This is a genomic window from Pedobacter aquatilis, assembly GCF_030409415.1.
GTDB lineage: Bacteria > Bacteroidota > Bacteroidia > Sphingobacteriales > Sphingobacteriaceae > Pedobacter > Pedobacter aquatilis.
The window spans coordinates 57,672-115,342 of sequence record NZ_JAUFPW010000033.1 but is presented as its reverse complement, the minus strand read 5'-3'; the positions used below and the strand labels follow the sequence as shown (position 1 = coordinate 115,342).

The 57,671-nt window shown below is 39.5% G+C and carries 54 protein-coding genes and 1 pseudogene (2 of these 55 cut by a window edge); 18 read left to right on the top strand and 37 right to left on the bottom strand.

Translation table 11 applies throughout. The features are described 5' to 3' along the window. From QWY86_RS15480 to QWY86_RS15420, 13 genes are all read right to left on the bottom strand, one after another. Positions 1–754: the 5' portion of a type II secretion system F family protein gene (locus tag QWY86_RS15480; RefSeq protein ID WP_290243302.1), read on the bottom strand. Its footprint begins 386 nt before the window's first position; 754 of the gene's 1,140 nt are visible here — the first part of the coding sequence; it begins with the start codon at positions 752–754; its stop codon lies off the left edge, out of view. Position 755: 1 nt separating this feature from the next. Beyond that, the gene (locus QWY86_RS15475) at positions 756–1,226 is read right to left on the bottom strand and encodes a PulJ/GspJ family protein (protein WP_290243300.1); all 471 of its coding nucleotides are present in this window, start codon (positions 1,224–1,226) and stop codon (positions 756–758) included. Further along, complete coding sequence (locus QWY86_RS15470; RefSeq protein ID WP_290243299.1) at positions 1,223–1,579, bottom strand: type II secretion system protein; 357 nt, start codon at positions 1,577–1,579, stop codon at positions 1,223–1,225. Before QWY86_RS15470 ends, QWY86_RS15475 begins: the two co-directional genes overlap by 4 nt. After that, the gene (locus QWY86_RS15465) at positions 1,567–2,799 is read right to left on the bottom strand and encodes a hypothetical protein (RefSeq protein ID WP_290243297.1); all 1,233 of its coding nucleotides are present in this window, start codon (positions 2,797–2,799) and stop codon (positions 1,567–1,569) included. Before QWY86_RS15465 ends, QWY86_RS15470 begins: the two co-directional genes overlap by 13 nt. Before the next feature lie 6 nt (positions 2,800–2,805). Beyond that, positions 2,806–3,798 (bottom strand): hypothetical protein, encoded by a 993-nt coding sequence (locus QWY86_RS15460; protein ID WP_290243295.1) that lies wholly within the window; start codon positions 3,796–3,798, stop codon positions 2,806–2,808. Positions 3,799–4,069: 271 nt separating this feature from the next. Further along, positions 4,070–4,723, bottom strand: a complete 654-nt coding sequence (locus tag QWY86_RS15455; RefSeq protein ID WP_290243293.1) for a hypothetical protein — start codon at positions 4,721–4,723, stop codon at positions 4,070–4,072. Between the two features lie 11 nt (positions 4,724–4,734). After that, a complete protein-coding gene (locus tag QWY86_RS15450; RefSeq protein WP_290243291.1) occupies positions 4,735–5,589 on the bottom strand; it encodes a hypothetical protein in 855 nt (284 codons plus the stop codon). Between the two features lie 9 nt (positions 5,590–5,598). Continuing rightward, positions 5,599–6,309 carry a hypothetical protein gene (locus QWY86_RS15445; protein WP_290243289.1) on the bottom strand — a complete coding sequence of 237 codons (711 nt, stop codon included), beginning with the start codon at positions 6,307–6,309 and terminating at the stop codon, positions 5,599–5,601. Between the two features lies 1 nt (position 6,310). Continuing rightward, positions 6,311–7,063, bottom strand: coding sequence for a hypothetical protein (locus QWY86_RS15440; protein ID WP_290243287.1), 753 nt, complete (start codon positions 7,061–7,063; stop codon positions 6,311–6,313). 298 nt (positions 7,064–7,361) lie between these two features. Further along, complete coding sequence (locus QWY86_RS15435; RefSeq protein WP_290243285.1) at positions 7,362–7,970, bottom strand: toxin-antitoxin system YwqK family antitoxin; 609 nt, start codon at positions 7,968–7,970, stop codon at positions 7,362–7,364. After that, on the bottom strand, positions 7,967–8,467 hold the full coding sequence (locus QWY86_RS15430) for a hypothetical protein (protein WP_290243284.1): 501 nt from the start codon (positions 8,465–8,467) through the stop codon (positions 7,967–7,969). The genes QWY86_RS15435 and QWY86_RS15430 overlap by 4 nt, the downstream gene beginning before the upstream one ends. Position 8,468: 1 nt before the next feature. After that, on the bottom strand, positions 8,469–9,410 hold the full coding sequence (locus QWY86_RS15425) for a fibronectin type III domain-containing protein (RefSeq protein ID WP_290243283.1): 942 nt from the start codon (positions 9,408–9,410) through the stop codon (positions 8,469–8,471). Continuing rightward, positions 9,407–10,261, bottom strand: a complete 855-nt coding sequence (locus tag QWY86_RS15420) for a LytR/AlgR family response regulator transcription factor (protein ID WP_290243281.1) — start codon at positions 10,259–10,261, stop codon at positions 9,407–9,409. Before QWY86_RS15420 ends, QWY86_RS15425 begins: the two co-directional genes overlap by 4 nt. Positions 10,262–11,307: 1,046 nt before the next feature. On the opposite strand from QWY86_RS15420, the gene QWY86_RS20150 reads away from it, so the two are divergent. Next, positions 11,308–11,484 (top strand): sigma factor-like helix-turn-helix DNA-binding protein, encoded by a 177-nt coding sequence (locus QWY86_RS20150; RefSeq protein WP_353958924.1) that lies wholly within the window; start codon positions 11,308–11,310, stop codon positions 11,482–11,484. Positions 11,485–11,936: 452 nt separating this feature from the next. Here QWY86_RS20150 and QWY86_RS15415 read toward each other — a convergent pair whose 3' ends face one another. Then, a complete protein-coding gene (locus tag QWY86_RS15415) occupies positions 11,937–12,518 on the bottom strand; it encodes a glycosyltransferase (protein ID WP_290243280.1) in 582 nt (193 codons plus the stop codon). Positions 12,519–12,634: 116 nt separating this feature from the next. Between QWY86_RS15415 and QWY86_RS15410 the strand changes: the two genes are divergently transcribed. Next, positions 12,635–12,778, top strand: coding sequence for a hypothetical protein (locus QWY86_RS15410; RefSeq protein ID WP_290243278.1), 144 nt, complete (start codon positions 12,635–12,637; stop codon positions 12,776–12,778). On the opposite strand, the gene QWY86_RS15405 is transcribed toward QWY86_RS15410, so the two are convergent. The 9 genes from QWY86_RS15405 to QWY86_RS15365 all read right to left on the bottom strand — a co-directional run bounded on the left by QWY86_RS15405 (position 12,755) and on the right by QWY86_RS15365 (position 23,983). Further along, complete coding sequence (locus QWY86_RS15405) at positions 12,755–13,309, bottom strand: hypothetical protein (protein ID WP_290243276.1); 555 nt, start codon at positions 13,307–13,309, stop codon at positions 12,755–12,757. The two genes, QWY86_RS15410 and QWY86_RS15405, sit on opposite strands and share 24 nt — an antisense overlap. A 35-nt stretch (positions 13,310–13,344) precedes the next feature. Continuing rightward, on the bottom strand, positions 13,345–15,336 hold the full coding sequence (locus QWY86_RS15400; protein ID WP_290243275.1) for a DUF3732 domain-containing protein: 1,992 nt from the start codon (positions 15,334–15,336) through the stop codon (positions 13,345–13,347). After that, on the bottom strand, positions 15,336–15,833 hold the full coding sequence (locus QWY86_RS15395) for a three component ABC system middle component (RefSeq protein ID WP_290243274.1): 498 nt from the start codon (positions 15,831–15,833) through the stop codon (positions 15,336–15,338). The genes QWY86_RS15400 and QWY86_RS15395 overlap by 1 nt, the downstream gene beginning before the upstream one ends. Continuing rightward, positions 15,823–17,043 carry an ABC-three component system protein gene (locus QWY86_RS15390; RefSeq protein WP_290243273.1) on the bottom strand — a complete coding sequence of 407 codons (1,221 nt, stop codon included), beginning with the start codon at positions 17,041–17,043 and terminating at the stop codon, positions 15,823–15,825. Before QWY86_RS15390 ends, QWY86_RS15395 begins: the two co-directional genes overlap by 11 nt. Before the next feature lie 148 nt (positions 17,044–17,191). Further along, positions 17,192–17,740 (bottom strand): hypothetical protein, encoded by a 549-nt coding sequence (locus QWY86_RS15385; protein ID WP_290243272.1) that lies wholly within the window; start codon positions 17,738–17,740, stop codon positions 17,192–17,194. Continuing rightward, positions 17,727–19,031, bottom strand: a complete 1,305-nt coding sequence (locus QWY86_RS15380; RefSeq protein WP_290243270.1) for a radical SAM/SPASM domain-containing protein — start codon at positions 19,029–19,031, stop codon at positions 17,727–17,729. Before QWY86_RS15380 ends, QWY86_RS15385 begins: the two co-directional genes overlap by 14 nt. A 227-nt stretch (positions 19,032–19,258) precedes the next feature. Then, positions 19,259–22,429, bottom strand: coding sequence for an N-6 DNA methylase (locus QWY86_RS15375; RefSeq protein WP_290243269.1), 3,171 nt, complete (start codon positions 22,427–22,429; stop codon positions 19,259–19,261). Positions 22,430–22,727: 298 nt separating this feature from the next. Further along, complete coding sequence (locus tag QWY86_RS15370; protein ID WP_290243268.1) at positions 22,728–23,561, bottom strand: FRG domain-containing protein; 834 nt, start codon at positions 23,559–23,561, stop codon at positions 22,728–22,730. A 113-nt stretch (positions 23,562–23,674) separates the two neighbouring features. Then, on the bottom strand, positions 23,675–23,983 hold the full coding sequence (locus QWY86_RS15365; RefSeq protein WP_290243267.1) for a hypothetical protein: 309 nt from the start codon (positions 23,981–23,983) through the stop codon (positions 23,675–23,677). Between the two features lie 563 nt (positions 23,984–24,546). On the opposite strand from QWY86_RS15365, the gene QWY86_RS15360 reads away from it, so the two are divergent. Beyond that, positions 24,547–25,311, top strand: coding sequence for a hypothetical protein (locus tag QWY86_RS15360; RefSeq protein ID WP_290243266.1), 765 nt, complete (start codon positions 24,547–24,549; stop codon positions 25,309–25,311). A gap of 234 nt (positions 25,312–25,545) precedes the next feature. Here QWY86_RS15360 and QWY86_RS15355 read toward each other — a convergent pair whose 3' ends face one another. Further along, a complete protein-coding gene (locus QWY86_RS15355; protein ID WP_290243265.1) occupies positions 25,546–26,400 on the bottom strand; it encodes an RteC domain-containing protein in 855 nt (284 codons plus the stop codon). Between the two features lie 167 nt (positions 26,401–26,567). Here QWY86_RS15355 and QWY86_RS15350 point away from each other — a divergent pair, with 167 nt between their 5' ends. The 3 genes from QWY86_RS15350 to QWY86_RS15340 are packed head-to-tail and all read left to right on the top strand — an operon-like array spanning position 26,568 to position 28,964. After that, positions 26,568–27,194 (top strand): Crp/Fnr family transcriptional regulator, encoded by a 627-nt coding sequence (locus QWY86_RS15350; protein WP_290243262.1) that lies wholly within the window; start codon positions 26,568–26,570, stop codon positions 27,192–27,194. A gap of 26 nt (positions 27,195–27,220) precedes the next feature. After that, positions 27,221–28,630 (top strand): hypothetical protein, encoded by a 1,410-nt coding sequence (locus QWY86_RS15345; protein ID WP_290243260.1) that lies wholly within the window; start codon positions 27,221–27,223, stop codon positions 28,628–28,630. Between the two features lie 10 nt (positions 28,631–28,640). Beyond that, a complete protein-coding gene (locus tag QWY86_RS15340) occupies positions 28,641–28,964 on the top strand; it encodes a hypothetical protein (protein WP_290243258.1) in 324 nt (107 codons plus the stop codon). A gap of 43 nt (positions 28,965–29,007) precedes the next feature. Here QWY86_RS15340 and QWY86_RS15335 read toward each other — a convergent pair whose 3' ends face one another. Continuing rightward, positions 29,008–29,370 carry a hypothetical protein gene (locus QWY86_RS15335; RefSeq protein WP_290243257.1) on the bottom strand — a complete coding sequence of 121 codons (363 nt, stop codon included), beginning with the start codon at positions 29,368–29,370 and terminating at the stop codon, positions 29,008–29,010. 447 nt (positions 29,371–29,817) lie between these two features. Here QWY86_RS15335 and QWY86_RS15330 point away from each other — a divergent pair, with 447 nt between their 5' ends. Beyond that, on the top strand, positions 29,818–30,381 hold the full coding sequence (locus tag QWY86_RS15330; protein ID WP_290243256.1) for an RNA polymerase sigma-70 factor: 564 nt from the start codon (positions 29,818–29,820) through the stop codon (positions 30,379–30,381). 61 nt (positions 30,382–30,442) lie between these two features. On the opposite strand, the gene QWY86_RS15325 is transcribed toward QWY86_RS15330, so the two are convergent. Beyond that, positions 30,443–32,341, bottom strand: coding sequence for an SIR2 family protein (locus QWY86_RS15325; protein WP_290243254.1), 1,899 nt, complete (start codon positions 32,339–32,341; stop codon positions 30,443–30,445). A 231-nt stretch (positions 32,342–32,572) separates the two neighbouring features. Between QWY86_RS15325 and QWY86_RS15320 the strand changes: the two genes are divergently transcribed. From QWY86_RS15320 to QWY86_RS15305, 4 genes are all read left to right on the top strand, one after another. After that, positions 32,573–33,673, top strand: a complete 1,101-nt coding sequence (locus tag QWY86_RS15320; protein ID WP_290243251.1) for a FecR family protein — start codon at positions 32,573–32,575, stop codon at positions 33,671–33,673. 190 nt (positions 33,674–33,863) lie between these two features. Then, the gene (locus QWY86_RS15315) at positions 33,864–37,472 is read left to right on the top strand and encodes a SusC/RagA family TonB-linked outer membrane protein (protein WP_290243250.1); all 3,609 of its coding nucleotides are present in this window, start codon (positions 33,864–33,866) and stop codon (positions 37,470–37,472) included. 2 nt (positions 37,473–37,474) lie between these two features. Then, positions 37,475–38,857, top strand: a complete 1,383-nt coding sequence (locus QWY86_RS15310; protein ID WP_290243249.1) for a RagB/SusD family nutrient uptake outer membrane protein — start codon at positions 37,475–37,477, stop codon at positions 38,855–38,857. Beyond that, a complete protein-coding gene (locus QWY86_RS15305; protein WP_290243247.1) occupies positions 38,858–40,156 on the top strand; it encodes a TlpA family protein disulfide reductase in 1,299 nt (432 codons plus the stop codon). 35 nt (positions 40,157–40,191) lie between these two features. Here the strand turns inward: QWY86_RS15305 and QWY86_RS15300 are convergent, their stop codons facing one another. The 3 genes from QWY86_RS15300 to QWY86_RS15290 all read right to left on the bottom strand — a co-directional run bounded on the left by QWY86_RS15300 (position 40,192) and on the right by QWY86_RS15290 (position 41,803). Further along, positions 40,192–40,485 carry a hypothetical protein gene (locus QWY86_RS15300; protein ID WP_290243245.1) on the bottom strand — a complete coding sequence of 98 codons (294 nt, stop codon included), beginning with the start codon at positions 40,483–40,485 and terminating at the stop codon, positions 40,192–40,194. A 51-nt stretch (positions 40,486–40,536) separates the two neighbouring features. Beyond that, positions 40,537–40,995 (bottom strand): MauE/DoxX family redox-associated membrane protein, encoded by a 459-nt coding sequence (locus tag QWY86_RS15295; protein WP_290243244.1) that lies wholly within the window; start codon positions 40,993–40,995, stop codon positions 40,537–40,539. Positions 40,996–41,212: 217 nt separating this feature from the next. After that, positions 41,213–41,803, bottom strand: a complete 591-nt coding sequence (locus tag QWY86_RS15290; RefSeq protein ID WP_290243242.1) for a Crp/Fnr family transcriptional regulator — start codon at positions 41,801–41,803, stop codon at positions 41,213–41,215. Positions 41,804–42,095: 292 nt separating this feature from the next. Here QWY86_RS15290 and QWY86_RS15285 point away from each other — a divergent pair, with 292 nt between their 5' ends. The 3 genes from QWY86_RS15285 to QWY86_RS15275 all read left to right on the top strand — a co-directional run bounded on the left by QWY86_RS15285 (position 42,096) and on the right by QWY86_RS15275 (position 45,382). Then, positions 42,096–42,830 (top strand): LytR/AlgR family response regulator transcription factor, encoded by a 735-nt coding sequence (locus tag QWY86_RS15285; RefSeq protein WP_290243241.1) that lies wholly within the window; start codon positions 42,096–42,098, stop codon positions 42,828–42,830. A 192-nt stretch (positions 42,831–43,022) separates the two neighbouring features. Next, complete coding sequence (locus QWY86_RS15280) at positions 43,023–44,084, top strand: sensor histidine kinase (RefSeq protein ID WP_290243239.1); 1,062 nt, start codon at positions 43,023–43,025, stop codon at positions 44,082–44,084. 32 nt (positions 44,085–44,116) lie between these two features. Further along, positions 44,117–45,382 (top strand): PIN domain-containing protein, encoded by a 1,266-nt coding sequence (locus QWY86_RS15275; protein WP_290243237.1) that lies wholly within the window; start codon positions 44,117–44,119, stop codon positions 45,380–45,382. Between the two features lie 172 nt (positions 45,383–45,554). Here the strand turns inward: QWY86_RS15275 and QWY86_RS15270 are convergent, their stop codons facing one another. After that, positions 45,555–46,739, bottom strand: a complete 1,185-nt coding sequence (locus QWY86_RS15270) for a nuclease-related domain-containing protein (protein WP_290243235.1) — start codon at positions 46,737–46,739, stop codon at positions 45,555–45,557. Between the two features lie 55 nt (positions 46,740–46,794). Between QWY86_RS15270 and QWY86_RS15265 the strand changes: the two genes are divergently transcribed. Beyond that, positions 46,795–48,069 carry a Shedu immune nuclease family protein gene (locus tag QWY86_RS15265; protein WP_290243233.1) on the top strand — a complete coding sequence of 425 codons (1,275 nt, stop codon included), beginning with the start codon at positions 46,795–46,797 and terminating at the stop codon, positions 48,067–48,069. A 10-nt stretch (positions 48,070–48,079) separates the two neighbouring features. On the opposite strand, the gene mobC is transcribed toward QWY86_RS15265, so the two are convergent. The 5 genes from mobC to QWY86_RS15240 all read right to left on the bottom strand — a co-directional run bounded on the left by mobC (position 48,080) and on the right by QWY86_RS15240 (position 53,812). Then, complete coding sequence (gene mobC, locus QWY86_RS15260; protein WP_290243232.1) at positions 48,080–50,113, bottom strand: conjugal transfer protein MobC; 2,034 nt, start codon at positions 50,111–50,113, stop codon at positions 48,080–48,082. Positions 50,114–50,293: 180 nt separating this feature from the next. Next, positions 50,294–50,785 carry a hypothetical protein gene (locus QWY86_RS15255; protein WP_290243230.1) on the bottom strand — a complete coding sequence of 164 codons (492 nt, stop codon included), beginning with the start codon at positions 50,783–50,785 and terminating at the stop codon, positions 50,294–50,296. Positions 50,786–50,787: 2 nt separating this feature from the next. Next, positions 50,788–51,999, bottom strand: coding sequence for an ImmA/IrrE family metallo-endopeptidase (locus QWY86_RS15250; RefSeq protein WP_290243227.1), 1,212 nt, complete (start codon positions 51,997–51,999; stop codon positions 50,788–50,790). Between the two features lie 182 nt (positions 52,000–52,181). After that, complete coding sequence (locus QWY86_RS15245; protein ID WP_290243226.1) at positions 52,182–53,420, bottom strand: relaxase/mobilization nuclease domain-containing protein; 1,239 nt, start codon at positions 53,418–53,420, stop codon at positions 52,182–52,184. Then, positions 53,405–53,812 carry a mobilization protein gene (locus QWY86_RS15240; RefSeq protein WP_290243224.1) on the bottom strand — a complete coding sequence of 136 codons (408 nt, stop codon included), beginning with the start codon at positions 53,810–53,812 and terminating at the stop codon, positions 53,405–53,407. The genes QWY86_RS15245 and QWY86_RS15240 overlap by 16 nt, the downstream gene beginning before the upstream one ends. Before the next feature lie 606 nt (positions 53,813–54,418). On the opposite strand from QWY86_RS15240, the gene QWY86_RS15235 reads away from it, so the two are divergent. The 3 genes from QWY86_RS15235 to QWY86_RS15225 all read left to right on the top strand — a co-directional run bounded on the left by QWY86_RS15235 (position 54,419) and on the right by QWY86_RS15225 (position 56,401). Continuing rightward, positions 54,419–55,192, top strand: a complete 774-nt coding sequence (locus tag QWY86_RS15235; protein WP_290243222.1) for a hypothetical protein — start codon at positions 54,419–54,421, stop codon at positions 55,190–55,192. Between the two features lie 85 nt (positions 55,193–55,277). Then, positions 55,278–55,721, top strand: coding sequence for a Cthe_2314 family HEPN domain-containing protein (locus tag QWY86_RS15230; RefSeq protein WP_290243220.1), 444 nt, complete (start codon positions 55,278–55,280; stop codon positions 55,719–55,721). Positions 55,722–56,215: 494 nt separating this feature from the next. Beyond that, a complete protein-coding gene (locus tag QWY86_RS15225; protein ID WP_290243218.1) occupies positions 56,216–56,401 on the top strand; it encodes a hypothetical protein in 186 nt (61 codons plus the stop codon). 253 nt (positions 56,402–56,654) lie between these two features. Here QWY86_RS15225 and QWY86_RS20145 read toward each other — a convergent pair. Both QWY86_RS20145 and QWY86_RS15220 read right to left on the bottom strand, forming a co-directional pair. After that, positions 56,655–56,837: pseudogene (locus QWY86_RS20145) on the bottom strand (DUF5977 domain-containing protein); the annotation flags it as partial. Between the two features lie 798 nt (positions 56,838–57,635). Beyond that, on the bottom strand, positions 57,636–57,671 hold the end of the coding sequence (locus QWY86_RS15220) for a DUF6443 domain-containing protein (RefSeq protein WP_290243216.1). The gene runs 3,243 nt beyond the window's last position; 36 of the gene's 3,279 nt are visible here — the last part of the coding sequence; its start codon lies off the right edge, out of view; its stop codon occupies positions 57,636–57,638.

The window sequence follows — 57,671 nt, the reverse complement described above, 5'->3', positions numbered from 1 at the left end:
TATTGGCAAAGCGTGCCAGGTAGACCTTTTTCACTAAATCGCCAACCAACGGAATTCTGAGCAATACCAAAGCCGAATATTTTTTAAACCAGACTTGCTTTTCTGAGGCGAAATAAAATACAATTACCGCCAATAACATTGCCAGCAGCAAATATATGTACCTGTCGAGCCAGTCTGAAAAGCTGACAATCAAAGCAGTGATGTAGGGCAGCTTACCACCAAAACGCTGGAAAACATCTGCAAACATGGGCACCACAAATTTTATCATAAAAAATATAGCGCCCAGTGAAGTGCTTAGCACCAGAAGCGGATAAGTTATCGCGCCGATAATTTTGCGCTTCTGGCTTATTTTACTCTTATAGTATTTCGCAAGTTCCCCAAGCACTTCTCCCAGTTTACCCGTTTCCTCCCCAATGCGTATGCTGTGAAATTCATAACTACTGAATTTCTCATGATTTTCCAGTGCCTGCGAAAGGGATTTACCAGCAATGACCTCCTTTTGTATCGCGGAAAAGAGCATGATATCCTTTTCACTTATCAAAGAGGTTGAGGATAGTTCGAGCGAAGTTTTAATATCGATTCCAGAACGGATAAGCGTTCCGAGTTCATTGTAGAAGGCTTCCTTTTTTTTATCCGGCAACTGCCCGTTACCAAAAGAAATATCTTTACCAAGCAGTCCAATTAATCCAGTAGTGGAATTTAAAGGCTTATCTTTTCGAACCGGCTTGAATCCGGAAATATCTACACCTGCCATCTTAGTTAAATAAATCCTCAGCGCTGTAGCGTTTATCAATCCTGAGCCTGGCAACATCCTTACCCCCAAGTAGCAGATCGATTTCCAGCCGGTCAATAGTATCCCTTTCCAACACTTCCCTACCCTCAAAATAGCTGCGCACCGGCGCATAATCCAGTTTGAAAGTGTCTGTATGAACCCCCGTTAATTCCCGCAGCACGAGCTTTTCGTTAAAATGATAAACAATATGGTTACTATCCTGTTCGAGCTCAATGCCCGAACCGCTTTTTAGTATATACCGGCTGTTGTTAAAATCACGCTCCAAAACATGCCGCAAGCCAATCACCGCATCCGAGCGCTCATTCTTCAGCTGATAGCGCTGGTAATACTGGCTGATTAGCCCATATGCCATATAGCAGATTGAAATTGTAACTGCTGAAAGCAGCATCGCTATGGTTACTTCCATGAGCGTATAGGCTTGTATTTTTTTCAATTTTCAGTCTTTAATTGAACATATTTTTTTAACGCAGCAATTGGCTTGCCTCGCTGATAGGCTTTAATTTCCAGCACATTGATAAGTGGGAAGTCTGATGGCTTGATGCTCATCCGGTACTCTACGCTATCCAGCCAAACCGTTTCTTCTTCGAATTCACCAGAATCTTCAATGCTTTTCATCCAAACATTTATCTGGTTCTGGGCCGTGACCTTTTTAAATGATACCCCCCCGGAAAGCACATTATTGAAAACGACCATGGCAATGGAGCATATCACCATAATTATCACCATGGCAACCAACACTTCTATCAAGGTTGAACCCTCCAGTTTTTTGTTTTTTAATCCAGCCATTTCATTACTTTACTTTCACCCTTTAGTGCCTTTATTAATCCTGTACTTAAGTAATACTTACTTCTGGCCTGCCTGTTTAGCTGCACATCAACAAGCACATTCTCATATAAAGTCTGCGGGGTCTGCATATGAAAGCGATTGCAGGAAACCTTGCCCTTTAATATCATTCCTTTTTCGAATTTAACTACGCCTGCTGCGTATACCTCTCCGCTGATCCGGGTATGCTTCCCAAATCCAATGCGGGTTTGAAAAGGCGAACGTTTGGACTCATAACTAAACATAAGCCCGGAAAACCGCAGGTTATCCCCGGCTTTGATTTCCGGCGAATCGCCTGACAGTGTGGTGCGAATCAAGCCCAGACAAGAGGGATAATCAAAACTTACACCCTGCCCGACGGATATAGAATCCCTGGCGAAAAGCTGGCAATTGCCTTTAAAATTATCTTCAACCCGGATATAAGGCGCATAGACCTGAATGCCATCCAGCTTTGCATCCGCAGTTATGACCACTGAGGTATCAGAACGCAGTATCACATTACCAGAAACTGTTCCGCTTAGCCTTGTGTTGGGTTTCAGCCGTAAAACAGCTACAGGCTGCATAAAGGATACCGTAAGTGCCTGCCCTTTAAACCATCTTAACTCTTCTAAGCTTTCATCCAGATAATGAGACAAGCCTTTGATGAGATCACCATCCAGCTCAGGCAAAGTCCGCTGGCTTTCGCCAATTATGCCATAGACCAGCTTATCACCCGTATAAGGCTTGCCATCAACATAGCTGGATTTTATCCCCGATTTTGGCAGCAAAGCATTACCCCTGATGCGGGTGCCCTCGCTAACAGACAATGGCCGGTCCTCATCACTCAGGTATAGCGAAACACGGTCTAAGGTATCTGCCTTCCCTATCAAAAAAGCATCCGATAGCGTGTCTGATAATATAAAACTCTTAGCCCAGGCCACTTTATATATCCCCCAGTTCCTTTTTGAAACGGCCACGCTATCCGAACCTTCTCCAAATAAATCGAAGGCTTTTAGGCCTTCCAGTTTTTCATCGGCCAAGACCATCATCCTGGCCGATTCCAAATTTACCAACAGGCGGTTATAACGGATGGACTTAAGGTAGCTGCTACGGTAATGAACGGCAAGCATGATAACAGATGCTGAAATAACAGCAATCATAAAACTTATCACAATGGAAAAATATAAAGCGCCAGCCTTTATCATCTACAATTATCTTTTGGATACCTTATCCTTTAAAGCCATAATTTCTTTGCCCTGCTCAATCAGGTGCAGGGTTAATTCCTCAATTTTCTTTAAAAGCAGTTTATTCATTTCTCCCAATTCTAAACCATTTAATTCAACCTCGCTGGCTGAAGGCATTTCAGGAAGGTGTTTATTCGCTTTAATGAAACTTTCCGTTTCAGCCAGAGAAGCTATTTTGTATCCCCGCTCGAAAACATAATCCGGCCAATTCGATGCCTCCACCTTGATTTCATGTGCCCGTATTTTACCATTTACAGAAAGTCTTTCCGATGGAGTTACTGTACCGATTCCAACGTTTCCAGAAGCTGAGATTCGCATTCGAGTTAGGATGTTTCCAGGGGCATAGGCCACATCGTTTGTATAAAAATCAATTCCGGTATCATAACCACCTCCACGGAAGAAACCTATCGCCGCCCCACCGCCTCCCTCACTTTGATAGGTAATTCCATTGTGACTAGATGATGGAATGGTACCATTTATTCTTAAAGCATTTATGGATGAAATATTTGTTGGTGCTGATGCTCCATCATAGGACGTTGCGGTAATAATTGTGCTACCGTTTATATCTAACTTTGCTTCCGGATAAAGTTTTCCGATACCTACGTTTCCATTGTAAAGCCAGCTCATGACTTGCATATCTGGGATGGCAGTATCGTTTGATGGCCCATTGATATAAAGGTCAAGGCGACTTCCCCAAACCGATGGACCACCGTGCCCTATTCTAAACTCGGCAGATTCGACATAGGATTGATTGAATGTTCCTGCTCTTGAAAATTTCAGTATAGACTTTGATGGTGCAATTACGCCATCTACAAATCCACCCAAAGGCTCAACCAAATGAAGTGATGCATTCGGACTGGTAATACCTATTCCAACATAGCCATTCGCTGGAAATGTATTTTGCGCACCTCCGTTGAATCCTAAAAAGAGCAAAGCTGCCAAGAAACAATTATTTTTCATATTTTAACTTTTTTGTAAGGTTTAAAATCTAATTATTTTGTTCAATAATATAGAGATTTAACTCTTTAATTTTTTTCAGAGGCAGCTTATTCATTTTCTCTAAGCACTCAGAGGATATGGTTATTTTAAGTACTAATTTGGCCTACCTCGCTTACCATGAGATGGTACTGCTAAAACAACAATTATGTTCGGATCCTGCGCGAATAGGCTACTGAATTCATAAAAAAGAATAAATAATTTTCATCATTTTCTGATTTTGAACTATATTGAATTAGTATTTCTTAAAGCTATTCTTCAAGTGCTTTTCCAACCCTGATAATCTTTTATCCTGCGCATTGATTAACTTCTGCTGATTGATGATATGTAGAGTCAATTCTTCAATCTTTTTCGTCAGAAGTTTATTCATTTCTCCAAGTTTGAGTCCGTCATTTTCTATCTCTTTTGCTGAAGGCAAATCAGGGAGGTGCTGATGTGTTTTAATGTATTTCGCTGTTTTCTCCAGCGTCCACAGTGCATAATCATCCTTAAAAACATAGTCTGGCCAATCCTGCATGGTAACCTTGACTTCTTTTGATCTGATGGTCCCGTTGACCGATAATTTCTCAGAAGGACTGCTAGTTCCAATTCCAATATTACCATTGTCCGCGATGAGTAGTCTGGTCTCAATTCCTATACCGGTTGCGAAATAAATCGAATTTTGATTAGACGAAGAGTTATTGAACGAATAAATCCGGGCAATTTCTGAACCATCTGCCTTACTGAAAACAATATCCCCGGGATCAGAGGGCGCCCAGACTGGCGCCTTCATACTGAGATTGGTGCCATGGTCGATCGTTACACCTGAAGTAAAATGGTTGCTTTGGGCCATGCAACAAACCGAGCTGATGAGCATCAGCAATATAACCTGTATTAATTTCTCTAACATAATATAAAGTTTTAATTTCGATTTTTAAGCTGATTTAATTCAAGCTTCTGAACCTTGAGTTCCTTATTGATTTCAATGATATGCAGCGTCAGCTCCTCAATTTTTTTCAGCAATAACTTATTCAATTCTCCTAAATCCACCCCATTAGATTGTGCATCTTTCGCCGATGGCACATCAGGCAAATGCTTGTTGGTTTTAATGAGACCTTCCAATCCTTCCAATGATTGATTTTCATAATCCTCCTCGAAAACATAATCCGGCCAGTTGGCCATCTCAACTTTAATTTCATGTGCCCGGATTTTGCCATTTACGGATAACTTTTCTCTGGGGGTATCAGTACCTATACCAACATTACCATTGGTTTTCAGCTGCATCACAATGTTCCCGTACCCCACCATGAGCCCCAAATCATGATTGCTCTCTGTTCCTATTCTCCCGATGGTGGTAGAGCCCCATGTCTCATGCGAGAAGACACCAGTTTTGACAGAACTCGACCGCACCAGAAATTTAGAATTGACATTGCCATAAACATCTAAAACTTTCTGCCAGCTTTGAACATTATCAGGATCGACTGTTCCGATCCCAATATTACCATTTGATGAAACTGAGAAAAATGCATGTTCATGATTACCTTTACTAATCAAAAAATTACTTGTGTTCAAATTCCCGAAAAACCAGTTATTTGTACCATCTACCAATTTTGTTTGTATTCCCTGAGTGAAACCCCCAGCATTTGTATTTCTTTGCAAAAATAGTGAAGGTGAATAATCATAGATTGTAGCATTTCCAGATGTAGGAAAATTATTGGTTTGTGCTTGCAAAATCAAAGGGAGGGCAAAGACAATCGTGAATATCAATTTTTTCATATAAGGGCATTAATTAGATTTTAGTTTTTGTTCAATTTCAACGATTCGCTTCTCCAGTGAAGTCATCGCTTTTTCTTTCTCAATCAAATGCAGGGTAAGTTCTTCAATCTTTTTTTGCTGCAATTTGAGCATATCACCCACGGCAATACCATTAACTTCGAGTTCTTCCGCAGATGGCGATTCTGGTAGCCGTTTGTGAGTTTTTATGAATCGCTCGATTTCGGATAGAGATGGTATTTTGTAGGTTGCTTCGAACACATAATCCGGCCAGTTTGCGGTTTCAACTTTAATTTCATGCGCACGGATTTTGCCATTTACCGATAATCTTTCAGAGGGCGTATCCGTTCCGATGCCAACCAGACCTGTCCCCATGATCTTTAAAATTGTTTTAGCCCCATTTTTGTATCCACCAAATTCTACATAAGGGTTTGCCGCCTCACTCTTGTAGTTCAGGTGAAATTCATCAGCGGAGCGTGGATCACCATCGCTGAATTTCCCTTTTAGCAGTATGGTTCCTAAATCCCCATCTGCCGACGGGGCTAGCCGGAGCGTAGGCCTGGTACCTTCAATTTGGAATACCTTATCGGAAAACCAGCTTAATGGAGACAGGGTTCCCAATCCTGCGTAATTCCCTGTCGCAGGGAAGGTATTGGTCTGGGCATTAAGGCTAGTGTTCAGAAATATCAAAGCGATGACAAATAAGTTCCTCGATGTGCTCATCTTAATATTTTGATTTAGTGGTCAATTGATTTTCGACTTTTTCCATTCTTTGCAAAAGGTCACGAATGATTTTATCCTTATCAATAAGGTGTAGCGTCAATTCCTCTATTTTCTTTTGCTGAAGTTTCACCATATCACCGAGCATCAATCCATCCTGCTCAAGTGTTTTGGCATCCGGCATTTCCGGCAAGTGTTTATGTCTTTTTATAAAATTTTCTAATACACTCAGCTCGTCTAGTTTATAATTCTGCTCAAAAACATAATCTGGCCAGTTGGCTGTTTCGACCTTCACTTCCTGGGCGCGTATTTTGCCATTAACGGAAAGTTTTTCATTTGGCGAAACAGTACCAATACCAATATTGCCTGAGACACTCAGCATCAACCCGGTTTGATACTCAAGTTCTGAATAGTTTGATTTAGGTTGGGCGTACTGCAGCTGCAGACCTGGTCCTCCGTTATCTATGTTAGCCAGTATCCTTACTCCATAAGAACTTTCGGCTGAATTGTGATTAACCATTTCTAGGGCGCTATTCCCATTGCCAATTTGCCCGAGCATTACCTTTTCAAAATTATAAGTACCAGGAATCATAATTTGTTTTGATGTGATGTTGCCATTCAATTCTCCAAGCTGCAAACCAGTAGTTGGGTACAATGTACCTAACCCAACATTTCCGTTGGATGGGAATGTATTGGTCTGGGCATGAACTTTTAAGCATACGCTAAACGCTACAAAGAAAATAAAGCTAATTTTCATGTTTTGATATTTTTTAAGATTTGATATCCGGTTTTTCTGATCAGTAAGTTTATTTGTCCGAATGAAGTTTTTGCAATTTCTTTAATCCTTTTAATTTATAGTCTCCCTGAAAAACATACTCTGGCTAATTGGCTCTTTCCACTTTGATTTGGTAGGCACGTATTTCATCATACAAAACGCGATTTTCCTGGAGAGTCATCTTACCTATTCCTATATTGCTCATCAATAAAACCCTATTCACATTTTGTCATCCAGGTTGAATGCAGCCTGGTGCATCTTTATCCTATTATACTTACACCTATTTCTTTTTGACAAAAGGTATCTTCTTTAAAAACCGTTTAACCACTCCCGAGGCATTAGAATCTGGACTGAGCTGCAATTCCCCTCTTTTGAAAAGAAGTACCTCAATACTATCTTTTCCCCTATAGCGCCTAACCTTTCCATGCAGCTTACCCAGCTTATACCGTCCCTCTTCTTCGAGCAAACCATGCGAATTATACCTAAAAAAATTTCCATCCATAACCCCATTTTTAAACTCAATAATCTCTTTCAAAAGCCCCCCATCTGACCAATTTTTCCAGATGGCCACTTTTAATCCATTTTCAAAATTACCCTGCACCTTCAAATTCTTGTCCGCATAAAACTCATTATACTGACCATGAAGCAATTTTCCATCAAACCCACCCTGGGTAGAACTGATGGTATTGTTAGCATACCAGTAATATGTTTTATCCCTGTCAACAAAAACCTTTACACCCGATGAACGGGTAAAAAAGCTTTGCTTATATCCATTCATCGTTATCGTGTGACGGTAGTCAGCTGCATCTAAAAAATCCCTGGCGGACTGTGCCTGAACAGCGCCTAGTAATCCCATACTCACCACTAAAATTAATGTCCCTACTTTCATTTAATTATGATATATTTCACTGCCTGCTGATAAGATACTTTTACAGAATCGGTAGCATATGCTAACAATTTTACCCCACCAAAACTCTCGCCCACGCTAAGCATCGCCTCTTTTCCGTTTACCGAAAGCATTGCGATTTTTTGCTTACTGCCCGGATTGCTGATATACCCTCTATAGTAAATCCCCGACCAGTTCACCTGTGGCTTAGCGGCCAAAGGCATTACCGGTGCAGGCACCAAACCGGGTTTTTCTACCGTCAGGTCATTCTCCTGCTGTTTGTATTCAAGCCCCTTAAAGGGATCGCGAGATGCAGACTCCAACTCAGAAATCTCCTCACGGTGATCCACCAGGTTAAAGTATTCAATTTTTTTAGCCCGCTCCTGCGTAACCTGACCTTCCTCTTCACCGGAAATCCCGGTGAATACTTTAAAGAATATTATACCCCAGACTGCGGCAACGCAGGCAATGAGGACATACACCGTGCTTTTAGTTTTCATATTATTGGATAGTAAAAGAAAAGAAGGAACTAAAAGCCCCTTTATTTCCCGCCCTATCCAATGCCCTAACCCGCCAGATAATTTGTTCACCAGCATCACCCTGGTTAAAACTTGCTGCATTTGAGCCGGTTATTTGTGGAAAACTTTGAAACAGCGTCACTGAATCACTCTTATAGACCGCGAGTTCATATTTTTCCGCATCTGCATTATCTTGCCACTGGAGCCGGATATTTTTTGCTAATCCCTGTCTATTTGCAGGGTAACGCAGAATGACCTGCTCGGGAGGCGTTTTGTCAAAAACAAAATACCGAACCTCAGACCAGCGAGAGCGCTGCGCATCGTTTTCTGCCCTAACCCTGAATTCATATCTACCTTCCTTTTTTAAGGTTTGGGTAAAACTCAGATTTTCGCTTAGCACATCCAACACCAGTTTGGTTGTGTCCAAAAAGCTGGCAGTATCAACCTGCAAACGGTAGTGCTTTGAACCAAACAACCTAAGCCAATCATACTTGACAGACTCATTTGTGGTCATCAAAGTATTTAAAGGATTCAAAACCTGAAGCGTTTGGGCAGAAAGTGATGAGGGAAAGACTTCAAAACTCTTAACTGAGTATTCGCTTTGACTGCTCCCATTTTCAGCCCTCACCCGCCACTGGTATTTTCCGGGTTCAAGTGTATAGATAAATTTATCCTGCGTGATAACCGTATCCAATATCAACGTAGCGGCTTTATCAAAGCTAGGTTTAACGACCTGCAGGCGATAGAAAATCGCGTCAGCATTGCCAGTCCACCAGAAACTCTGCCTGTACTCACTAGTCTCCAGGCTATCAGCAGGCGCAAGTAATGTGATGCGCGTATCTTTGAGTGAAGGCTCAAAAAATTCGGAACATCCCATACAATACACCAAAAGGCAACAAAGCAAAGTCAACTTAATGCCTTTCATAACGAGATAAAAATTAAAGCATCCGCTATTAAGTTTTCTAGATACTGACTAAGGGCTATGAAAAAAATGCTCAAGGAGAGTGCAATTTTTGAGTGAACGGCAACCTGAAGCGGCTGTCTTTCCTTTTTAATCATCCGTTTATTTTTCCGCTCGGAAAAAGCTTTTCTATAGGTGTTTCCTATCAGCACCTGGTAGGGCTTACTACCCATAAGCGAAATGGTATTGCCCTCTATTGAAACAATTTTCGAGTCATTGATGATGTAGGATTTGTGTACCCTGATGAATTCCACCTCAGGCAGACTATCCTCCATTTCTTTCATGCTATTGTAGCAGGTATAAGCTGCCCCATCACTCATGTGCAGGATTACATAATTTTGTAGCGCTTCAACATAAATTAAATCCTGGCATTTTATAAGAATCTCCTTCTGTCCACGAGAATCAGCCTTAATGAAGAAAGAATCAGTAATCATATGTTTTTCCACCCTCTTACCAACCTTGGCCAACTGCGCAAGATGATTATATTTATAAATACTCTTGATAAACCTGTCGAAAGGCAGCGGTTTCAGCAGGTAATCAAAGGCAAGATTTTCAAAAGCCTCAAATGCTTTAAGCGTATCGTCAGAAATAATGATGATGGAAGCGAACTGCCGGATTCTGGAAAGCCAGGGCTCATAACTTTTGAGCAACGCTGAATCTAAAAAAACAATATCCGGTTTAATAGAAAAAACAGGACTGAAGCCATCAGGAGCATTAAATGCAAACCCTTTTAGTTCGGTGTCGGGATAGCTGTTTATGTAATCACATAACAATTCTACTGTGGATAGTTCGCCAATTACGTAGCAGTCAATCATAGTATTGAGGTTTTAAAATAGATATAATAAGTGTTTATTTCAGTCGTTTTGCCGAGAATACAGGCACAGAAAATTAATACCCGGAGGATAGTTTTTTTAAAGAGCGTCATATCATTAATTTAGTTTGGTTTACAAATTTGAAATAAAGATTTTAGCCAGTCATTTTTTTTACACCAATCCGCCATTATAAATGACAAAACTGTAAGCTTAACTTCCATATAAACATATTAGGAATAATACATTTAGTATGATTCCCCATGTTACATAAAATCCAAAACACCTCTATCTTTAAAAGATCTTCTTTAAAAACAGTCCACCTTTTGGCTAGATTTAACAGCCCGAAACAATATTAATTTCAGTCCCTAATCAAGCAGAAATCCCTCACTAAAACCTTTTTATAAATTTGTATAGAAACCGCTGCTAAAACAAATTATTTTGATGAACGATCGATATGGAAGCATGAACGATGCTTTTTGCTTGACGAAATAAATTCATCAAAAAAATTTCCACGCCCAGTTTTAAAGATCTATTCCTTCAGCGAATGTTTGTATGTGAAACAACAATAAAACAAATAAACAAAAACAAATTAAAAAGACTTATTAATACTACAATAAATCGAATCAAATGTATAGTTTAGCAATAACCGGATGATTATTTATTACCTGAAAATATATGATCAACCTGGACATACCAATGTATTTGAACCATCTTGCCAATTTAGAAATATGGACAATCAAGAACTTATAACAAATCTATTGCAAGTATGACGGGTTCAATCTACTTTAGTCTGTCCACCTAAATCTCTTTTCAAAATGCCCCTTTAGTCAAGTTCTGTCGCTCCGACCTAAATAGAATATATAAGTAATTATTTGATTAATATTTTTTTGATTTGTTATGTAAATACCTTATTTTTAAATAGTTAATTCAATATTCATGGCGCTCTCTTTGAAGTTATTTAGACCCTGTTTATTTGCAAGCTCTACAGGTCAGAGATATCCTTCAACTCTTGTCCCTGCTTCCCCACACGCAGCGAATCATTTTTCAATATGCACGAAATCGAAAGCTACAGGCACCAGGAAATTGCTAGACTGCTAAACATCCAGGAAAATGCCTCCAGAACCTATATGACCAGGGCCAAAAGCCGCCTGAGAATCCTTTATGAAAAACGGATGTCCTGCCCAAACGCGCAGGCCTCACACCCCCCTCATTGCCCCCACCTCTAATCTTAAAGTTTCACCAATCTACCCGAACCCGGTTGTTTTGCAGCCTTCAGGTGTTTGGACAGTAAGTTATTAAAGAGTATCTTATGGTGAAACTTAATAAACTCGACGACAGGGATGAACCAATAGAGTTTCAGCTGATAAAGCACCCTAAGCGGTCTTCAAGCGAATAATCCATTTTCCGCATATCGAGGAGCAGTAGCGGCAGCACATTTTTTTCACTCAGCATCTGATCCCGCCCCGAAAGTCCGTCAACATTTACCGGAAGTACTCTGCTATGCTTCTGGTGTACTTTGAGAATAGCCTCCATCCATTCCCAGCCGGAATGGCCTTCAGAAAAATGGCGGAGCCGGATGGCGTGGATCACATACACCCCATATTTTCGCCCTATCCGGAGCGAGAGATCAAGGTCATAACCGTGAAAGCCTTTGAGCAGCCCCGCATCGAATCCGAATTCATGGGAATATCTTTTTAGGCATGCGCATCCAAAGCCCGTCAATACTCGCCACCCGGGATATCGCCTCTGCCCCGGGATTCACCACCAGATTCATCGGCGGGATTTTCCGGTATTTAAAATGCTGGATAATATTAATCCTCACCGTCTCCCCTAAAATACCCTCCGCCACCCACATCGAGGGGCTCAGGGATTTATAGGTCGAGCCGGCGACACCCAGCAGGCTCACCCTGGTATCGGAAAAATGCTGCAGAACCACCCTCCCCCAGTCCTGAGTCATAAAAAGAATATCCTCATGCATAAAACATAGCAGCTCAAACCTTGCCCGGGCGGCCGCCTGGTTGTAAGCCTCACAGATGCCAAGCCTCCCGCCGGAATTTTCGATAACCAGAAGCTCAAAAGGAACCCCGATGGTCCGCTGTATGCTCAGTTTCACTGCACTGAGATCTTCTGCATTTGCAGAAGAAATAATAATACTTATCATATAATCGCCGAACTGTCGAATTTTTACGCAGTTCAACATGCCCCAACGAGAAAAAAAGGGAAACACAACAACAAAGAACACAATTATAAAGCGGGGCATTGGCTTTGACAAGGTCAGGTGACAGCGACTTTAATTAGAAAGCATCTGTATAAATCCGGAAGGAATATTGTTGCTGTAGTGATTTTTGCCTATCTTTAAGTCTAAACTTTAATCATATGAATCTTAAATACCCTGATCCGGACGAGGATGCGCCAAATGATGATAATGGTTGGGATACCGTACCATCTGATTACAATGATGTTATCGTAAAAGGTGATACTCCGGATATCGGTGAATCACTTGGCAGCGATGATAATTAGGTAAAGCGTGAAGAAAAAGACAGGAATGGAAAGTAGCCAGTATATACCCAAATTGAATACCTTCCATTTTTTTTGATTGATTTCCCTGTTAACTTCCACACGGAACTGATAACGTTCAATCTCAGAGACTATAACTCTGATTATACGTTTATCACTCGGCACATTCCTGGCCATAATTCTATCTGAAAACAAATTTATTGGTGGGCTTCCCAACCCCATATAGTTGGTTGAACGAATATTCCGCGATAAAGATACAACCCCAAAAAACACATAGATGGTCGTCAGGATAGCGCACAAAGTCAACGAATCATCCCAATCCTTTCCGGACTCCACACGCTCTGTGATAAAAGCGATTAGCGCGGTCAAGATGGTTACGCAAATCGCAAGAGAAGTGTAAGTTCTTTCAACCACGGATTTATGCGACTCGCTTATGTCATTTAAGAATTTTTCACTTTGCTCGAAAATAAAAGTAGAATCCTCTAACGATAGCGCCTTTTTGTGTTCGAACTTGATTTCCCAGCTATGTGCCATAGTTATTCTTGTTTTGATATTTTTTTTTGGCAATACTATCCTTCGAACCATGAATTCGGAATTAGCGCCCTATCATCCTTATCAGCTTCATCGTCACGCCACCTTTTGATTTTTATTACATTCTGCAAACCTTCCCACGCATACTCTCCCACATGCTCTAAGATGATGATCTGAAGTTTTCCTTTTGTACGTGTTATTGCATTATCCAGCGCAATAAAAATCCGCTCTACCCGAACCCTGTCTTCACTTTTATCATCCCCTTCCGTATCATTTTTCTCGGGAAAATAAACCTGTGTAGGTTGATCCAAAAAAATAAAGTTAGGTGATGGATGATCAACCTGCGTTAGAAAAAATTCATGAAAAGCCAATATTGTCGAAATATGGTAGGCCATGAAATTAGAACCTGAACCAATCTCATACAAGGCGTCAGTCCGGCCATTTTCAGAAACGAAAGTTAAAGTCAGATCTTTCTCATTAAATTGGATTAATTCATTATAGTTTTCTGCCTTGAATATTTCTGCATAATAAGAGATTATATCCGTAATCTTTTTCTTTGCTCTTTTAATTTTATTGAGGATTACCTCTTGATTTACTTTTTTACTAATAGCTGTACGCCTGCGTTCGAGTTCAATTATTTCCAATTCCGCAGAATTGTCACCAGTGAAAATTTCATAATTTTTAAGCTCAGTTTCTACCTTTCCAGAGAATCTGTAAATGGAATTTATTGTATTTAGTTGTCTATTGTCGTCCTGGCTTGATTTGCGAAGAAAGGCTAACTCTTGACGTACTTCATTTATTCTTTGAATAACTTCAGAAATAATTCCTTTAATTTTTCTTTGCTCGCTTTTCAGCACAGTTATATTATCATTTAACTGTCTACCCTGACTAATGATTTTATTATTTGTAGATATTAAGGCAGACACATATTCCTTACCGCTATTTGTTGCCGTTAAACAAAATGGGCATTTTTGTTCGTGCTCAGAAAGCAGCTTACTGAACCACTCAGATGTTTTGAGTCGTCCATGCTGTTTTAGTAAGTCATTCCTGTAGGTATCGTTCCCATCCACAAGTCTATCTATTAATTCTTGTCTATGCTTAAGGTTTTGAAGCTCATAGGCAAACTTCAATTCTTGAGCAGTCAACACTGATATCCTCTGGGAGGTGTTTGTTACAGCATTAAGCGGCGTGGACGTAAAATCTCCACCAGATACTTCTAGCGGAATCTTTTTTAGAACTTTCAAATATTCGGATGTATTGTTTTCTCCAGCAGGCTCAACCTCATTGACCAAAAGTCCGAATTCCTTTGCTTGCACAAAATAGCCGCGTAATTCCCCGAGTAGACGGTTTACACTTCTACGCTTTTTTTCGACCTCTCTATTTAGCTCGTAGATTCTTCTCTCGATAGACTTTAATTCTTCCTTGAGTTCCAAATAGTCGTTGTCCACTGCCTGCAAAACGTAATTGAAAATACTGATCAATTTTTGGCGGTGAGCCATAGAATCCGTCCGGTAGAAAAGGCTTGCCTGATTAGCGATAATATATTGAGGCTGAAATAGAAATGAGGTAAAATCCCTAAAACTTGGCCTGGAATCAAAACCAGCCTTTGACGCATCTTCTGCAAAATTAAGATCCGTCAGACCAGCAATCGCATCTAAACGTCTTTTAACATCTGAGACATTACAATTTGCAATAATTTCTTTTGATATCATCAATTTATATCCCTCTTTAAGATACATCTCTCCTGAGGCCATAAAATCACCGGGTTCCTTTCTTGCTATGATTACTTCGACTTCATTATCCAACAGAACATGTATCCCGAACCATTCCGTATAATTTCTGATTTTTCTGGTCGGAATTCTACACTTTTCACTGCCCAAACAATAATCGACAATAGCTATCAGTGCAGACTTTCCTTTTTCGCTTCCACCGGTTATAACGTTTACCTTGTCTAAGGAGAATTCGATTTTTCGAATATCCTTTTCTTCATTTTTTGGAATTAAAAAAATCGATTTGATCCTAAAGTTCATTAGTAGGAGATGTTAAAGTACAACATTAGTTCAGAGAGGTTCAGTTGGCTGAACCAGGCACCTATTCGTTTCGATGCGCTTAGTATGTCGGCATAATCATAAGTTCCACCAATCTGATTTTTTAGAATATTGGGGAAATTCCTGCTTCCTGCAATAACTAAACCAGTCTCCCGTTGATAAATCAATAATCCGGAAACCGATCCCATAAAAATACTTTGGAGCGTGAGGTCAGCCATTTCTTCCATTCTTTCCTGTAATCCGGAAAAAAGATCTTTATGTTCATCCAATGCTTTAAGCATACTTCCTTCCCTAAGATTTCTTTCTTTTATCCCAGAAACAACACGCTTATTTAAACACAGCGGCAACACAGGCATTACATGCATCAGGTTAGGGGAATTCTTTTGTTCGTGGTGCATTCTATAATATTTGGAAAACTCCCATATCACGTGTGCGCCGATGAGTTTGTTCTGGAATATATCAAATTCGTTAACCTTCATCGTCTTTCTTTTTTTTAAGAGTCTCCCATTTTGGATGCCAGCCTAATTGTACCTGGTCTGCCAGATAGTGGTAAGAGCCCCGGTGGGTATATCCCTGCTCAGGCTCATAATTATTGAGCTTACCCTTGTATAATAACGACTTGTAATAAACCTCGTATCCAATCTTTGTATAATCTGAGGGACCGCAATATTTAAACTTTGGCTTGGAAATACTTTTCCAGTGGTTAAGAAGATCATCAAAATAATTTCTGAACTTGCTTTCCGAGATTTCTCCATCCTGGGCGAGACGGCTTCTTTCCGATGCCGCCCTCACATAATCATGGATTGCGTCAATAATCTCTTCTTCGTCACCTCCAATTAAATTGAGCTGTTCCACAAACACTTTACCCCTGTTTTTTGATATATCGCTCAGGCCAACAGGAAGGGAATCAACTGTTTTCTCGATAAAGGATTTACGCTTGAAATCCGTCACCAGTTGTATATATTGCTGGTTAAAAGCTTTAACTGAAATCCACCCAGCTTTTCTTTCTCGCCAGAGCATAATCAGCGTGTCTGCAACATATCCAAAAAGTCCGTTATAGACGCTATCAAAAGGAATATCATCGGAAATATGCAGATTGCCCTTAAGGGTTTTCTTTAGTGAATTTCTTTCGTGGACAACAGCGTTATCTAAAACAGTAATTCTATCAATTATTGACACAAGTACGTCATTGGGGCACTCTTCAATTATCTCCCGATAAGGTTTCAGCGCTTTGGGTAATTTTCCAGCCTCAATTTTCAGTCGTTTTGCTAAATTGATGATAGATTCATTTTTATGGTTCGTGTTGGAAAGATTTGTCAGTTTTTCATTATGAAGGGTATATACTAACCTTGAGGAAGGCATTTTTCGGTTTGTCAGAAAGGAAAGTGTCGAATTTTTGATGTTGAACCTTCCTGTACTTGTTGCTTCAACCCATATGGCCAACGTTTTCCAGAGATCCTCGCTTTTATCGCTAAAGGGTATTTTTTTGCTTATGCTATGCTTGGCTTGCTCATAGATGCTGTGAATTTCTTCACCATCCGTTAATCTAACGGTAATATCCTCGTCCACTTCAATACCGACAACAGCGTCTTCTTGTGATGAACTCAACCACAAAAGTGCACGTTCGATTTGGAAAAGAAAGCCTAGAAAGCTGCCATCGGCCCCATGAAGATTGGAAACATTAATCATTCTTGTGGCAGAATTTATATTTAGTCATTTAAAGTTGAGATGTTAATGCTCTAAAATAACTTTTTTAAATCATTATTTAAAATCTTGAATATTGACCCGGTATTGTTAATGTTAAACTAGGTCATTAAAAAATAGACAATTAAGTTGGCTATAAGTAGTCCTCTGCACCAAAATGTCTTGAAAAAAAAGTTAAGTCCCTTGAAACTTTAAACTTTTTACCATAGATATCTTTATAGTGTGCCTCTACCACCATATTATATAATTCTTTTCTAAGAATCTGTTTATCTTCTTCATCTGTCTCTTGGTATAAGACCTCAAAAATTTTGATGTGAGCATCGGGCAAAATTGTTCGTTGATTTTCACTATCTATCAAGGCATGAAAGTATGTTTTAGGATCTAGGTTTAGGCAATCTTCTATATTGAAATATTCAAGGCTATCTTTTCTAAAAATCAGCTTAGTAGCGGTTAATGGCCCCATCCCGTCATTAGTAAGATAAACATAGAGCGTCTCTTGTCTATCAAGACATTTCAATTGACCAATTGGCCTAACTGATTTACGATTATGTTGTCGTTGTATAACCAATTGATACGTTGTTGTTACCAAGGCAAAGAAAGAAACCACAAAAGCAGCAAATGAAATAAGAACCTCTACTTTCAGTTTTATAATCTCATTGATATAATATTCAAATTCGGACATTATAATTTTTCTTTATTTCTAAGAACCTTTCTTTTGCCTGTAGTTTATATATGATTGGAATGAATTGGTGGTAGATTCCACAATTTGGGTCTTTGCCATTTTCTCTAAACATTGGACATCCACTTGTGCATACATGTTTATAGTTACAGCTTTGACAATCATCAGATTTACTACCCTCATATTCATTTCCTTTTTCAATCATCGATAAAAGGTCTATCGAAGTATTAAAAATATTATCTACTTCTTGCTTTTGCCCACCAAATTGAACGTGACAATAATAAATACCCCCGTCAACGTATACTGCTCCACCTGAGAAGCCAGCACCACATGTTTGAAAGCCCAATTCGCTCGGCTTTAAGTCGCATAATGTATGATTGGAAAAACGCCAACCATCCTCAATCGACCGCTCCATCAATTTATAGCATTCCATCAAATAATTACTAATTGAAAGTCTGTCAACATATTCTCCCCTTACGATTGAATACCGGAAAGGTATATCCTTATCAATTAAAAAGCGTGTCAATTCAGGAAGACCGAAAAAGTTATAGTTATTCACTACTGTAGATGTCGAAACCGAAATTCCGTTTTCTATCAACAAATTGAGGTTATTAAGTAATATATCAAAGCTGCCTTTGTTGTTACGAAATTTTCTAATATCATCATGATTTTCCTTTAGACCGTCGATTGATACGCCAAAACCAATTTGATATTGCTTAGAAAAAGAAATAATTTCTTGAGTGAGTACCGTAAGGTTAGTTAAAAAGCTAACCTTTATTTTACAATCATTCCTTTTTGCTATTACGAAGGCAGTTTCTATAAAAACTTTCCACTCTTTGAACTTGATTAGGGGTTCACCACCTGCTAATCTAAGTTTAACCATTCTGAGTTTTCTAGAAATAATTGTTTGTTCAAGTTTTATAAGCAACTCTGACTGTACTTTTACATCCATGCCACCAGTGGTATTAAGAGTTGGAATATAACAGTAATTGCAGGTTAAATTACATTTATTGGTAGTGTGGATCCAAAGGCTCAAAGTTGATGGTTCCTCGGGTCGTTCAATGGATGAAAAAGACTGATCAAATCGAACTAAATCATTAGGCTCTAACATTTTACAGAAGTTAAAGATTTCTTCGATGTCTATGCCAACCTTTTTACTAATCTGTAATATAGTACTCTTACCATCAATCTCTGTTAAAAGAGAATTCTGTTTAGAATTAATGACTTTAAGGCTTTTTGGCTTCCACGTATTCACGATACCAACGTACCCATCGTCAATTTCCGATATTAACAAATTCTGAGATTTTATTGGAATTAGATTTTCCATCACGCACTCCCACCAGTACAATCACAATTTCTATCTCCAGTTGTATCGATTTCGCTATCAGTCACGAAGTCTTCATCATTAAATAAAATATCTAAATTTTCCTCTTCCATAATCTGTTATAAGTTTGTTTCTAATTTAAAAATAATATTTCTAAAACAAATAGTCAGACAAAGCCAATTAACAGATAATATCTTTTATCGAATTATCTGTCTAACGAGTTTATCTATTTCTTTCATTTCTTGACTCAAATGTTCCTTAATATCTAAACGAATTCTTCCTAACTGTAATCCCTCAACCTTTTTGGTTTTATCGATACCCTCTAAGAACGTTGAGACAATCTCATGTGCCAACTTTGATAATTCTGAAATTCGAGAGTGCTTAGCATCATTTTCATCGAAAACTGGATAGTAGATATCTAAAATTCTCTTGTGTACGTCACGGGCTCCGAACAAACCCTTTGTCTGGAAATCTTTCATCATCAGATTAGGGGTGGTAGAATTGAGGATTGCAGTCAGATAAAATGCTTCATTTAGATTTCCTGTAGTCAAAAAATAACCCTTGCTCTCTACAATAAAATCTAAGTCTAATTCAGCTCTCTTAACCACAGTCGCATTCGCATCTTTTGCGGAAGCATTATAAAGAACAAGATATGGCTCATTTAAGTTCTGGTCGACGAGCTTATTTTGCCAATTGAGATAATCTTCAGAAGTAATTTTGCCGTTTTTTTCAGTCCTATGAATTTTCCAGGTATTCTCAGTGTGCTGAAACCACTTAGCGGCGTCACTGTATCCCTCTTGCAAAAGCCTTGCTGCTGAATAGAGCTTGATTTTTTTGATGTTATCATCTCCAGTTTCTACTGTAATAGGTAAAGCAACTAGATCAGGTTTGTATAGTGCAAATGGCAATATGCTCTTCGCGAGCGCTGTTCTAAAAATAAAATTGCTCTCGATTTTCCCTGTAAAAGAAAGCCCTTTCCAAGGTGTTTTGGCATCAGGCTGAATATCGTCTGATGTTTTGACATTGATAATTCTGTCTTCCCAATCATCAGGCATTTCCTGAGCGAGTTCAATGAAATAAAAAGTCCTGGGAACTATCGTAGCTCCCTGTTTAAATAGTTTTTTATACGGATTAACCTTTTTCTGTGATTTGGTTTTTCTAGTACTAAAAGCAGAAGATTTTCCCTGCTGAATATAAAACCAGTTATTGTGTTCCTCTGTTAATTTGGGTTCAGCAGTTTTAAGGTTACAGTTATGGGACGGCAAATTACCAGAAAAAGATAAACCATTTAGTCCAGTACCTGGAATTTGCTTTTTTACTACCGCTTTCTCGGCGAATAAAACACCGCTTGGAATTCTAAACAAAGGTGATACATCTATTAAGTCCCATATTTTTGTCAAGCGAAAACCTTTTGCTTTTCCGCTTCGAGTATTGTCATGGTGATCAGCACTGAAAAAACTACGGGGTAAAACAAAGGCAATTTTACCATTATCGTTCAAAAAGTAACTGCTACAATAAGCAAGAAAAATCGCAGCAATCTCAAGATGAGGAAAATTTGCAACTCTTACAGGCTTGACTCCATATTTTTCTGCTAAAATATTTAATTGATTTTGGTATTCCTCATTTTTTATGGAAGCGTAAGTAAACCACGGTGGATTACCGATAACATAATCGAATTTTTTATTTAAAAAATATGGTTTATAAAGATTTTGTACGATAAACTTCCAAATTGTGTCACGTCCAGATTCTTTCACAAACTTAAGAGACTCATATATCTGGTAAAAACTATCAATAATTTGAGGATTTAACCCACCCTGTTTATATCGTCTGACCAGTATATTCTCAAAAGTTTGTTTCGTTTCTTTATTTTTGTTCATGCTGAGCTCCGCTAAATTTTCGCACACTTCCAGCGCTTCATCAAATAAGTGAACATCTTCAAACACTTGGGTATTAAGCCATAGTTTTTCTTTATCAATTTGCATCAAAAACTCACCGCCAAAAAGGTTTTTAACTCCTTCGGGAGCAAGCAAAGTGTTAGCTAGAATAATATTGATATGGATTGGTTTTTTAGCTTTGGTAATGGCCTTGCCCAACGTTATCAACATTGTTGTCTTAGCAATCTGAACACTCAATGGATGTATGTCAATGCCGTAAATATTATTACTTAATGATTCTACTGAAATCTCTGGATTTAGCTCTTTAATACGATGTATTGCTGCACGAAGAAATGAACCACTACCGCAAGATGGGTCTAAAATTTTATCAGTTTCATTGAAAGAATACTCTTTAACTACCCGCTCACACAACCAATCAGGCGTGTAATATTCTCCTAATGCGTGTCGTGTATCAAGGTCGATTAACTCCTGATAGACTCCCTTTAAAATATCTTCATCGACATTATTGAAATCAAAGGAGGAAATTTCCTGGGCGATAACGCGAAAAGCTTTTTTCAGCCCCCGAAAATCCCTCTCACTTCCAATCCAGTGGAAAAAATCATTATCAACAAAATTTTGAATATTATACTTATTGAATATGGTTCCATTTATAATTCCTTTCAACTCATCTTCCTCTATATAATCGTCATTACTAACCACAGCATATGCTAGCATTTTGGAAAAAATACTCAAATAGGTATGTATCAAGAAATTGTTCTCACTTGCATCAAATGAACCATATGCAATAGACAAAAACTTCCGCCATTGTTCATAGGAAACCTGTACTTCGCCAAACCTTTTAACTTCGTCAAAGTGCTTTGTCAATTCTCGAAAAGATTCAATAAAAACATTGCTCTGATAACCAAAAGATTCTTCAATACGTTTTAATGTGGCTTTTTGTTTCTCTTCCCTAAAAAGAAAACGATCGATCCAATAATAAAAATCTTCAGTATTGTTATCTGTTAAGATAAACGAAGCTGAAGGGATCTCATTTAGCACCAACTCATCTTCCTTTAGATTTTCCAGATCTTCCAGCTGCATTACATCAGGAGCAAATAGCTTCCAAGTAATACAATCTGTAACAATTAAAGTAAAATTATAGCCCTCCCCAGAATTAAATTGTCCTAACAAATAACCAGCTAACTGCTCCTTAGCATGCTTTAAAGAAACTTTAAGGTCGTTTTCGAACTCAATAATAATTTTATTGTAAAGAGAATCAGCACTTCCTCTGTGCAATTTATCTTTCCTGGGAATATTCAATACAGTCGCTTCTGACCCGCCAGTAATTTTATCAATAACTTTTTCGATATCCTTATCACCAGCGTATAAACGATTTAAGAGATCCTTAAACGCTTCCTTTTTTGGTAATTCCTTATTCGCAGCCTTAACCCGCGAGCGATAATTCTTAATTAACTCAGTTCTATCCTTGGACATTTAGATATCTTTCAATTTCTTTCAAATATAGATTTTAAAATCATTCGTCTTCGATTCATTTCTAAAGAGTAATTTTATTTTTTAAATAGCAGAGTAAAAACACCTAAAAGATGAATGATAATAAATAGTAAAAAGTGCTAATAACTAAATTGTTAATATTTATAAACCTAGATATTCAAGCTAATCCGTCTTGTATGCTAAATCATTTACTGCGCAAACGATTCTAAAAGGAGTTGTTCAAGTATTTATTTACCCACCATGATTTCAAAGTCCATGAAATATAGCGAGGCTCGTGACTTTACCTGCTTTCCATTTTCTGAAATATTTCCCTCGCTTTTTTGAGTTCAATCTCAATATTATCATTTTTTGGATATAGTACCCCATCAGGCATAGGCGGGAAGTCGGGGTCCCAGAATTTGCCGTCTGTATTATCGAGAAAAAATTTGCCTACCAAACGATTAGCGAGGTCATCACCACCGGTTTTTTTTGGCAAAATGGGGTATTTTCCGACAAGAAACCCTTCCTGATATCTTGGTCGCAATGCACTCGTCTGCAAAATATTCTGTAGCTTAATCAAAATGATTCCAAAATCCAAAAAGTATGAAATACTTTGGTTTGGGTATGGAAGTCCCAAAACATATAAGTAACCGATTGGTGAATTTCGAAGGGCAAATGTGGCGGCTACACGCAAAGACTGAGTGATATCGATAAATGGGGTTGGTAATGTGTCGTAATGCTGAAATAACAAATAATAATACTCATTCAGATAACGCCCTCCCTTATTATCAACCAACTTTATCATTTTCTCTAGTTGCTCATAACGCGCTTTAACCTGATTGCTTCTTATAGAGTATTTCGGACTGCCGTCTGATTTTAGTTCTGGTCGGCAAATAGTTGGAAAGATTGTTGTTTTAGGAACGCGATCACTATAATATTTGGAACTATTGTTTTTATAGTCCTTGGATTGCCCGCGATAAAACATTTCGAAGTTTTTGTTATTAATGGTGACGTTAGCAACTTCCTCGATGAGTTCCCTGAAAGCTTTTATGCAGTATCCTTCACTTGCCCTAATCCTATTTACATTCGCATCCCGGTTTTCCCAGGCAATTTCATTTCTATATGTGAATCCCATATTTCACCCTTCCGTTCTACCGACACTTTTTGTGTTTTTTTCTGAAAAGGGGATTCTAGCTTTACTTCTATTTTTTGCATTGGAGCAGCGTAATTATGAAGTTTTTGTCCTGACTAAATTTTATCCAGCCAGTATTCACGATGATGTGCGGAAGTGCCATCTTTGCAGGTCAGACTAATATTAACCTCATTAGAATCAGGTTGGATTTGAAAGGTTCTACAACGATCTTTGGAGACATAATTTACATTTATACGGTCGCCATCAAGTTCTAGCAAATGGTCTACGTCTAATAATGTTGCGCCTTTGTTCTCGTTTGTGGCCTCCGTTTTAATTACATTAGGAAAATTTGGCAAGGAAAAACCCTCTTGTTTTTCTGCAACAATCTTTACATGTTCCACTATTTGGTCGAATATATCTTTCATGGTGCAATATGCAGATTTTTGGGCTAAGACCGTTTTTTTTTAAAAAAAATCCGGTCAAGAATCAGTCATAAGACTATCGAGTTCTGAATGGATATACAGTTCATTTTTCCCGGTTAGGTTTAAAAAACAGGTTACACTAACCATCAACACCAGGATAATATTTTCGGTAAGTAGTGGCCCGGGCGGTTGTTTAGCAAGAGCGAATTTATTACAATTATCTAATACGATGATGCTTTTATCAGGTTTTTTAATATTATATGAGACCTTTAAATTGAGATTTAGCACCTGATATTCGTTGTATTTCTGGAATTTGAATTCAAGAAGTTTCGTCCCAGCACACCACCGCAACTTACTATTAGCAAAAATGGTAACAAGTTATCAACACAATTTTAATAAACTAACCAATTTTCTAAGGAATCGATTGATCATCAACAGATTTTGTACTTGAATTGACGGAGTGAGCGTTGAACGAAAAAAATTAGGAGAAAAATTATGTGTTAAAACGATCACTCTAATACATGTAAATAATGATAAATTTCTATATTTATCAAAACCTAAACATAATGATTGAGGATTACGCAATCTCAAGCAAATCACTTTATAAGATTTTAAAAGAAAAAGGTGTCGAACACCTGTTCCATGCAAATACCGTAGCAACATCTATCACTTTAATAAAAGCAAAATCATTAATTTCCCGCTATCAAGTTGAAAAGGATAATTTATCACAGAGTTTCCAACGCTCCGACGAAAAAGATAAAAAATATGACGTTTGGGACCATATCTATTTAGATGGAACTGATCATCACAAGAAATACAGTCAATCGAATTTTTACGGACCTGTATTATTTATCTTTGATCTTGAGCTTTTGGCGTCGCCATCTTTTCCTAAAGTCCATATAATGCGTACAAATCCACATTTCTGGACAGACAATACAACAGAAGATGAAAAGTTTTACAATAACATAGATGATGTTAACGAGAACTATCTGACAAAAACAGGTAATGATGCCCAAATCATGTTTACTTTCAGGCATCGTGGTTACGATCTCAAGTTGAACAAATATCTACATGCCATCGGTATAGATGAACCCAAAATCATATTGAAAATGAACACTGGCGATGAAATGAACGCTGGGGATTATATCAGAACGGTAATAAAAAAAGCAATGGAAGAAAATGGGATTGGTCATATTCCACTATTAAGACGTCATCAAAAGCCAATTGATTGGTGCCGATGTCACGCGCAATACAACTGGATGTACCATTTTAATAAAAATGAATTTAGACGACGGTTTAGCAGAATTGCTATTGAAAACGTGAATGACTAGTAAGATAATTTTGACTGAAATTGGTTCGTTAAAAATATCAAACAACGCCGCTAGTTTGAGCAACCAAAGATTAATTAAAAACTTTAAAAGGAATAGTCTGTACTATCCATTGTGGTAATACGAACCAGTGCGACTTACAGACCTCAAACTAATTAATTAATTGAAGCGGAATACACTGTCAAAGTTCTTGAAACTTTAGCATGTACACAAATCCTATCAGGTTGAAAATCCGAGCTATCTCATTGACATCGGCACATACGCATCCCCATCGTCAATTCTTTTATTCACTACCCTTGCCATTTCATCCAGAAACCTGGTCTTAGACATTGACTTTCGTCTCTTTATCTCCGTGAATCGTCTAAAATACCTCGACAAATTAATCTGAAAACAATGTTCAAAAACATCCATCAGATCAGACAAATCCACCTCCCCGTCATTAATCTGTTTGCAATCAAATATCCCATAAACCAACTCTATTAAATTGCAGCTGTCCCCCGTCCAACGAAGCTCCCTACCCTTTTTCGACCGAACCACTCCAGTTCCAGCAAGCGAAGGCACTTCCATTTCTGAAATCACAATTTCCCCTAAACGTTCCAAAGCAATAAACTTAGAAAACAAGTAATCTCCTACAGTTGAGAACGATGGATCCAAAGCCGGCAAATCACCACCAACCAAACCCACAGCTTCTGCTCCACGAACGAAATAAAGGCTATCCAGCTCCGTCGCTCCCATCCTGTAATACTGATACAAAAATTCATGCTGGTGAAAAAATCTGGAAATATAATCCAGTTGCCCCTCATAAAAACGCTCCCGCTTTTTCCCTGCACGAACCGGCCTGGCATTTTCAAAACCATATCTTTCAGCCGACAGCACCAATAACGAATAAAATTTCGGCTTAACCGTTTTGAAGAACTCAACTTCCTCAGACTGCGAGCCAAAGCCTGACGCCTCAACCATGTCCTTTAATCTAGATAATGCCGACCTAACTGCCGTAAGCTCACTGCGCATACGCTCCAAAGCAGGCAATTCAACATAATTTTCAAGTTCCCTCTCAAGCTTTGATAAAAGCTCCCGATACTTCTTTTCCATACCTTTAAGATTTTAAATGCTAAAACTTATAGAACCGTCTGAAGGCAAAAAAACGCTTGAATAAAATAAATTCAAAACATCTACGTTTTCAATATATCCCTTCCGACAGGACAATATTATCGAGGTTTAATGAGCAAAAAGTTGATTTGTGACACAATCGACCGCCCATGAAAAATCATCCAAAAACCGAAGCCGATCTCCTGGAGACTTTAGGCCTCATTATTCCCCTACCCGCACCCTTCCAAAAGCGCGTAAACGAAGAAGCTCTCACAGAGACCTTTAAACGAAAACACCTGCTACTAAATCCAGGAGAAATCGCCCGCAGGATTTACTTTATCCGCTGTGGATTTTTACGAGCTTATTTCATAGACAATAACGGTAAAGAGTGTACTACCTGGTTTATGGGAAAAGGTGATTTGATGATCTCCGTGTATAGTTTTTTCACTCAGAGACCCGCTTACGAGTATATTGAAGTACTTGAGGACTGCAAACTTCAATCTTTAACCTGGAACCAATTGAATAGTTACTATGCGGATTTTCAAGAAGGAAACTTACTTGGCCGGATTGTAACCCAGAAATATTATATGTTAAGCGAAGAACGTGCACTTTTCCTTCGCACCCAGACCCCGGAACACCGCTACGAAATGCTGCTTGAAAAGCACCCTGACATTGAGCAAAAAACCACTCAAAGTAATATCGCCTCTTACCTTGGAATTAGCAGGGAAACCCTATCACGAATTCATCGTAAAAAGCTGGGATTGTGTCAGGTGACACAGAATGGCACTCAAAATTAGTATGGTTTTAACCTATAAATTCCGTTATGAACACAAAACTTAAAATATTCACCCTCCTCATTTTTGCTTCTTCTGCTTGCAGGAAAGACAATATCAATCAATCCAGTCCAGTTCAATCCCCAACAAAAATAACCCTGACCTTAGCTGATGCAAAAGCTTACATCAAGCAAGCACAAAACCACCAGACGAATGATGGTTTCAAGATAAACAACCTGCAATTGGACTGGCAAAAAGCAACTAATACAACCACAAAAGATGGCAACATCTGGAAATTGAACCTTCCCGGCAAGCCAATATACCAGGGTATTGAACAAGGTTTCCGGCAACTGGCCATAAAAAGAGATAGTAAAACCAATCTAGTCGAGGCCCGTATTATAGAGGTGATACCAGACGCAGTTTATCTTCAAAAAGGAGATGTCCGTAATTCCAACTTCACAGGCAGGGTATTTGAATACGACTTAGCGTACAAATTAACAGGAGGCCAATTGTATAGCGAAGGAAAACAGGTTGGGGAAACCGGACCAAAAGAAAATTTTGAGCTGCAAAAAAAAGGAACACTTGCAGACCTGAACCCGCTAAAGGGGGCTCAAGGCAGACTGATGCGTATGCAGGCAATAGAAACCTGCGCCTGGTACCAGGACAGCTACGTCGATGGCAATGGAGATTTTACCGTCCACTCAGAAAGAATATGCAGCTATTCATTTTACGATGACGGAATGACCTATTGGGGTGGTGGAAATGGCGTATCATCAGGAGGAGAAAGTTCCGGAGGTGGCGGTGGTGGCGCCCCTTTACCAACCTACCCGACCCCGGTCACCCCCGTCCCATCAAACTTGCCCGGAGAAAATAGTAATAAAGTTGACCCAAAAAAAATGATGGACTGCTTTTCACAAATCGCAGACCCCAATGCTGCATTAGTTGTAAGGATCTATGTTGTAGAACCTCAGCCAGGAACTTCCTTTAATGTTGGCTCAAATAGTTTTGGTCATGTTGCCATATCGCTCAGCAAAACGAGCGGCAATACGACAATTACCCAAACCGTAGGGTTTTATCCAACAGGTTCTGGATTAGAAAAACTTGATTCCAAGTCTCAAGTTTTGGATAATGGAGACATTCGATATAACATAAGCTCAACCTATTACGTTAATGGTGATAGCTTTCAGAAAGTAATAAATTATATTAGCAAACCGCCAGAACGATATCATTTTACCGATTTTAATTGCTCAGCTTTCGCTTATGGCGCAGGTCAGGCTGGTGGTATCCCAATTCCAGATCCTACGACAGCCATAGGAATTAGTGGACCAGGTGGTGCCGGTTATGCAAAAACACCCGCAGGCATGGCAAGTGCATTGAGAGAACAGAAAACCAACAATCCAAATTCAGACATTAATGAAGGTGGTGGAAATATCCCTGCTAGTAAAGGGGAGTGTAATTAAAGATAAAGACATGAAAAAGATAACAAAAATCACACTTATCGCTATTTTAGCGCTAATCATCATATCAAACTTGCCGCCAATTTCATTCTTTTTTCAAGAAGATTATGCTTATCAAAATAAGGATGGTAGTTTTAAGTATCAGGAACATGCAGGTAAAGGATTAGATTTTGAGGTTTGCAAAATAAGATTTAATCGTTTTAAGGTAGAGAATCCAAATAATCCTAACAAAACCCTCTACAGAACTTTTAATTTAAAGCCCTGGAGATTTTGGGAATGGAGAGAAATGATAACTAATCCTGAACGCTTCAAGTTGCCCTATGAGGCTAAAGATTAGTAGTCATATCGCCTTAAAAATTCAAAAAATACTTTAGCCTTGGTTATTTTCTCAACTTTTCTTCTTGAAGAGCAATAACTTTTTTTTGATTCTCTATGAGGTCATGCAAGTTATTGATAGTTGTGACATTGTTTAAGACCTCAATTTCTAAAGCTCGAACACGATCTTCGAGCCCAGAGATTTCACTTCCAAAAATCTTTTTAAGCGCTTCTTTTGTCAAATAATGCTTGAATAGATTGTCATTGAGTAACTCAGAGAATTTACCTAATTTATATATGTCAATCTCCTCTCGTTTGTAAATATCGAATAAATTTGAAGTGCTCATACTCATGAATGTCGAGACTTCAACTGCTTTGAGCCCTCGCTCTCTAACTAAATCACGTATAATTTTTCCAATATGTACCATTAATACAAAAATCTTGAATTAATGATGGAGTGACCTACACAAATACTATAGTTTTATTATATTAAACTACAATATTTTTGTATTTATATATGTTTTTTTTTGTATATTTGGTTAACATAAGAAGAAATCTCATAAACAATTCGGTGGTTAACTTAATATGTAAGAAACTATGTTTCTATTGAGCGATTAAATTAATAAATTTGCTGTCTGAATAATGGACAGTGTACGAGCCTAGTAGATAAATCTGGTAAATTTTCCACACTAGTGTAAGTAAAGCATTAAGCCCTATAAAATAGGGCCGGTGCTTGCTTATGAATTAGTGTGTGGATATTCCGAAAGGAATATGGCTTACCAGAGCCTTTCTACATTAGTCATTGCAAGTTACCGGCCTTATTTTTTCCAGTCACTTCAATACGAGGCTCATATTAGTGAACACAATATGACGCCATGTCCAGAATCAAATCTCTCCCAGACTCAGAATTAGTCTATCTTCTTAGAGAAGATAACCATTCCGCGTACACCGAACTCTACAACCGATACCATTATCTACTTATCATATTTGCTTACAAGAAACTTCATGACGAGGAAAAAGTAAAAGATCTTGTACAAGAACTTTTTACTAACCTATGGGATAATAGAAGACAATTACCAGTTCCCGAAAATTGCGCAGCATACCTATACAAATCATTAAGAAATAGGATATTAAACAGTATCGCCAGCGAAAAAACTGCGGAGAGATATACCGAGTTCCTGCAAACCCATCTGAAACAGAATTACTCGGTTCCAGCAGACCACCACATCAGAACCCAGCAACTCCAGGAATATATAGATAAACAAATCAATCTTCTTCCAAAAAAAATGAGAAAGATTTTTGAGCTAAGCCGGACCAACCACTATACCCACAAGGAGATCGCCCAAACTCTCGAAACATCAGAGTACAACGTCACCAAGCAAATCTCTAATGCACTTAAAATTTTAAAAACAAAGCTAGTCCTGCTTTTTTTCTTGTAAAAACCAGAATTAGCTCTGTCAAACAGCGCTTTACGAATGTTGTTTGTTAGGCTCAATCCGCTTAATCCTCTGTATAATCTTTTGCACTCCACACCGTAACCGCACCTTTCGCCTTATGCAAACCAAAACGCCCGTAATAAAAGATATTCACATGATCTTTAGCTAAAAGCGTTGCCGTCCGGTTCGACCTATCAGATTTTACAAGAGACGGTTGCAGTAAACATATCTGTTCCCGGCCTAAATGTAATTGCACACCAAACAGATTTATAATCACATCAGTATCTGCACTCAAATATAGGTAAGCATCTTCCACCATTTCATTTTCCAGAAACTCATAAACCCTCGGCGTCGGTGGCATTCTCACGATATCTAATCCCTCCGGATCCCTATTGGCATAATATTTATTTTTGATCAAACTTGTAAGCTTTCGAACATTATTTATTACTTCCTGCTTATAGTCCCCTGTGCCCAGCAAACCAAAATCAACCTTGAAATATTTCTCTATATCATTCAAATCTTTGAAGAACTCGTAGTACTCGTGGAATTCTGCACTAACATCCTGCGCATCAAACTTCCAGTTATAACTCCCTCCTTTTTCTACCAAAATCCTGAACTCTGCCCCGGAAAACAAAAGATGCAGCACTTTAAAAACTTTCACAAGTCTCTTCGAGGAATTCCCCTCCTTACCACCATTTATTTTAAAATTCATGGGTATCCTCCCATCTGAAAGTTGCGCGTCAATCTGAAGCCGGTAGTCATAAATTTCCGCGATTACCCTGATCTTACCGTTCCCAGCAAAAAACTGAAACCTGATGTTTTCCAGTTCGTAATCCTGTTCGGGAAATTCAATCGAAAATTTCCCGGTACTGGTCGGAACAGGTTCGAGCGTAAAATGAGCCAAAGTTTCCTGCGTCAATATATGGAAACCTTCAACAGCCAAAAGAAAACTCTCCAGCTGATCCCTTTGAATTTCAATCGGATCGAAACTATCGAAATCTTTCAACTTCGCCTTCAGCCCCTCATGTTTCGTAGTTAATACAAGATTATAAGTTGAAGGCCCATTGGCTTTCTCCAGTGTCATGTGTTGCTCATCCTTTGATGATGCATTTATAGAAACCTTCATATCGAAGGCTGTGGCGAAGTCCTGGGCAACCTGACTATCTACCAAACCTTCAGCATGGTCAGCGAGTAAATTTTTCTTGATGTCTTCAATCAGCCCGGTTAAAAATACCTCCCCAGTCATTTCAAAATGCTCTATACCTAAATCCAAAATTCTTTTCTTTTGTATTGGATTGGTAATAGCGGGGCAGACTAAGATCTTTTTGCGATCAGAAAAATCAGACTTTTCTTCGATTTTTTCAAAATCAGCCAAAATGTTACCATCTTCGTAACCATAACCGAGAAAAATCATATGCTTGCCCGCAATCTCAGAAATCACCGAGGCCAAAAACGGAGTTTTAAAATCACGGTTATAGTGCTTATTATAATCATCCTCTGTTAACACAATAGAATCTGGTCGGTCAATATCACCATGCACTTTATACAGTTTATGAGGCGCTTGTGCCGCTAGAAAAACATCTTCATCTGAAACCATTACACCTAACTTTCTGGTATAACTTTGCTCAATTAACTTATCATAGTTGGTGGTAATTATTGAGCGAAAATGCGATATTCTTGCTAACAAATCGTGCAGGTGCGTATCTACGGGCAGCACATTGAAATGCACTTTTAATAACGAAATCATATGCTCACGTCCCTTTAATATCTGGAAATCTCTGGTGATTCGCTGCAATGAATCATTAGGGTTAATGTATGGTTTCTCAGCAGGCTTAAGGGAATCAATTAATAGATCCTTTATATTGGCTACTGAAGGCATGCCAGCATAAAGCGAAAAACCTGATCCGATCCAAAGACAGATTTGGTTTTGGCGAATAAGTTTAAAAAGGTTCTCCGTTGTCATAGCGCATCAAAATCGTAAAAATTTAAATATCTCTAAAAAATACTTGTCCACAAATAAAGGATTCAGGCTAACACTCCTTATTAGGAATAAAAAAATAAAATTACAGTGGAGGAAAAAACCTAACCACAGCATAAGAACAATTCCAATCAATCCGCAAAAAAACAAAATAGATCTTATTGTTCCTCCACGCAAAACTGTCTACCCTTCAAACAACCCAAATCCACACCAGGGATGACAGCAGAAGAAATACAACAACTCCTCAACAGATATAAAACCGGTCAGTGCAGTCCGGCAGAAATTGACTTACTGGAAGAAAGCCTTATGCACTACAATGAGCAGGGCATTGATCTATCCGAACGACCCATAAAAGCGATAGGCGCTAAGATTTACGCCCAGCTACCCCAGAAACCTCAAAGTAAGCCCAATCCTAAACTATGGTTATACATGTCCAGCGCCGCAGCCGCAGTAATATTAAGTATCAGCCTGTGGTTCCTGCTACCAAGTAAGACCTCAACTGATCGAAGCCTAATCACAGCAGAAAAAATATATCCAGCCGGAAACCGCGCCACCATCACCCTAGCAAGCGGACAGCAACTTCAGCTAGCAACACAGCAAAAAGAGGTCATAATAGCGCAGAATACGATCTCCTACCCGGACGGATCCATTCTTAATAATACAAAGACAACATGCAATCAAACCATTACCACCCCCAAAGGCGGTGAATACAAGATAGTGTTATCCGACGGCACCAAAGTATGGCTGAACGCCGCTACAGTTTTACAATATCCAACCAGTTTTCAAGAGCGTTCTGAGCGGAGGGTAAAACTTGTCAGCGGCGAGGCCTACTTTGAAGTAGCAAAAGATAAAAATCACCCTTTTATTGTGACCACCGCAACTCAGGAATTAGAAGTATTAGGCACGCAGTTCAACATCAATGCCTACCGGGCCCCGATAAGGACGACCCTGGAGGAAGGGTCTGTTAAGCTTAACCATTTAGGCAATAAAAATTCAGTTAAACTTATTCCAGGTGAAGAGGCTTCAAATGAGAACGGCGAATTTAAAAAATCAGTCGCCGATGTTGAACTCGCACTCGCCTGGAAAAACGGAAAGCTGAAATTCAAAAATGCCAGTCTTAAAGCTATACTTGATGAGGCTGAACGGTGGTATGGGATTAGCGTAAAATATCAAGGCGTAATACCTGAAATACATTTAACCGGAGGCATTTCACGAAAATCCAGCTTAGCCACATTGCTAAAACTACTTACAATGAGCGGAGTAAACTTTTCGATAAAGGAAGAACGCGGAATAAATATCCTGGTCATCAAATCTTAAACACACAAGAATTAACCCAATGTATCACCTAAAACCCTTAAGCCTATGTAGATTTTTTGAAGTTTAATTTTAGTTAATGATTCCCAGACATAAAAAAGCCGGAGGTGTTTTCGTAGAACACCACCGGCAAAGTCTGGAAATTAACATCAAGCACTAACCTAACATTTTATTAACCAAACCAAACAAAAGTATGATTTTTTATCAACTAAGAGAACATCATGTGCAAAATCCCGGCGAGGTACCAACCGGAAAGACCTTTGACCATATATGCTGGAGATACCTGATTACCACATTCATTAAGTGCTACCTCACTGTAACCCTGATCCTCCTCTTCGTTGGCCTGTCCGCATCAAACTCCAAGGCTCAGACGATTACCCTTAAAGAAAATAACACAGCGCTGCGTACTGTAATGGATAAAATTGAGCGCCAGAGCGGATACGATTTCTGGTATACTAAAGGCGCAATCAACGAATCCGAAAAAATATCAATTGACGTTAAAGGGGAATCCCTGAATAATGTTGTAAAGCGTTTAACCGATTCGAGAAACTTAACTTTTGAAATTCTTGACAAGACTATTTTCTTAAAGCTTCGGGCCGGAGAAAAAACGCCCGCCAACGCTATCCCTCCTACCGCCCGTAACATTTCGGGCATCGTCGTAGATGAACAAGGCAAGCCTTTAGCAGATGTAACCATAGGGAATACTACAGGCAGTGGCGGCACTTCTACAGACAAAACAGGAAAGTTCAATCTCCTGATTTCAGCAGTCAGCGCTAAGCTCAATATAAGTTCAGTCGGATACAATACCAAAGAAATCGTATTATCAGCAGGTCAGGATGAAGTGCTCATCACCCTACAGATAGCGCAAACCAGGCTCGAAGATGTGCAAATTGTCTCCACCGGATACCAGTCCATTCCGAAAGAGCGCGCGACAGGGAGTTTTGAACAAATCAATAATGCTGAATTAAGCAGGCGGCCATCCTCAAATATACTCGACAAGCTCGAAAACATGGCGGCCGGGTTCCTCACCAACCGGAACGAACGCGGCAAGGACAACCTATCCATTCGCGGCCGGAGCACAATTTTCTCCGATGCAACACCACTGATAATACTCAATAACTTTCCATACGAGGGCAATATTGCGGACATCAACCCAAACGACATAGAGAGTGTCACTATCCTAAAAGATGCAGCAGCAGCTTCCATCTGGGGTTCAAGGGCGGGTAACGGGGTAATTGTCCTGACCACCAAAAGGGGAAGGACCGGTCAGCCGAGGATAAACCTCTCCTCCACGATAACCTTTATGCAGCGCCCCCTGGTGGAAGAATTAAAACGGATCAACAGCAGGGATTTCCTGGAGTTTGAACAAAAACTCTTTGACCTTGGCTACTTCCGGGCAAACGAAAGCTTATTGACCTCAGGCATATCCTTTCCCGCCTTTACGCCATTTATCGAAAGCTTAAGACAGGCCAGAGACGGCGGCATTACAGCAGAAGAGTTAAACCGGAGAATTGAGGGCTTTAAAGGTACCGACGGTGCTCAGGCGTTAAAGCAAAATTTTTACAGAAACTCAAACATTCAGCGCCATGCCGTAAACATCAGCGGCGCAGGCGAGCGAAGTCACTATTACCTCTCTGCCGGGCTGGATAAAGAAGTAAGCTCATTTGTCGGACAAGGCAACAAAAGGCTGTCCTTACGTGCACAAAATTCAATAGAGCTCAGCAAAAGCGTGAAGGCTGAGTTCGCCTTAAACTTCATCAATAGTAAAAGTGAAGCCGGCAATAATTCCGGCATAAACCTGGCCGTTGGTGGCAGGCAACTTTACCCATATGCCAAACTAGTCGATGAAAACGGGAAGGCACTAGCTGTAGATCTGAACTACAACAGAGTTCTGCTTGAGCAGTCATCCCGCCTAGGCTTCCTGAACTGGGAATATTCCCCCCTAGGTGAAATTTACAGAAGAATTTACAAAAGTGATAATCAGGAACTGCTTGCAAATGCCGGCATGGATTATCAAATGATTGACGGGCTTAGCTTCTCTGTAAAATACCAGTTCAGAAAAGCAATCAACACTGTTGAAAACGATAACACCGCCTCCTCTTACTACACGAGGAACCTAATCAATAACTTCACGCAGATTATCACCCCAACGAGCTTAAGCCGCCCGGTACCCATTGGAGATATCCTGACCAAAACGCTAACAAAAATTAACTCCCACCAGGCAAGGGCACAGTTATCTTATTCAAAAAGTTTCTCCGGTGTACATGAAGTAAATGCGATAGCAGGCTGGGAGATTAGAAGCCTGGAAAGCTTAACCAATAATGGTATAATGTATGGTTACTTTCCAAACGGAGGAGTCGTTTCCAGTGCGATTGATTTCGTGACCCAATGGCCGCAGTACAGCGCCGGAAGCCGGGCGGGGGTAACACGGGCAAGCATCCCCTCCGGACAAAGTCTAAGTGGAATTACAGACCGTTACTGGTCTTATTTTACCAATGCATCCTATAGCTTTAAGAAAAGATTTACGCTATCGGGAAGCTTGAGAACCGATGCCTCTAATTTGTTTGGTGTAAAAGCCAATCAAAAGGAAGTGCCATTATACTCCCTTGGGTTTTCCTGGAAGGTTGATAATGAATCTTTTTATAATTCTGAATTTCTGCCAACACTTGTACTGCGTACAACCTACGGGACACAGGGCAATGTATCAAAAAAGGCCAGTGCCTATACAACCGGAAATTATGTTGGCAATGCCCGGAATACAGGACTACCTTACATGGAGATATCCACTCCGCCCAATGAATCCCTTAAATGGGAGACATTGAGGCAGTTAAACTTTGGGCTTGATTTCGGTATTAAAAACGATATACTTGCAGGGAGCCTGGAATTTTACACAAAAAACGGGGTAAATCTGTTGGGTCAGGCGCCGCTGGATCCAACAACAGGAATGGGAATTGGAGACTCCCCTCCTTTTTATTTTGGAAATGTCGCATCCATAAAAGGCAGTGGTGTCGACATCAGGCTCTCCAGCTCGCCATTAAAAGGAACGGTGAGATGGGATGTAAACTTGCTGTACAGTTATGCCAAATCCCGGATCTCCGACTACCTCATCAGAAGTTCAAACTTCGGGAATGCCTACCTTTCTGACTTTCTGATAAACCCTTCCCTGGGCGAACCGGTTTACGCCATTTATGCCTATCCCTGGGGCGGACTTGATGCCGCGACCGGAAATCCTCAAGGATACCTCAATGGCCGGCTGAGCTCAGATTACAACAGGATTATCTCTGAAACGTTCCTGCAGGATATGAAAAGCTATAACTCGGCACCAACTTCATTTGGTTCAATCCGGAATACCTACGGCTACAAGAATTTTTCACTTTCCTTTAACATCAGTTTCCAATTGGGTTTTTATTTCAGAAACCCATCTGTTAACTACGGCGTAATGGCCACGACCTGGAATGGCCATAGTGATTATGCAAAGCGGTGGCAAAAGCCAGGGGATGAACGCAATACCCATGTACCCTCATTCAGTTTCCCGCTTAATGCTAACCGGGATCAGTTTTACACCTATTCATCGGTTTTGATTGAGCGGGGTGACAACATACGCTTCGAGGACATTGCGTTAAGCTATAGCCTAAATAAAAACCAGCACAAGAAATTACCCTTTTCAAATCTTACCTGTTCGGCATACCTAAACAACTTAGGCCTGCTGTGGAGGGCAAATAACCAAGGACTGGATCCGGTAAGCATCTATACGCCAAGAAACCCGGCAAACCTCACACTCGGAATTAATTTAACTTTTTAGTTATGAAAACTATTAAAACTACTTATCTGCTCCTGATTTTTTCATCCATCTGTCTGTTCACCATTTCGTGTAAAAAGACATTTTTAGAAGCCAAGCCTTCCTTATCTATGGTTGTTCCGGAAAGCTTAAAAGAATTACAGGCGATACTCGATAATGACAACTATATGCAGGGTGCGGTGTCCACAGGACCTGATCCCCATATCGGAACCATCAGCGCAGATGATTACTTCATCACCAATGACGATTATATAAATGTTTCGGAATACCACCGTTCCTGTTACACCTGGCAAAGAACCATTAGCTATAACGAAAATACGAAGAACTGGATCGGGCCGTACCGGGCAGTATTTTATTCGAATATCGTTCTTGAAGGGTTAGGGAAGATGAATCCAGGCGAAAGCGAATTAAAGGAATATAATGCTATAAAAGGCGCTGCACTTTTTTACAGGGCTTACCATTTCTACAACCTTGCCCAGGTTTTTGCCCCGGTTTTCATAGCGGGCAGGGCGAACAATGGCTTGGGTATCCCGCTTCGCCTGAAGTCAGACGTATCGGAGGTTTCCGTTCGCGCTAACCTTGCTGAAACATATGCACAAATCATTGATGATTTAGAAAGAGCGGTGATGCTATTGCCCGATTTAGGCGACTATAAAACACGTCCTTCAAAAGCTGCCGCTTATGCCTTACTTTCCAGAACGTATTTGACTATGCAGGATTATCCCAATGCACTTGCTAATGCTCAAAATAGCTTGAAAATCAATGACAGGTTAATGGATTACAATACCATCAACGATTCATCTGCCCCGTTCCCTTTATTCAATGAGGAGGTTATCTTTCATGCGACCATGAGTGCAGAATTACCAACCGTTATTCCAGGCATCGCAAGGATTGACACGGTTTTATATGCTTCCTATGAGAATGCGGATCTTCGGAAAAAACTCTTCTTCAGAAAGGAAGGTTCCTATATGGCTTTTAAGGGAAGTTATCGGGGCGCTTCACCCGCATTCTCTGGCCTGGCGACTGATGAACTCTACCTCAATCAATCAGAATGCCTGGCAAGACTTGACAGGATAAGCGAGTCCATGCAAGTGCTCAACACATTGCTACAGAAAAGGTATATTAAATCCGGATACAGGAGCAGAAGTGCTAAAAACCAGACTGAAGCACTCAGTCAGATACTGAGTGAGCGGCGAAAAGAACTTGTTCTCAGGAACATGCGCTGGTCAGACTTAAGAAGGCTAAACCTGGACCCGAAATTTGCAACAACCCTAAGCAGGAATATCAACGGGACAACCTTCACTTTAGCTCCAAACGATATCAAATATACGCTACCGATTCCTAGCGAGGTGATAGGCCTAAGCGGGATGCAACAAAATGACAGATAGATGCGCAGTAAAATATTTCTAATAGCAGCAATCGCGTGCCTAAATCTAGCCACAGTTGCACAGGAAAAATATATTCCCAGATTAAAAGTAGGTGATTCAGTTCCGGAGCTATACTTCCCCGTTATCGTAAACAGCGAGCTAAAGACAGCAAAACTATCGGATTTCAGGGGTAAACTGGTTATACTGGATTACTGGAATAAGTGGTGCAGCTCCTGCATCTCCGGATTTCAGAAATACAGCCGGTTAATGAACAAGCATGGAGCAGAAATGATTGTTTTACCTGTATCATTCCTGCATACTAAAGCAGAAGTCAATACTTTTCTGGAAAGTAGGAAGCAATTAAAGGATACCATCTCGCTTCCATTTGCGGTATTTGAAAATAAAGACAATTCGCTATTTAAAATGCTGCCTACTACCGGCTATCCGTTTTCAATCTGGATAAGTAAAACTGGTCGAATTCTACACCTCTCCTCGTACTCTGCAACCGAGGAAGCTAGTATTTTAAATGGACTGAAGGGATACCCGTCGGGATATTTGGGTTCAGTACAGGACATGAACTTCTCAAAAACAAGGCCCTTGCTCGTTGATGGCAATGGAGGGCCAGATTCGGCATTCATTTACCGGTCTATGATTACACCTTACAATGATAAAATACCGGCGAGCTCAGGGGCAAACTTAAAAAGCGGAAATATTTCGCGAATTTGGATGTATAATGCGCCCGTTTTAGAACTATTAAAGTTTGCTGAAAAAGAGGGGAATACGGATGATCCCTTTAATTTGAATATTGTTCTTGAAGGCGATGTAGCAGCAAGGTTAACCTTTGCCAGGCCCAAGGTTGAAAAACAAGGCTGGTTAAGGAAAAACGGCTATTGCTATGAATTGATACAACCAGGCAGATTGAGCCGTGCTGATGCATTTGCCAAAATGAGAACAGACCTGTCTGATTTTTTTAAAATACGATTTCAATCGGAAAACAGGCTTATGCCTGTGATGGTGCTCAGACAAACCGACAGCCTGCATAGATTTAAAGCCGTCAGCGCAAAAACCGGAATCATCAGGCTTCCAGGAAATGTACTGGAGATAAACAGGCGAAAGATGGATGATGTGATTGCTTATCTGCAGGTTGCAGGTGCCCCGGCTTTAGGAAATGGAACCGGCTACGAATCAGAAGTAGATATCAAAATCAATTTACCAGTTCCCTTCGATATAAGCTTATTGAATGAGCAGCTGGAAGTTTACGGACTAAAGTTTTTCCCGGAAATGCGCACCAGGCGCGTCATTGTGATTTCCGAAAAATAAAGCTAATCCCATCTGATGATGGGATTAGCTTTAAGTTATTCTTTATGGGCATCATCTCCAAGCGAAATGGTAATATTAGGCCTTCTGTAAATACCATCGATTACCGTTTCTTCTTCAGTAAATCCTTGGGCACAAACTGCCGTTTCAGGCCCATCACAAGGCTGAGGCACTGGGGAATCGGTCGCAAGGTACTGATCAGGGTTCGTTAAAGTTGTACCTGCATCATTGGTATCGTACCAGTAAAGATCAACGGTTTTTGAGGACGCCGAAGTGTGAGTAGAAGAAAATGCACTTAAACTTACAATCATAGCAACGGCTGCGAAGCTCACGATCATTTTTTTAATGTTATTCATAATTTTAATGTTTAGAATTTGAATTTTTTATGGATTAACTCTTTTTTCCAGACGAATCGCAACTATAGATAGGAAGATAAATCCTAGGTTCAACCATAGGTGCTGTGTCCAGGTAAGTGATTCGACTACGCCACCACAATGACAAGGCAGGTTACTGGCCCAAATCAATGCAATCAGAATATACGACGTAAAAGCCAACATAAATAACAAAAAGCTCCAAAGACCAATCCTGATGAATTGCGGAATTAGTAATAAAACTGCAATGAGGATTTCAGTAACCGGAACGAACCAGCTAATGAAAAAAGAGTATTGTCCTATCAGACCCACTTTTGAAATACCATTCATAAACCGTTCATGGTCCATAATCTTTGTAATGCCGGTGTAGGCAAAAAGCGATGCGAGAATGATACCTATTCCAAGCAGTAACCACTCCCTAGTCTTTGGTTCAGGCTTAATTGAAAAATCGGTGTGCTTCAGTGTTTTCATAAACTATGATTTGATGTTAATCGAATAAAGTGGCATCCGCCACAAAGGGATCTTATCCCAGTTATGTGTTTGAACTCTTTGTCACAGCACTCCTTTCTGATTAAATACAGGAACCATTCCTGAATCTGAACATAAAGTTCAATATTGCCCGAGGCAATGTAGCGCACAATTGTACACTCCTATTAAGAATATGTACTCATTTGATTTTTTTGGAAATTCAGGCAAGTAGCGAGTAGTACCGGCGGAAACCGATATCCTTTAATCCTAAAAAGGAGGCAATGTCTTTATGTTTTGCAACATTGAATAAGGCAGAATGTGCTGCGTAGAATTTGCGATATTTTTCTTTGCCAGAAAGGTTGAAAAGATCTTCCTGGTGATCAATCCTTGCCTTATCATAATAGAATTTAAGTTCTTCAATTAGCTTTATCACTGCCGGAAATTTCGATTTGAGCATCAGGAAATCATCATGGCTGATTTCCAGTATTGTTGTATTTGGTAAAACTTCAATATCAGAGATCGCATCTTTTTGATTAAAAAAAACAGGATAGGCTAACACAAAATCATTTGGATACCAGAACCACGTTGTATGAGGCAATCCAGTATCGTTATTACGATTTACCTCCCTTAAATACCCTTTGATTACAAACCAGGCAAATTTTGCTTTTCTTCCCTTTCTCAGGATAAACTCGGCATTGGGGAATTTATATACTTTTAGCAATGGTCGTAAAGCAATATAAAAGGAGGGCGTGACCTCAGTGAGCGAATCTATCCTTTTTACAACGGCCTGAAAGTATTCATCTGTGAGCATAGAAGATTTACATGCATTCCGACTTGCAAAAAAAAGAGGGGTATAAAAACCCCTCCTATACCATGGCTTCCGACGGCGAGGTAATACTGAAAGTTGAAATGTTCGTTAATAAATAAACAATTATTTCGTGGCACAATTTCGATAGTTCAAACTACCTCTGGCTATTTTTTATGCGAAATACTTCATTGTTATGTGAGTAGTGGTTTACACTATGTCAATGACATATGAGACATTCATGAATTGCTAATTCAAAATACAATGGCTATTTTAGCTAATACCTAGCTAAAACATTATGAACGAATTAAGATGCATTGTAATTGATGATGAGCGGTATTCCATCGACAGATTAGAGGAACTCATAGCTATCACTCCAGGGATTATTCATGACAAAAGCTTCGAGAATGCCTATGATGCGATGCGTTATCTTCATCAAGCCCAACACATCGACCTAATTTTTTCAGATATTGGAATGCCCTTCATTAATGGCATTGAAGCAGCAAAGTTATTGAAGCCATATTGTAGTTATCTGGTCTTCATTACGGGCCATCGCGAATATGGCGAAGAAAGTTTCGAAGTTGGTGCCGATGGCTATCTGATGAAACCTTTACAAAAACTGAAGTTCACTCAGCAAATACAAAAGTTAATCGAGAAAAAGAAATCAGTATCTGCAACCAAACAACATGATAACTTTGTTTTGGTAAAGGGAGGGCTTAAAAACAACTATCTGAGCTTACAATATGAAAAAATCATGTACATAAAAGCCATGTCTAACTATATTCAGGTGTTTTCAAAAGATAGTGTAAACACAAGCTACCATACCTTAACAGATATGGAAACAACATTAAAAGAGCGTAGCGAGTTTTTACGGATCAATCGATCAGAAATTATTTCTTTTAATCATGTACGTCAGCTAGATGGCTATCAGATTGTACTGACTGGCGGACAGAAGTTTACGGTCAGCAGAAGTTACCGGAATAAATTTGAGACTTACGTCCGGAATCGCCTACCCGGTGGTTGGGCAAGTTGAGCTATCAGTGGTGGTAATCGTATCTGTCATTGAGGTAGTAGGGTCCGAACCAATCCGGCCATATTTTTTCGAAGATTTGTAAATAAATATTGTTCTTTTTTTTAATCTATTTGTATGTATTGCTTTCATAACCATTGCTTTAATGGTCGATTTTAGCAAGAGCTAAATCTGAAAACATTTTAATTATCCGAGATGAAAGGTTTTTTATCTAAACTGCATTTACCACTTGATAAAGTGTTTATCGTAAACTTAATTGTTTGGACAGCCTTCATTTTCATCGAAGTTTTTGTTGCAGGCGCAGTCCGTGATAACTTTAGTAGTATGCCGTATTATGTACTTTTTTATATTTTAAATATCTCAATCTTTTACATTCACGGCGAATTGGTTATGCCCCTATCCAGGCGTCCAGACGTTGTAAGAACAGCCAGGTTTATCCTGGTCCTATTCAGTGAGGCATTACTGTATCTGGGGGGAGCGATAATTGTTGGGTTAATCTTAACCCATGTGTTTGCCGAACCACGGATGAATCCTTTTCCATTAAAATATAAATATGTTGCGATTGTCGGTTATCGGGCATTATTTTTTATGGCATTCGCAACTGGTTATTATTTCTTAAAGGAACATTTAAAAGAAAAGGACATCAAAATCGCAAACGCCGTGGAATTTGGAAATCTTCAAACCCAGCTCCTGAGAAGTGAAAAAGATTATCTGCGTGCGCAGATAAATCCTCATTTGTTATTCAATACACTGGACTTTATCAAGGCGGTTTCAAAAACAAACCCTGAACAGGCCGGGGAAGCTATCGATTGTTTATCAGAGATCATGGATTATGCATTGGAGACCAATAAGAAAGATTTTGTACCAGTAGTAAAAGAAATGGAGCAGGTTGAATATATAATTAGGTTGAGCATGTTGCGCAATGCAAATCGTCTCCACCTTAACATCAAAAAAAATATAGAAAATGCTGATGCAACAATCCCCCCAATAATACTGTTAACATTGGTGGAGAATATCTTCAAGCACGGAAACCTGAAGGATGAAAACCAAGTGGCGACCATCGAACTCTTTACCGACGACAAGTACATAATTTTCAACACCAGTAACCTTATTGCAAACCCACTGCCCACCAAGAAAAAAGGCACAGGCTTAAAAAATGTAAGTGAAAGATTGAAGCACTCCTATCAACTCAGGCATTCCTTTTTTTATGCAGAGCAGGGAAATGTATTTACTACTGAATTGAGAATAGACTTTTAAATTAAGAAAGCTTCGTAACAGCAAAACCTGCCATGGCAAAAAATTATCTTTTTCTCGACACCAACATCCTCATTCACTTCAAGACACCAAAGGAGATTGATTGGAAAAAGTATGTGAAGGGATCATTGACCCTTGTAATCGCACCTATTATTATCGCTGAGATAGATAAGCTTAGACGCAGCCAACAAAAGAAAATTGCCACAAGAGCAAAATCCATTACTAAGCTGTTCGAGCATATCATGGATAATGGTGATCCTGATTGGCTCCTAATCGATAAGAGACCAACCTCCGAAACGTTTTTGGAAAACAGCCTTGATAAAACCGAACAGGATGACTGCCTACTTGCAGCAGTTCTGGAGTTTTGTCCTGAAGATCCGGATTGTCAAAAAATACTGGTCAGCGAGGACATAGGGCCAAGACTAAAGGCCAAAAATCTTGGCATAAAAACGATAAAGCTGGAAGATACCGAACTGCTAGCAGAAGAGCCTGACGAAAATGAAGTCAAGTTGCAAAAACTGGTCAGAGAGAACAATGAACTGAAAAACCGTTTACCCAAAGTCGACCTGTTTTTTGAAGGGAAAAGAAAACACATAAATTTCCCAGAGTTTCAGGGAACAATGACCCTCGATCAATACCGCGCCCAAAAGATGGAAGAGGTTAGAAAAAAGTACACCTACCACAAAACACCATTTAAAATGCCCACCCAGCGGGACCTCATTTTCCGCAGCGCCATTGCCGAAAGCATGATGTATACCGAAGCCAAAAGATATGATCAAGAGCTCGACTGGTTCTTTGAAACTTATGAGCACGAATTTCTTCCAGCGATCTACAATTGGCACATCACACAGCTTCTCTCAATCGAGATTGAACTTGAAATGTATAACGAAGGGAATGTTCCAGCAGAGAATATTGATCTATGCCTAAGATTTCCAAATGGGACAAACATCGAACTGGCTGAGACATTCAATCCGTCACCGCAACCACCTGTTCCACCGGAGAAGCCACTTCCTCTCGACCAGTTATTAACCAAGTCGAATGAAATGCAGAAAGCAATACCCCCTCCGCAAATGCCATCGTCTCATATTCCAAAACCTTGGATCTCCATTAACCAAGACAACGGCCTTCAGGTTGACATGAAGTGTAGCTATCTAAAGCATCATCAATCATTTAAGTTCAGCAAGCTCGCTGTATCTTTCGAAACATTAGATTACATGAAGGGATTTGAGTTTCAATACCAGCTAACAATTGCCAATGACCCCAAGCTCAAAACAGGCAAATTACAGGTCAACTTTGTGTAAATATTACACTTTATGTCAACTTAACATTTCAATTGAGGTACTGACATATTAGGGGTCTGTTAAGGTGAGCCGATATAGACTATGCACTAAACTGTGTCCTGCATAGGAGCAATCAGCAAAAGTAAAGTTTTTTGAAGTGCAAAATTTGTTGGTAGACATATCCATAGTCAGTTTACTTTTCAAAAAAATTATACCGGGCATGAAGTGTAGGCCGTTCAACAAATTTCTTGGCTCTCTGCATCAGCAAATCATCAAAGATGTTTCTATCATTGTTCGAATAGCCTATAAATTGCATCATTTCCCTTAGATCCATGACATGAATAAACATTCTACACTCAGACATGGTATCTATGATTAGGGCAATGGTAGGTTCCCAATCGCCAAAAGGTAACATCTCGGAAATCAGGACAATGCCATGTGGAAATAGTGCTCTATCAAATAAAAGCTCCCTATCCTGTTTATAGAATATTTTTGTGCCATCAATTATAGTCTTTGAGGCTCCTACTAATTGGCCAACTGCTTTTTTTATCTGCTTCTGTAACCCCAACACCTTTCTCTCCATGGTTCGTCCTTCAACCGCCTCATAAACACCAAGGGCTTTCGCCTCGATGAGAAAAACACCAAAATCTGAAATGGCAAAAATATCTATCAGTTCCCGATACCCCGTTTTTGATTTTACAAGTGGACTGTGGTAAGCATCCTTATTAAATAAAGACCTAATCACCACATAAATCTCCTTTTCGAATTGATTGCCCTCAAACGAATCCTCAATATTTGTCTGGACAGTTTGTTCAGCCTCAATATATGAATTAACAATACTTTCGACCTGCCGATATGTTGCTTTAACTGCTAAAAGATGCATATCAGCAGTTGATGTTGTCTTGTTGAGCACAGCTTGAAACTTATCTAACGAAAGATTTAGCTGCGTAAAATCTCGGTCAGTATCAAAACGTCTCGGATTACTCATCAGACAATGAACATCATGCCGATCTTTATCACTTACATACAAGTCTCCAAAACTCTGGATCGCATTCAGTTCATTACAGAACTGTATTTGTACCTTTTCAAGATGCATGATCTTTATAATGGCCAAGTGATCTTTTCGATATTGCACAGGATTCATCAGGAGTTGTGGATGAACCGGGTCATCAAAGACCCTTAAACCTGAGAGGAGAATATTTGGACTAAAATCGCCATCCACTGCAAAAAGCAATTCAATAATGCATCCCATTAAAATGGCTTTGATAGTTGAGGACGGAATTTTTACCAATATTTTTGCACCATATTGGTCGCTGATATACCAAATACCTGCTAATTCATGTCTCAATTCGCGATCTATTCTATCTGCATTTTCCATAGACTCAAAAAATTATCTAAATTTAAGTAGCTTTATATTAACAGTATAACTCATCATGGCAAAAACACTTACTCAAGACAAACCATTAGAATATCATAAAGTTACAAATAGCTCAAAAGAAGTTTACTTCTTTAAGGATTCAGAAAACAAAGTGGATCAAAAATCCAGGGAGGTTTATTTAAAGGAAGATAAGGAAATTCATTACCCAACTCCCTATAAAGGGAAAGCAAAATATACAAATATTGGAAAATTCACCTATATAGGTTTTGGAAAAAAAATACCCGTAGGGGTTTATAAAGTCTTTACGTTTGGTTACGGCTTTACTAAAGTGTTAAGGCCAATCAGTGAGATATTAGATAAACTTAAAATTACTGAAGTAGTCATCGAAAAGGGTGGCCCTCTAAAGCTGGATTTAAAAAGGGGGATAATCTATCTGAACGAGGCTAAACTTGCAGAACTAAATGTCGCATTTTCCAGCCTTTCTGAGAAACAAAAGCTTGAACGAGAACGGGCGGGTCAACAGTACCTTCATGATTATTTTCCAAAGGAATTTGCAGCACCTCCAAAAACATATACTTCTGGTGCTCTTGCAGCAACCCTTCTGGATTGGGGCAATTCAATGTCAGAATTTAGTGAAGCAGACAAGCAAGCAATCAAAGAACTTTTTGAAAAGCTAACCTTATTACCGAACTTCTTCACTGATTCAAATCTTTCCAAAACCAAGGAGATTATTGACAATAAATTTATCAAAGCAGCGCTAGATGAATTCGATAAGCTTTTTAAAATCACCTCGGATACCAAAGGACTTGAAAAAAAGTGGCAGAATTTTTTGGAAACTCATAGTTGGATATTTTCAACATTATTTGCCCAACCAGTAATATTACATCAGGACGAGGCTTTCGTTGGTGGCACCAAGATTGATAATAAAGGGGGAAAGTTTAACGATTTTTTGATCAAAGGTGGCTTAAGCACCAATGTCTCATTTGTTGAGATTAAAACTCATCTTGCAGATATATTTATTTCAATTCCGTATAGAGGTGATGATGTGTTTGCAGCCTCAAAAGAACTTTCCGGTTGTGTCGGTCAGGTTCTCAACCAAAGAGATCACTTCCAAAAAGAATATTATACATTAATGAAAGGAAGCAATGAAGTTCAGAGCTTTAACCCCAAAGCATTGGTTTTAATTGGAAACTATTCGAAGTTAACGGCAAAACAAAAAGGTGCTTTTGAACTTTATAGAAACAATAGCAAAGATGTTGAAATCTTAACATTTGACGAATTAAGGGTTAAAATAAGTAGCTTGTTAACCATTATGACACGTGGAAAATAGCAAAAGAAGATCAAAAAGACTGCGCTTTTTCTTCTCCCTTACCCGTCCCGGACTTCCCCCTTTTCTTACTCTCCTTCACCTCCGCCCTGACCTCCTGCTTTGCACACTCGGTTTTCAAAAGTTCAAAAATCTCCCTTTTAATCTGCTTATAATTCTCCTCCACCATCTCCGCACTCACCCTCTTTACCACCGGAATCCCCACATAACCCGACTCCTCGCTTGCAATCGCCTCATGGTCATTCTGAATCTCAGCATGAAACATCTTCAGTTTAATCTTCTGCTCGGGATTATCCGCCACCACCCCCACAAATTCACCAGCCGATAAGCTCGCAATCTTACTCGCCGGAATCGCGTAATCCATCTGCGTGGCCCGGGTGATAGAGGTATCAGAACTATTGATGCTCATCGAATCCTTGCGCTGGGAAATCTTCCCAAAATTCTCCGACAACTGCTTCGCTGTATCGCCAGTCACCTGCCCCGAAATCACATTCCCCACAATCCCCGTAATCACATCCGCCTGCTCCGAACCATAATCCTTGGTCAGCTGCGAGAAATCCTGCACCGCAAGACAGGTCGAGACCTGATTCGATCTCGCTGTCGCAATCAAAGCATCCATATTATTAAAATAAATCGTCGGAAACTCATCAAACACAAGTGAAGATTTTAGTTTACCCTTCTGGTTCACCAGCTTAATCATCCTGGAAATATACAAAGACAAAACCGCGCCATAGACCTGCAACTTCTGCGGATTATTGCCCACGCAGACAATCTTGGGTTCCTCCGGACAGTTCACATCCAAAGTAAAATCACTCCCGCTTAAAACATAATACAACTGCGGCGAAGACAGTCTGGCCAGCCCAATCTTTGCCGAGGCAATCTGCCCCTCCAGCTGCGCCATCGCATTGTTGCGGTAAGCCGAAATAAAAGGATTGATGAGCACCTTGATCTCCTCCTGGGTTTTGAGTACCGCAAAAAGCGGATCATAATCACTCTGCATCAGCTCTATCACATGCGGAAGCGTGCAGAACCTGCCATCTTCATACCTGCGCAAATACCAGATGCAGGCCGTTAAAAAATTAATGGGACTTTCCACAAAAAAGTCCCCCTGCTTTTTTATCCAGTCCCTGTTCAGCCCCATCATAATGGTCCTTGAAGCCTCCGTCGCATCGGTAATGTCCTCCATCGCCTGGGGGTCAAGCGGATTACAGCGGTGAGTCCTGTTTAAATCATCAAAATTTATCACAAAGAACTTCGGCCTGACCTTATAATTCCCCGCATACTTTATCAGTTTATTGTAGGCTATCCTGCTCAAGTCATCAAACTTAAAATCATAGATGAACATTGAAAAGCCCTTAAGGATGTGCTGGTCGATGATGTGCCTGATGACAAAATAACTCTTACCCGCACCCGGGGTCCCCGCCACCAGAAGACCTCTGAATGGGTTGATGATATTTATCCAGCTTTCCCGAACCAGTTTCCCCAGCCTATACTTAGCCGGTAGGTTAATGGAAAACTCATTCTCAAGCAGCCGCTCTTCCTGCGGAAAAGTTTCGCTCTCTTCATTGAAGATATCCTCTTTCAGCTTGTCCTTTAACAGCCTGGACAGCTGGCCTCCGCCAGCAAGCATCAGCAGATAGCCTAGGCAGGTCAAACCGATATAAAGTACTGAAACGATTGCCTTGTGGCCGGGCAAAAGACTGAGCAAAAGAAAACACAACGTACTGGCAAAATAAAGACCCGCCCCAACAACTAAATAAATAATGATGGGCTTCAATGTTATCTTCTCATCCTTCTTTCCCTTCACACCGATAAGAGAAATCACCAGCAGCAGCAAAGCCGCTAGCTTCGCCCTGAAAAAACCTTCAAATAAACCGGTCTCTGCAATGTTCCCGGTAATCTTGTCAGTTATCCCGGCCGTCCATCCCCAATCCTGAAAAGCCTGGTAACAGCTTAAATAAAAGTGTATCGCCAGAATAAAAATACTCAGCAGCCTTGTAAAATCAATAATTTTGCGCAGTCCCTGCACGTCTTCCCCTGTATTCATGGGAACAAAAGACAACTAATTTATTCAATGGTATTGACAATCCCCTTGGTGGTACCATAAAAAAGAAGCTTAGAGAATAAATATTGGCAATAAAGGCTTTATGATCAAAAATGTCATGCGAATCCTAGATTTAGAAGGCTATGAACGCAACAACAGAACAGTAAAAAAGATTACTTAAAACTATACAGTTGGCTTCCCGTAACCTTTTAAAATATTAATTTCTCTTAATTTATTGTAAAGGTCTACCATAGTACCATTAGTAAAAATCCAATCCATGATCAACTGCAACATTTCTTCCGCATCAGAAATATAACCCATTCTTCCGTCCGCCCCCCTTATTCCAAATTTGTTTTTACGCTTGCCACGAGTGAGGTACGTATTTTTTTCTTCATAGATGTAATTTCTAGCCAGTTTGTTCTCTTTTCCTTTTGGAAGATTACTTATCAATATCTTCTGAATTCCTTTATAATATATATCAAACTTTTTTTCTGGATCTTCTGTATTTCCTTGGAGCATTTCTTTCAACTCCTGCGCCTTCTCAAAATTTCCGTTTTCATTTAAGAAAAGTTGTTCTCCCTTAACATTTTCGGTACTGGCTAAAATCCCAAGTTTTTCCAGCTCTTTCTCTTTGTCAGTCTGCGAGATTTTTTTCGCCTTATTATTCTTTGCCATAATTATATATTAAAAATGTTTGCATTTAGGTATTCGATGGTTTGTTCTATATTATGGTTTTCGAAAGTGTTGATGTTCAATTCCGAAAGCGCTAGTTTTACATCAGGCTGCTGGTTTGTAAATCTTCCCCACTGTTTCTTATTGTATTCCTTCTCCTGATCGAAGCAATAGAAGTTATACACAAACGCGGGATGCACCTGGTTTTTTTGAGCATACTCCTTAACAATGTGAGGGGAGCTTATATAACTAGATATGTACTTTGATTTCTCCTTTGAGAACAAGTAGTCGCGAGAAAACTCATTCGCCTTGTCTTCCTGTAATAGGAAAAGATCAGGTTCACCAGTAAGATGAAAGGTCTGCTTTTCGATTTCCTCAAGGTCATAAAGCACATGATATATCTCGTGCATCAGGGCAAACCAAATGGTCGCATAATTCTTATTTAGATCGGTTAGAACGATACCGGGCTTACCATCCACAAAAAAAGTTGCCCCACGAACCTGAGTTGTAGGTAGGTGCGGCTGATAAATTACAGTAAGCCCGACATTATAAAGTGCCTGGGTCACAACTCGCAAACCGCGTTCAACATTCATCGTATAAGGTCGAATCTTAGGTATCAAGCTGATTAATCCGGCTCTATCAAATTCATTAGGGTTATTTATCTTTTCAAAGTGCATCACAGCAGACCTTACCCAAAACTCTCTCATTAAGAGATTTGCTGAACGCTTTGTTCTACTGAAAGCTGGTATATAGCTCTTGTCGGAATATTCATAAATATTATCCAGGCCGAAATAGGTAGTAATTCGTTCCTCAATTTCATCAAAGTCACTTTTTGAACTAAGAAACTTGCCCTTAAGTAAATTTTTCAAGTCAAAATTAGCAACGATGTAACTTTTCTTCCTTGCATCGTTTAGCTCATTTACTAAATCGACAGACGCCTCATTGATGTAATATTTTACAAGAGTCTCCGTATTCAGGCCAAGGAATTGACCAAGCTTCAATAGGTTTACTACATCTACTCTCTTTGCGGAATTATCCAATATCCCTTGAAGCGAACGGTTCTGCATAGAAAGTAATTTTTCAGCCTGATTAAACGTCAGTCCATATTGTTCGAGTTTGCTCTCGAAAATTTCCTTTAGGGTTTTTGGCTCACCATTCCATCTTTCAACTGGATTAAGCAATTTTTGAAATTCATTTAAAAAGCTTTCTGAACTCATATATGTAAATTTACATAGCAAAATTAGTCAATTAAAAGCATAAAACAAATTTATATGTAAATTTACATAACTTATAAAAAGATATGAACTAAACTTATACTTATCCTTCCATTTCCTTTAATTTTTAGTACTATGAAATCCGGCACTTAAACTTATATGACAGCAAATAAGTCGACTGCACTTCACAAAGCCTGCGTTTGCTCTTCACCCGGTCTTTTCTTTCTTTTCTTTCCGATAACAGCCGGATCATCATAATCCGCCTTTTTAAGCAGCCCGTCCAATAAACTTTCAACTGCATCGCTCCGCTTTTCGCCCTGCCCCAAATCCTTCTCCAAATAATCAGATTGTACCTCTTTCCTTAAATAAACCTTCGGCTCATCCCTATCTGAAAATCTTTCCACCAAAGCCTTAGCAGAATAACCTTTCCCCAGATCACTTCCGTTAAAAACCGTCCGCTTCTTATGGTCAATAAAGGTCAGCCCGTAAATCAACCCGGAATCATTCCTCCTCAGCACTAACGCCACCTGCTCTCTGGCCAGTTCTTTTATCAGCGTTTCCTTTTTCACTGAAGCGTATCTGTCCAATACCCCGTCAATTCTTTCCTTAATGCCTTGCTTATGGGCAAGCCGAATTTCAGCATTCTTTTCAAACCTTTTTTCCAGTTCCTTCATCGTTGCCCCATTGTAAAAAGCGCTCGCCTTGAACGGCACGCCTACCGGATTTCCATCCTGACCCGCAATCGAGTATACCAGTCCCTTTTTCTCAAACATCACCGAATCCTCAAATCCCCGGTCAACCAGCACATTGAACTGCGCCAGCACGGCCTTGTATTCCGCAAAAGAGCAATAGGCATAGTCGCGCATCACCGCCTTTGTAATGTTACCAATTTGTTTTTTGGTCTCAGAAGCCCCGTATTCAGCTACCCTCAGGTAAAGTTCATTGGAAAGCTTTCGCCCTTCAGCCTTGACCAATCCATATCTAATTTCCAGCGCCTTTCGGGCAGGCTCAGAAAGATTTCTTCCTATTCCATCGGTATTTATCCGCTTCCCGTCACGACCGATAAGCACGGTAGCAATATGAAGGTGCGGATGAGCCGAATCAAAATGCGCATAAGCGATATAGGGCTGCTCGCCCAGCCCAATCTTTTCCATATATATTGATGCAATCTGCTGCATCGTTGCTGAATCCAGCCGGTCATCCGGATGAAAATTCAGCGAGATGTGCATCGCATTCACCTTGCTCCTCGAATTCAGCATAGTCAGCTGCTCAAACCTAAAGAGTTTCTGGTGGAAGCTGAGCCTATCAATCTCGGTAGCAAAGCCGCTGGCCAGGATAATCTTCGCCTCCCCCTTGACTACCTTATCTTCGTTATAAACCAGCACACCCCGGATTGATTTCCCACAGCTTATCCTTGCAACCATTTCTCAGCGAGTTTAGAGATCAGCGGAAAGAGCCGTTCCACCCTGGCATCGATTTTCTGATAAAGCTCGGCCGTTCTTTTTGCATGAAACTCCTTTTCGGCCTGCGACTTCACCGCATTGAAATAACGGGTCTGCTGGTTGATGTTTACCCCGATGGATTTCAGTTCTTTCCTTATCAGCGCCAGTTCCTCCATTGGCCCGGTCAGCGAGGCATCCCGATAGAAACAGTTAATGCGTTCCCTGGAAAGCAGTTTCCTTCCTACCTCGCCGATTGATCTGCAGGAAGATTCTGCCAGGAGTTTTTCCAGCAGCTTCATCGTTGCATCACTTACCCTTACCCGGAGCAGGTGCACCAAAAGTTCGTCCTGGTTTTTCGCTTTTTTCCTACCCATCCTGCTGTTGACATTTTGTTGATTTCAGACTTTGCGAGTTCCGATGCAAAGTCCCCCTGCGCTGGCAGGGCAAGATAATTTTTGTCTACAAAAAGACATCTTGCTGCAAACAGGGGTTTGCCGTAAAAACGCCTCCCGAAGTTCCTCCGGAACAGAGTCAACCGGTTAATTACCGATCGTTTTTTGGCTTGTTTTGTAGCTCCGAAAGAGGAGGGAATGACCTGAGCAGCCGCCTGATTTTAAGGCGTATTTGTGTAGGTTTCGGGCGGAGCTTACGGCCTAGCATTCTACCCAGCCCCAAGCCAAAATCCCCATCAGAATTGATTTTACTGTTTTTAAAATTAACCATAATCTAAGAAATTGAAAGCTCAAAAATGAAGCGAGAAACTTAGGTGGTTTGACAATCCCCAAGATCAGCCCCAGGAATAAGTAGAAAAAGTATCTTTAGCTTTGATAAAAAATTCAATAGCTTAATGGAGTTTGTAACCAAAAAAGATGAGCGGTACGTTTTGATATCTAACCAGATACAGTTGGACGAAATTGTTACTGAAATCGAACAAAAAGTAGCATTTGCCCACCTATTCAAATTTCCCGAAAGAGAGCTGCTTGTCGCTTTTAATTGAAGCGTTAAATATATCTTATGAAGACTTTGAAAGCAGATACTACCATTACGATCCAGTTCGAAAATTACATATCTCCGAAAGTGAATTTGGGTATGTCTGGATAAGCACCCATGGTTTGGTGGCCAGAAAAAAGCCTACCACAAACCGGGCGGTCAATTCATGTCTAGTGCAGTATACTGTTATATCTCTCCTATTGAACAAAGCGATAGAAGTTGTGAAAGATGAAAAAGTATACGACATAGACTCCCGTAGATTTGAGGAATTATCTGATTTATCGCCAGCTATATTCCACAACCTGACTTTCTATGTGGAAGTTTTCTGCAAGGCCTATCTTTCATTAATTGGAATCCAGGCGCCCAAGAGCCACAAGCTTCAGGTAATCTACCAAACAACGGTAGATTCAATGATAAGCAACAACCATGATGATTCGCTTTTCCAAATATTGGTACTCGATCCTCTTTACAAATTAGTAGACCATATTGGCAAAATCCCGGGAGGCTTTAAAGAACAATTCATCAAGTACGATGATAACCCATTGGACGATACTGTGATATTATTTGAATTGGCAGGCCTGACCGAGATGACCTGGTTACTTGAATTATCAGTTGATTTTATCACCGACTTTTTTCACATCGGCACCGACACCCACTACCTTAAATCAAACATCTATCAAAGGATGATTGACAGAGCTGATACCGAGGAGAAAAAGAAAAGAATACAAGTGCTTTATCCCCATCTGGCAAAAAAAATAACTTAGCAGTAATCAAAACAAATCTATTTTAAACTGTTGACGCTATCTAATAATTAAAGATATGATACACATTGATACTGGAGATCAAAAAGTGACATTCACTTACTCCAAGAACGATTTTCTGATGAACTATTTTTCAGAACGCCTTCTTGAGGACTTATCGGATTCCTTCAAAGGTTTCGAGCAAAGAACCGGTTATGTGGAAGGCGAGAATAACCATCACCTGTTAAATGAGGACGAAAGATATGCGTCTAGGATTTTCCGCCTACAATCTGCACTGCGCAATACTAGTGAACAGTTGCAACACATCAGATTATATATCAACAGGTATCCGTTTCGCAAGCACTATCTGGCCAATGGAATTTCGCAGTTGGAATACATACAGTATCATATAGAAGCACTTTATCACAAAGTACATACTGTCCATGAAATTATGCTTTTAATGGTTAACGAAGTTTATGGTTTAGGTTTAATACAAATGAAGTGCAGATGGCCTAATATATTAAAGATATTACCATCGACAGAACCCCATTAGTTCACGCACATAACTATTTCAAAACTTTCGAAAATCTCATTGGACTTAGGCATCTGAATAGCCACAGGGGATATTATGAAGATCAAGAAAAAGACGAGATTGACACTTATTATGGCCTTTTTTTCTTTAAACAGGAAGCCATTGGAGTTAAAATGGACGATCAACTCAAAAAAATGTTTCGCCCTGCGTTTACCAGATACAAGCTTATGGAGTATAAGAAGAAAAAAGTCCAATTAATCGACCTGGTCATTAAGGAAAACAACAGACATTTGGAATCTTTTTTAAATTCTCTTTTGCCTAAATATGAAGCTAGGCTATTTGAAATGCTGGGCTATGAAAAAAATCTAAGCTAAGAGCACTTTTCAAAAAATAATTATCTCAAGCCCATGATTTATATTGGATGGCAAAAGTACTTGCCATTCTGTTCTATTCTTTTTTAGAATAGATATTATATTTGTTGAATGAATGATGCTGCCAATAAAAACAAGAAAATAGTGTTAGACTATCTTAATACTACGTTAAAGGGTGCTGAGGGTGGAAAATTTAACGCAAATATTTTAGCTAAAGATTTAGAACTTACTAGAGATGAAGTAATAGATGCTTTAATTATGTTGGAGGCTCAACTTTACATTAGGCACGTTTTTGTGGATAATGATAATTTAGGCGTAAGAATGGTTTAGCCAAATAGAGAATGGACCAATGTTATTGTTGGTGGACCCAAACACCTCATTGCTAACATGTTGGAAAAACCAATCTACTTGCCCCCTACTCGCCAAAATGCTAACACAAAAACATTCAATGATTTAAAATAAATTTACTGCTGGTAGACAGGGGTCAATCCATTCTGGTTTATCCACTTTGAGCACCGTATTAGGATTTAACGAGACAAGGCGAACACCGTCGTTACATAATTACCAGAAACAAACTCATCCATTAAACTTGTTGACGAATCCTTGTGATCTGAACACTTTTCGAATACATATACGCACACCCCCCGTTTGCATTTGCATAAGTCTGGCAGCCTGAATTAAATGCATTCAGTACCCATCCGCCTGCATTTGCCTGGCTAACCGCCGATGTATAGCTTCCCGCAGGAACGGTATAGGTGATTACCTCACCCTGAGCATTCGGTCAGCAGTTAATATGTTGAAGTTGCCATACTGAACATTCCTGTAGGATATATAACTGCAGCCTGCATTGGCATTCGTATAGGCCCAATCACCCGAATTAAGTGCATTCAATGCCTGGGGTTGTCTGAATCTGCCTGATTGATGCCTGAGCCAGAACTACATGTAGGGATAACAGCCTCCCGATGTTATTAAAAAACTGCCTTTCCAAAAATTATTTAACATTATACTTTTTTCTAAATTCAACCAAGAATATTAAACGTGCATGCAGATCATTAAGTGTTTTCTTTGTTAAATTCATTAGTATGATAATACATCAAGGAGCTGTACTCAAAATAAATAATATATCATACCTCCTTATCAATAGATGTGATGCTTTAGTATTATAGTTTACGAATCCAATTCTGCTATTGACAACCATCTAAAATTTCTTTTAAATAAAAAGGAACGATGAACATTGGTGATGCAGTCAAAATAAAAAACGCCGCAGTTATAATGCATGATATAAAAAAGTTCTGAAAAAAAAGAGGCTTATCATTTATAATCTTTACATACCTTTTACTTTTAAAAAAATATGTATAATTTATAAAAATCATGATTGGAATTATTATTAAGCCATTCCAAGTTCCAATAGTTTTGCAAAAAAATAACCCATATAATAGATCTATAACAGTCATAACTGGAAAGGAACAAGATGCACTTAATACCAGTATTGTTAAAAGATGAGGCTCGTCATCTCTAATTACATTTTTATAAAATAAAAAGTAAAAATAATATATTTTGTCCATTATTGTTTATTAATTATCGCTTCCAGCTTTTTCTG

Bases quoted from the DNA above. Each gene is read 5' to 3' on its own strand.
- QWY86_RS15445 (WP_290243289.1), bottom strand. From the start codon at position 6,309: ATGAGCACATCGAGGAACTTATTTGTCATCGCTTTGATATTTCTGAAC.
- QWY86_RS15240 (WP_290243224.1), bottom strand. From the start codon at position 53,812: ATGGGTAGGAAAAAAGCGAAAAACCAGGACGAACTTTTGGTGCACCTG.
- QWY86_RS15390 (WP_290243273.1), bottom strand. From the start codon at position 17,043: ATGATTAATGTTTCCAATCTTCATGGGGCCGATGGCAGCTTTCTAGGC.
- QWY86_RS15460 (WP_290243295.1), bottom strand. From the start codon at position 3,798: ATGAAAAATAATTGTTTCTTGGCAGCTTTGCTCTTTTTAGGATTCAAC.
- mobC (WP_290243232.1), bottom strand. From the start codon at position 50,113: ATGAATACAGGGGAAGACGTGCAGGGACTGCGCAAAATTATTGATTTT.
- QWY86_RS15290 (WP_290243242.1), bottom strand. From the start codon at position 41,803: ATGCTCACAGATGAATACTTTCAGGCCGTTGTAAAAAGGATAGATTCG.
- QWY86_RS15450 (WP_290243291.1), bottom strand. From the start codon at position 5,589: ATGAAAAAATTGATATTCACGATTGTCTTTGCCCTCCCTTTGATTTTG.
- QWY86_RS15330 (WP_290243256.1), top strand. From the start codon at position 29,818: ATGTCCAGAATCAAATCTCTCCCAGACTCAGAATTAGTCTATCTTCTT.
- QWY86_RS15335 (WP_290243257.1), bottom strand. From the start codon at position 29,370: ATGGTACATATTGGAAAAATTATACGTGATTTAGTTAGAGAGCGAGGG.
- QWY86_RS15375 (WP_290243269.1), bottom strand. From the start codon at position 22,429: ATGTCCAAGGATAGAACTGAGTTAATTAAGAATTATCGCTCGCGGGTT.
- QWY86_RS15400 (WP_290243275.1), bottom strand. From the start codon at position 15,336: ATGAACTTTAGGATCAAATCGATTTTTTTAATTCCAAAAAATGAAGAA.
- QWY86_RS15410 (WP_290243278.1), top strand. From the start codon at position 12,635: ATGAATCTTAAATACCCTGATCCGGACGAGGATGCGCCAAATGATGAT.
- QWY86_RS15310 (WP_290243249.1), top strand. From the start codon at position 37,475: ATGAAAACTATTAAAACTACTTATCTGCTCCTGATTTTTTCATCCATC.
- QWY86_RS15355 (WP_290243265.1), bottom strand. From the start codon at position 26,400: ATGGAAAAGAAGTATCGGGAGCTTTTATCAAAGCTTGAGAGGGAACTT.
- QWY86_RS15420 (WP_290243281.1), bottom strand. From the start codon at position 10,261: ATGATTGACTGCTACGTAATTGGCGAACTATCCACAGTAGAATTGTTA.
- QWY86_RS15455 (WP_290243293.1), bottom strand. From the start codon at position 4,723: ATGTTAGAGAAATTAATACAGGTTATATTGCTGATGCTCATCAGCTCG.
- QWY86_RS15440 (WP_290243287.1), bottom strand. From the start codon at position 7,063: ATGAAAATTAGCTTTATTTTCTTTGTAGCGTTTAGCGTATGCTTAAAA.
- QWY86_RS15425 (WP_290243283.1), bottom strand. From the start codon at position 9,410: ATGAAAGGCATTAAGTTGACTTTGCTTTGTTGCCTTTTGGTGTATTGT.
- QWY86_RS15245 (WP_290243226.1), bottom strand. From the start codon at position 53,420: ATGGTTGCAAGGATAAGCTGTGGGAAATCAATCCGGGGTGTGCTGGTT.
- QWY86_RS15370 (WP_290243268.1), bottom strand. From the start codon at position 23,561: ATGGGATTCACATATAGAAATGAAATTGCCTGGGAAAACCGGGATGCG.
- QWY86_RS15280 (WP_290243239.1), top strand. From the start codon at position 43,023: ATGAAAGGTTTTTTATCTAAACTGCATTTACCACTTGATAAAGTGTTT.
- QWY86_RS15345 (WP_290243260.1), top strand. From the start codon at position 27,221: ATGAACACAAAACTTAAAATATTCACCCTCCTCATTTTTGCTTCTTCT.
- QWY86_RS15365 (WP_290243267.1), bottom strand. From the start codon at position 23,983: ATGAAAGATATATTCGACCAAATAGTGGAACATGTAAAGATTGTTGCA.
- QWY86_RS15435 (WP_290243285.1), bottom strand. From the start codon at position 7,970: ATGAAAGTAGGGACATTAATTTTAGTGGTGAGTATGGGATTACTAGGC.
- QWY86_RS15305 (WP_290243247.1), top strand. From the start codon at position 38,858: ATGCGCAGTAAAATATTTCTAATAGCAGCAATCGCGTGCCTAAATCTA.
- QWY86_RS20150 (WP_353958924.1), top strand. From the start codon at position 11,308: ATGCACGAAATCGAAAGCTACAGGCACCAGGAAATTGCTAGACTGCTA.
- QWY86_RS15295 (WP_290243244.1), bottom strand. From the start codon at position 40,995: ATGAAAACACTGAAGCACACCGATTTTTCAATTAAGCCTGAACCAAAG.
- QWY86_RS15470 (WP_290243299.1), bottom strand. From the start codon at position 1,579: ATGGCTGGATTAAAAAACAAAAAACTGGAGGGTTCAACCTTGATAGAA.
- QWY86_RS15340 (WP_290243258.1), top strand. From the start codon at position 28,641: ATGAAAAAGATAACAAAAATCACACTTATCGCTATTTTAGCGCTAATC.
- QWY86_RS15325 (WP_290243254.1), bottom strand. From the start codon at position 32,341: ATGACAACGGAGAACCTTTTTAAACTTATTCGCCAAAACCAAATCTGT.
- QWY86_RS15255 (WP_290243230.1), bottom strand. From the start codon at position 50,785: ATGGCAAAGAATAATAAGGCGAAAAAAATCTCGCAGACTGACAAAGAG.
- QWY86_RS15430 (WP_290243284.1), bottom strand. From the start codon at position 8,467: ATGAAAACTAAAAGCACGGTGTATGTCCTCATTGCCTGCGTTGCCGCA.
- QWY86_RS15405 (WP_290243276.1), bottom strand. From the start codon at position 13,309: ATGGCACATAGCTGGGAAATCAAGTTCGAACACAAAAAGGCGCTATCG.
- QWY86_RS15360 (WP_290243266.1), top strand. From the start codon at position 24,547: ATGATTGAGGATTACGCAATCTCAAGCAAATCACTTTATAAGATTTTA.
- QWY86_RS15275 (WP_290243237.1), top strand. From the start codon at position 44,117: ATGGCAAAAAATTATCTTTTTCTCGACACCAACATCCTCATTCACTTC.
- QWY86_RS15415 (WP_290243280.1), bottom strand. From the start codon at position 12,518: ATGCCCCGCTTTATAATTGTGTTCTTTGTTGTTGTGTTTCCCTTTTTT.
- QWY86_RS15320 (WP_290243251.1), top strand. From the start codon at position 32,573: ATGACAGCAGAAGAAATACAACAACTCCTCAACAGATATAAAACCGGT.
- QWY86_RS15385 (WP_290243272.1), bottom strand. From the start codon at position 17,740: ATGTCCGAATTTGAATATTATATCAATGAGATTATAAAACTGAAAGTA.
- QWY86_RS15270 (WP_290243235.1), bottom strand. From the start codon at position 46,739: ATGGAAAATGCAGATAGAATAGATCGCGAATTGAGACATGAATTAGCA.
- QWY86_RS15315 (WP_290243250.1), top strand. From the start codon at position 33,864: ATGATTTTTTATCAACTAAGAGAACATCATGTGCAAAATCCCGGCGAG.
- QWY86_RS15285 (WP_290243241.1), top strand. From the start codon at position 42,096: ATGAACGAATTAAGATGCATTGTAATTGATGATGAGCGGTATTCCATC.
- QWY86_RS15250 (WP_290243227.1), bottom strand. From the start codon at position 51,999: ATGAGTTCAGAAAGCTTTTTAAATGAATTTCAAAAATTGCTTAATCCA.
- QWY86_RS15395 (WP_290243274.1), bottom strand. From the start codon at position 15,833: ATGAAGGTTAACGAATTTGATATATTCCAGAACAAACTCATCGGCGCA.
- QWY86_RS15350 (WP_290243262.1), top strand. From the start codon at position 26,568: ATGAAAAATCATCCAAAAACCGAAGCCGATCTCCTGGAGACTTTAGGC.
- QWY86_RS15265 (WP_290243233.1), top strand. From the start codon at position 46,795: ATGGCAAAAACACTTACTCAAGACAAACCATTAGAATATCATAAAGTT.
- QWY86_RS15465 (WP_290243297.1), bottom strand. From the start codon at position 2,799: ATGATAAAGGCTGGCGCTTTATATTTTTCCATTGTGATAAGTTTTATG.